The following is a 55,336-nucleotide window of genomic DNA, read 5'->3' as shown; positions in this document are numbered from 1 at the left end:
GCCCTGCCGAAGGGTGCCACCGTGACGATCGAAGCCGACGGGCCCGACGCGCGGGACGCCGTGGACACCCTCGTCGCGCTCGTCCGCTCCGGCTTCGGCGAGTGACGACGACCGCCGCGCCCGCCGCAGGGCGGGCGCGGCGGGAACCGCCGGGTCAGGACGTCGCGAACTCCTGCAGTCCGGTGACCCGGAGCAGGTCCAGCTTCGCGGCGTCCTTGCTGCCGGGGACCGCGGTGTAGACGACGATCCGCAGGTCGCTGCCCGGCACGCTGAGCACGTCGCAGTCGACCTCGATCGGACCGACGGGCGTGTGCACGACCTTGCGGCTCGTCCGGTGCTCGGCGATGCGCGCGCCGTGCCAGCGCCGCTCGAACTCCGGGGATCCGCGGCGGAGCCGGGCGACGAGCTCTGCGAGCCGCCGGTCCGCCGGGTAGCGGCCCACAGCGGAGCGGAGGTCGGCGACCAGGTCGCTCGAGAAGTCCTCCTGGTGCGTGTCGTCCCACTCGACGCCGTCGTGCCCCTGCGTGAAGTGCCGCCACACCAGGTTCCCCTCGACCCCGGTCCAGGTGCTCGGATCGCCGGACACGGCCGCCCACAGGTCGTTCCAGAGCAGGATGTCGTGCGCCGCGGTGAAGACCGCCAACGGGACGTCACCGAGCCGGTCGACCATGCGGTGCACGCCCGGCGGGACGTGCCGCGGAACCTCGGCCCGCGACGGCACCGCAGCACCCGCGACCCGGTACAGGTGGTCCCGCTCCGCCTCGGTCAGGCGGAGCGCGGTCGCGAGGGCGCCGAGCAGCTGCGGTGACGGGTTCGTCGCGCGACCCTGCTCGAGCCGGACGACGTAGTCGACGCTGACCCCGGCGAGCGCGGCGAGTTCCTCGCGCCGGAGCCCGGCGGTCCGCCGCCCCGGCCCCGCGGGCAACCCGACCTCGGCCGGACGCACCCGGTCCCGCCAGGCGCGCAACACCTCCGCGAACTCGCTCATGCGTCCATCATCGCCTCCGTCGGGCGAACGGTCCTGGTACTGCCGGTCCCACCGTCGAGCGGTGCCTGGGAGGACGGGAACGGCGGGGGCATCGTGGAGTGCATGACCACGACTCTCATCACCGGAGCGAACCGCTCCCTCGGGCTCGAGACCGCACGCCGACTCCTCGAGGCCGGCCACACCGTGTACGCCGGCATGCGCGACACCGCCTCCGGTGACGCCGTCCGAGCGCTCGGCGCACACCTCGTGCAGCTCGACGTCACCGACCAGGCGAGCGTCGACGCCGCGCTCTCGTCGTTGCCGGAGCTCGACGTCCTCGTGAACAACGCCGGCGTCCTCGGGACGTCCTTCGGTGTCGACGATCTGGACGCCGACGCGATCACCGCGGTGCTCGACACGAACGTGGTCGGGGTCGTCCGGGTGACGCAGGCGGCCCTCCCGCTGCTGCGGCGGTCGTCGAACCCCGTCATCGTCAACGTCGCGTCCGGCGTCGGCTTCGCGCGCTGGCTCACCACGCCGGGGCACGACGAGTACCCGGTCGCCGCGGTGCCCTACGCGGCGTCGAAGGCGGCGCTCATCGCGGCGACGGTGCAGTACGCGAAGAACCTGCCCGGCTTCCGCGTGAACGCGAGCGATCCCGGCTACACGGCGACCGACTTCAACGGCCACGGTGGGCACCAGACCGTGACCGAGGGCACGGACGCGACGGTCGCGCTCGCCCTGGTCGGTCCGGACGGGCCGACGGGGGAGTTCCACGACCGCACCGGGCGCATCGAGTACTGACCCGGCCAGCGGACGGACGGGAGGCGCGTGGTGACCCCGCCACGCGCCTCCCGTCCGTCCCGCGTCGCCCTCAGGGCACGGTGTCGACCACCGAGGTCCTCACCGCCGTCGAGTCCAGCACCGTCCCTGCGGGGAAGGCGCGCGTGGCCCTGCCTGCGACGGAGCGCATCCCGATGAAGTCGCCCGTGGTCGGGTCGACGACGATCTCGGTGTACTCGTCGCCGCGTCCGGCATCGGTGCGCCCGATGCCGACGCCCGTGCGGCCGTCGAGCGTGACGGCGTGGTGCGTGATCGTCGCCCCGGGGATCCTCGCGAGCACCTGGTACATGGCGCTGCGGAGGTCCGCCGGCACCATCCCGGTCGCGAGCCGATCGGTGATGAGCACCGTCATCGCCTCCTCGCGGCTGATCGAGCCGGAGGCGTGCGCGGAGACCCACGCGAGGAGGGCGTCCGGGTCGCGGGGCATGTCGGCGAGGTCCTCGGGAACCCAGGGGTGTCCGGAGAAGGCGCCGTCGAGCGCACGGACCGTGCCGGTCGGGTACCCGGCGGGGTCGGCATCCCACGCCGCCTCGACCTCGGCCGCCCGGTCCGTCGGGAAGTACGCGACCGGTTCCCCCGAGGTGCGGACCAGGGTCCACTCGGCGGACGAGTCCGCCGAGCGGTAGACCGTCAGCGAGTACGGCACGAGGGCTGAGGAGTCAGGACCGAGGAACACCTGGCTCTGCTCCTGCACGTCGACCTCGAGGTACTGGCCCGGACCGACGACCGGGTCGCTCGTCTGCACCGTGGCGTCGGCGGCACGACGGAACACCTCCGCGGCGGTCGCGGCCTGCGGCGCCGAGCCGACGACGGGAACGTGCTCGGTCGTCCCCGTCAGGTCGCCGGCGACCAGGACGGTCGCGAGCGCGGTCACCGCGGCGACACTGCCGACCACGCCCAGGGTCCACCGGGACCTGGCGCGGCGGTGACCGACGGTCCGGGCGAGCACCTCGCGGCGGATCGGTGCGACGGCGTCGTCGAGGGCCGTCCCCTCGGGCGGCGGAACCGTGATCATGACGTCTGCTCCATCCCCTGCGCCGCAGGGCTCGAGCGGAGTCGGGCGCGGGATCGTTGGATGCGCTTGCGCGCGTTGGCGGGGGAGAGGCCGAGCATCGCGGCGGCCTCGTCGTAGGACCGGTCCTGCAGCAGGCAGAGCTCGCAGAGTTCACGGTCCGGTGAGTCGAGCGCGGCGATCTCCGCGCGGACCCACCGCAGCTGCTGCACGGCCTCGTCGTGCGACACCTGGCGGTACCAGGCCTCGTCGGCGCCGCTGTGCTCGTCGAGCTCGTCGACGCGGTGCGCGCGACGCTGCCGGTTCGTGTTCATCGCGACGAACCGCGCGGTCGTCAGCAGCCACGGCAGCGCCGAGCTCCCGACGATGCGCAGGTCCCTGCGTCGGCGCCATGCGACGACGAAGGTCTCCTGCACGATGTCGTCGACGTCGGACCGCTGATCGGCGAGTCCCCAGGCGTAGCGGAAGACCGACCGCGTGTGCCGGTCGAGCAGCGTCGTGTACGCGTCGGCGTCGCCGGTGGCGATCGCCGCGACCAGGGCCTTGTCGCTCGTGGTGCCGGTGGTCGTCCTGGTCGTCGTGCTGGTCGTCTCCGGGATGGTGCCCGGCCCCCTCGGTCTGTTCACTGTTGCCTCCGATCATGAGGTGTCGGGGGAGCGACTCGTGTGACAGATCGGTGCGTGTCGTCGGCGGACCACCGGCCGTCGGTGGCTCTGCCAGGATGACGGGATGCGCGCAGTACAGTACGACCGCTTCGGATCGATGCCCGTGATCGTCGAGCTCCCGGCGCCGAAGGCACCCGCGGACGGCGTCGTCGTGGCCGTCCGTGCGACGGGCGTCTGCCGGAGCGACTGGCACGCGTGGAAGGGGCACGACGACTCTGTCGCGCTGCCGCACGTCCCGGGTCACGAGTTCTCCGGCATCGTCGCGGCCGTCGGGTCGGACGTCTCCGGGTTCGCGGTCGGCGACCGGGTGACCGCGCCGTTCGTCTTCGCCTGCGGCACGTGCGAGCAGTGCCGCGACGGGGCCACGCAGGTCTGCACCCGACAGCAGCAACCCGGCTTCACGCTGCCCGGGTCGTACGCCGAGTCCGTCGTCGTGCCGCACGCCGACGTGAACCTCGTGGCGCTGCCCGACGAGGTCGGCTTCGCCGAGGCGGCGGGGCTCGGCTGCCGGTTCGGCACCGCCTACCACGCGCTGCACGCTCGCGGACGTGTCGCTGCGGGGGAGTGGGTCGCGGTCTTCGGCTGCGGCGGTGTCGGTCTGTCCACCGTCCTGGTCGCCGTGGCAGCGGGCGCACGTGTGGTCGCCGTCGACGTCTCGCCGGCAGCGCTCGAACGCGCAGCGGCCCTCGGCGCGACCACCCTGCAGATGGGTGAGGACGTGACGGCGACGGTGCGCGAGGTCACCGGCGGCGGCGCACACGTGTCCGTCGACGCCTACGGCAGCCGGGCGACCTCGGTGGCGGCGGTGGACTCGCTCCGACCCCGGGGCCGGCACGTGCAGGTCGGGCTGCTGCTCGACGACGAGGCCGCGCCGGCGATCCCGATGGGCCGGGTCATCGCGGACGAGCTCGAACTGCTCGGCAGCCACGGGATCGCCGTGGGGGAGTACGCCGCGATGCTCGACGACGTGGTCGCCGGGCGGCTGCGGCCCGCCGAGTCGATCGGGTCGACCATCGGCTTCGACGACCTGCCGGGAGCGCTCGAGGCGATGGACCGTCCTGCGACCGGCTCCGGCATGACGGTCGCCGTGTTCTGAACCGGAGCGTGCGCGGGCTCGAGGTCAGGGTCGGGCCGGTGAGTCCCGGGCCCGTCGGCTGGGCGGATCTGGACACCGGGCCGATCAGGACACCGAGCCGATCAGGACACCGAGCCGATCAGGACACCGGGCCGATCAGGACACCGAGCCGATCAGGACACCGGGCCGATCAGGCCCGATGGTGGTCCCGCGGGTGCCGAATGGCCACGATGAGGCCGACGACGGCCGCCGCGAGCAGGAACAGCGTCGACCCGGCGCTGAGCAGGAACGGGACACCGTCCGAGGTCTGCGTGCGGAACCCCTGGACGGCGTTGTAGAGCACGTGCACCACGACGGGCCCGACGATCGAACCGGTCACGCGGCGTGCGAGGTAGGCGGCGGATCCCAGCACGAACGTCATCTGCACCTGGAACAGTCCGTCGAGGCCCTGCCCGAGGGCGTGGGCGAGCGCGAACGTTGCCGTCGACAGGAGCCAGACCACCCACTCCGGCAGGACTCGTCGGAAGCCGGCGACCAGGGTGCCGCGGTACACGAGTTCCTCGACGAGGGCGACCGCCACGACGGCGACCGCGAGCGCGCCGAGGTAGTCACCGCTGTCCGGCCGGAGCGGTGTCGTGAAGGTGGCCGCGGCGACGAGCGCGTAGCCGACGAGGAGGACGACACCCCACCGGGAACGCGTCCGCCGTTCCGACACGACGCTGCGCCAGCCGCCGAGCAGCGTGACGAGCGCTGCGACGACCAGCAGAGCGATGGCGTCACCCGCGGTCTGTCGAAGGAGCGCGTCCTCGGACCCGAGCGGGCTGCCGTCGACACCGGGCAGGATCGCGGACACGCCGAGCAGCACCAGCGGGAGGACCACCACGAAGACGAGCGTGACGACGGTAGCGGCCGTCCGGTTCGCGATCCTCGCGGGGAACGCAGGTCCAGCCGGGACGGTCGTGGCGGGGGGAGTCGAGGGCACGGGTGTCCTTCCGGGTCGTTCGGGTTGCACGGTCACGAGGGCCACTGTGCCAGCGCCGACCCGGACCGTTCACGGGCGGCGGCCGACGGGAGATCCGGCTGCAACGTGGTGTGCTACATGCTACCTCGCTGCCGGTCGAGCGCAACCGTCAGTACGAGACGCGGCGGTGCCGTCACGACACTCGGGGTCGGGCACGGCCGTGAGGAGCGCGCCCTGGCGCCGTCGCCGCGTGTTCCTTGGGGTACCGGGCGGTGGCGGTGGGGGCGGAGCGACGAGGGAGAACGTGCTGGACGCCCGGCTTGCTGGTGGACGTCAATATTCGTTTTGATATTGATCTGCGTCTGAGAGGTGGTTGTTCGGAGGAGCCGAGGCCGCAGAGGCAGTTGGCGATCCTCATGATGGACGGTTCGCGCTCTACGCTGGGACGCGTGAGCAGAACTCCCCGACAGCGACCGTTCGAGCTCGCTCCGGCACCCTGGCCGGAGATTCCTGCCGACGACGCGATCGCAGAAGCGGCTCGTACATTTGTGGTGCGACTGAGACAGGCGATGGGAACTCAGAGCACACGCGCTGTCGCGACGGCTGCTGGAGTGCACCACACAACGTTGCTCGGTGTTCTGGCCGGCCGTTCCTGGCCGGATCTCGCCACGCTCGCTCGGCTCGAGCTTGCCCTCGACGCCGAACTGTGGCGACGACCCGCCCGTTAGGGGTCGATCACCGTTTCGAAAGCAAACCAGGTTCCGCCCGACATCTCAGCGAGGGAACGGAGGCGTCCCTCGAAGCGTTGCCGAGACTCGATGGGAGCCTCATGAAGGTGTTGGAGGCGGCGCCTCAGGAGTTCGCGCATCAGCGCCGCCGCCGATTCGTCCCCTCCAAGCTCTCCGCTGATGACGTACTCGCCGGAGTCGAGGTCACAGACAGCGGCGAGTTCGGCAGCTCCGACGGTCACGACGAAGTCACCGCGACGCCCGATGGTTCGATAGTCGATACGCGCGGCCTCGGGAACCACGACCGCGTCCAGCCAAGAGAGTTCAACTCTGGTGCCGACTGCGGCTTCGATCGTGAGGCGCGGTGAAGCAGAACCCGCGCCCTGCTCGCCTTCTCCCATGCGCTGATTATAATCAGCACGCGGCATGAGTCGGGTCGCAAGCGGCTGGAAGGTGGGGAAGTGGCGTCGGACGTATCAGGGGCGGCCCCTGCGTCGTTGGAGCCTGCGGGCTCGCATCAAACGTCGGTCGCCGCGCTGGAAGCGGCCATCCAATCGCTTGGCCTCGAGTTCGACGCAACAGTGGCGCAGATCGCGGACTCGCTAACGGCGCTCAACCGGCCGAGTCCGCTGGGAACGGCGAAGCGAGCCCTCATCCTTCAGTGGATCGGCGCCGTCGGTGACGAGTTCCAATGGGAAGCGGAGCTGAGCGACCGGAATCTCATGACCGTGCTGATCCGAGCCATATCGATCGAGCACGCGACGGTGTTGCAGGCCGATGACGTGGCCCGACGACGGGGGAGCACTCTCCGTGAGCTTCGGGCTGACATGGTTTCTCGACAGCTTTGGGGATTCGAACGGGCTGGAGCCTTGCTGTTCCCTTCGTGGCAGTTCATCGACGCCGGCGCCCGGACTCTGGAGCTCATCTCCGAGGTCCTCCCGACGGTGCTGCAGTGCATACCCCCGGACGCGCCGCCGGCACTAGTTACTCGCCTGATGTGCTCCGAAGACCCGCACTTGCAGCGGGGCGGCTCGCGGTGCAGCCCACGAGAACATCTAATCGCGGGCGGATCGCCTTGGCCCGTGGTGCGGACCTTGCTGCTTGTGCTCGAAGGGTCCGCTTCACGCCTCCCAGATCTCGTTCTCGGAGGACGGGATGATCGGTGAGATCGGCTGGGGAAAAACGGCGTCCACACTTCGGCTGAAGCAGAGGAAGCAACCACTGTGAACCCCCGATGACGTCACGGCTACAAATCGCTCGCGCTCGCGCACGTGTGGCTCTCGCCGTCCGGACCGGTGAGGAGCTGCTGGAAAGCGTCCGAGAGGTTGCCGCGATGGACTTCGCGGACGCCGACGACGCGGTCCAAGTTGCACGGGACCGCGAGCTCGACTCGCCCCGGCTCGATGGCGCCTTCCGGAGGCTCATCGGCGTCCACGCCGGCGGTCACGACTTTGGGCCTCGCCACAACCCGCCGCGAACGCAGACCGGCCGGGACCTTACCCCTGACGAGGAGGGGGTCCTGATCGAGGCCGTGTTCGTTACGCGGGAGCGGTATGAAGCGGCGAAGGCTGCTGTCGCGCGTGGAGAGCTCGACGCACTTGAACGCCGATCGTGGCAGCGCGGATTGAGCGCCTCACTCACCTTGGAACAGGCAGCCGACTGGCTGGACACAGGAACTGGCCGGGTCCTCACAGATCTCGCGTTCGGCGACCTGTTCGCGTTCGTGTGCGACGACGAGCTTCTGTTCCCGACATGGCAGTTCACCGACGATCCGGATCAACCATCGCTGAACTACATGACGTCGCTGGTCGGAGCTTTCGATGACGACATGCACCCGACGTCGATCCTCGGATTCATGACGACTCCGCACTCGTACACGTCCTTCGACGGCGAACCGGCGACGCCGGTTGAGTGGCTCACTGCAGGCCGCGACGTGAAGCCGCTGCTGGAGCTGCTCGAAACCCGGCGCTTGAGATAGCTCCTTCGGGTAAGGAGCTCCTCGATCCCCTGGCGCACTACCTCACACTCTGAAGCAGCACGCACCTTGTCGTACTCCTGATGCTGCGCCGGCGGCGGCGGAAGCTCAAGGTTGTCGAGTTGGAACTCGATGTGTCCGTTCCGCGCCTGTTCCGCATCTGACCGGTCCTCGCCGAGGATGTCGGGACCGTCGGGAAGGTGCTCATTCCGGAGCCCTTCGTTACCCTGCGACCGGGCGAGCTGAGGACATGATCTCCCTCGCTGGCCAGGCGGGATTCTTCGGCGAATGAAGGCCGACGGGCAGGCCTTCTCAGCTGCTTGACCGTCCCGCTCAGGGGGCCTTCTTCGGAACCTATTCCGGACCATCTATCCGGACAGTGTGAGCAGCTTCGCTCTGTGTCGCGGTTTTCGCTGCGTTCCGTGTCGGGTTAGGTGGTGCCGATGACGAGGGTGCTGCGGGCGGCTTCGACGACGTCGTTGGTGATGACGTCGAGCTCGTTGATCTTCAGGACACGTTGAATCTGTGGGAGGAGACGTTCGAGGAGACGGAAGTTGCCGCGGGTGATGCGTTCGACGGCGGCGATGGCTTGCGCGTCAGTGAAGTCGTCGGGGTCGAGGGTCTTGCCGAGCTTGCGCCATTGACGTTCGAGGACGAACAGCAGCTCGTCGTGGCCGAGGGGGCGGTACTGGTGGGCGAACCCGAGTCGGCTGTAGAGCTGTGGGTAGTGAGTGAACTGCTTCTCGATGCCGGGCATGCCGATCAGGATCATCGCGATGCCTGTTCGGTCGTACTGGTCGCGGAGCCACTCGATGGCGTTGCCGGTGAGGCGTTCGGACTCATCGATGATGATCAGCTCGAGCAGTGACGGGTTGGGGCCGTGCGCGTGGTCGACGTGGCCGCCGTGGAGGACGAGGTGTTCCTCGATGCAGCGTTCGGTGCGGATCATGTCGTGCCGGAGGTCCTCTTGCAGGGCGCGCATCGTCGCGGAGACCTCGGGCGTGTAGAAGACGGTCCGGGCGCGGTGGGCCGCGGCATAGATCTTGGTGTCGTCTTCACTGCGTGCGGCCCACCTGGCGATGAACGGGCCGATGCTGTCCCAGTGCGCGTAGCGGCGCGCTGAGAGGGTCTTGCCGACGCCGGCGGGCCCGAAGCAGACGCCGATGGTGTTCTGCTTCCGGACCGCGTCGGCAAACTCTGCGAACCGGCGGTGCTCCTTGGTGACGATGAACTGGCTCGTCATGACCGGTCCTCCTCGTAGGTCTTCAGTCGCGGCCGATCCGTCTCGACGGCTGCCGGTGTGGTGGTGTCGTCGAGTTTGGGACTGACGATCGCGATGCGTTCGTGGATCTGCCCGCGTAAAGCCCGGCGGTGAGCGTTCCTGGCGGCTTGGATCTGCTTGAGGCTGATCGTCTCGGTCTGGTGCTCGGTGCTGATCGCGGTGCAGAGGAACACGTCGCGGTGGAAGACGCGGATCTCGGTGACGTCGCGTGGGTCGTACCGGACACTCACGGTGCTACCGACGAACGGCGCGAGAGTGGCCGCGGTGTAGCGGAGGCCCTCGAAGTGGATGCCATCGCGCTGCACGACCCGCGTCGTGGGGACGGTGAGCAGGAACCCGTCGAGCTGTTCAAGGGACTTCGGGAGCCGTGGCAGCCACCCGTCTGCAATCCACGCGTGCAGTGGGCTCGTCCGGAGCTCGCGGTGGGTGCGGGCGTTGTAGCTGCGGATGAACGTGCTGATGGCACTGTCGACGCCGCCGAGATCCAGCGCCGGCGTCGGCGCCGAGGATCCGGCTGCGAAATGGCCGGGGAGCGTTGGGAGCAGTTCGGTGTTGATCGTGCCGAAGAACCGCTCGATCTTCCCGCGCCCCTGGGGCCGGGCGACCTGCGAGTGGATGATGCGGAGGTGCAGCACAGCGGCGGTGTCGCCGAGACGATGGCTGGTGAAGTCGGACCCGTGGTCCGTGTAGAGCACGTCCGGGATCCCGCAGACGGGCCAGTCCGGTTCCGGCTTGTGCCAGATCGCTTGGCGCAGCGCGAGCGCGGTGTTCGCCGCTGACGGGGCACCGAGGAACACCATGTACCCGCAGATCGCGCGGGAGTAGTCGTCGAGGATCACCGTCAACCACGGCCGTGCGGGCTTGCCGTCGGGCCCGACGATGAGCAGGTCAAGCATCGTGTGGTCCGCCTGCCAGATCGCGTTCGGGCGGTCCGCGCGACGTCGGAGCAGCAGCTCGTGTTTGTCACGGTATGACGCTGGCCCCTCGAGTGCGAGCGTCACCATTCCGGGATCGAGCCCGTTCACGATCGACCGCACGGCGGAGTACGACGGCGACGGCAGTCCCCGTTCAGCGCAGTGGACGCCAACCTGACGGTGAATGGTGGCGATCGACGGCCGCGGCTTGGTGAGCGCAAGCCCTTCGACCAGGCGGACGAGTTCCGGTGCTGTGCGTCGGACGCCATGGTCGGCGCGAGCGTCGTCGGCGAGGGCGGCGTATCCGCCTGTCCGGTAGCGGGCGAGCCAGCGTTGCAGGGTGCGCTCGGTGACGCCCGTGCTGCGGGCCAGAGTGGCAAGCGGGATTGCGTCCTCGACGTGCAGTCGAAGGATTCGCCACCGCTCGCTCGCGTCCATGACCGGCTACATCGTCGGTGAGGGCTTTGCGCGTCGGCGGGCGACGGGTTCGGCGTGCTTCGCGAGCGTCCGGTAGATGGTGGTGCGGCTGACGCCGAGGACATCGCCGATCTGCGCGACGGTCATGTCCTGCTGTTCGTAGAGCCGGCGTGCGGTGCGCACCTGGTCCGCGGAGAGCCGAGATGGTCGGCCGCCGGTTCTGCCGCGGGCTCGGGCGGCGGCGAGGCCGGCGTTGGTGCGTTCCTTGATGAGGTCCCGTTCGAACTCCGCCAGCGCAGCGAAGACGTGGAACACAAGCCGGCCACCGGGTGAGGTGGTGTCAATGGTCTCCTGCAGCGACCGGAACCCGATGCCGCGTTCGGCGAGTGCGTGCAGCTGGTCGATGAGGTGCCGGATGGATCGACCGAGCCGGTCGAGTCGCCAGACGACGAGAGTGTCGCCGGGGCGGAGCTGGTCGAGGAGCTTGTCGAGCTCGGGCCGGTGTTGCAGCGACCCGGACATGGTGTCGACGAACACGCGGTAGCAGCCGGCGGCGCCCAGCGCGTCGATCTGTAGCGACGCGTCCTGGTCGGTGGTGGACACGCGCGCGTACCCGAGGAGGTGACCCATGGAGAGAACGTAGCGAAACTCGACCAGGAGGGGTAGTGGCGGCACGTAGATTCCGGGATTGGGTTCCGTTACAAGACACGCCGCCTCACACGCTGCCGAACCGTCGGCACGGGCAGTTGTAGCGGAGTCGTTCGTATTTGCTACAGCCGGTGAGTCAGCGCCGCGAGCCGGAGCGCTCGGACGGAACGTCGTTGTTGTTCCGCGCGATGGCGGCCGTTGGCCGGAGAGGGGTGTGGTGCCGCGATGACGGGTACGAGTCGGGGGTGCTCGTCCAGGGTGAGGTGCCGCATGACTCCGTCGAGGGCGGCGGTACCGTACGTGACGATGGCATCGAGCACGGGGAGCACCTTGAGCAGAGTTTCGAGGGCGTGTCGCCCCTCGTCGATGTCCACAGGTCGGACGCGGCCGAGAATCTCCCACGGGATGAGGTTCCAGCGGAGGTAGTCGTTGCGTGCGAGTCCGGACTCGATGCGGGCTGCGCGGAACGCGGCCGCGGTCGGGCCCGGGTTGTCCTCGCTGCAGATCGCCGTGTGCGCTGCGGCGATCGTCTGGGGGCCGGGCGACTGCATGAGGACCAGGACGCGGCTGGATGTGCCGCCGGATCTCGGGTCGAAGTTCGGGACGAACCGCCGTGAACCGTCGGGTGCGGTGCGCCATGCCTCGGCGAGGGCGTTCAGGGATCGAACGTCCGCGACCTCGTCCGCGAGTTCGTCGGGGGTGCTCATGCCGGCTGTGGTGGTGCGAGGAGTGTGCCGCGGATGACGGAGCCGTGGAAGGTGCGGACGGCAACGGTGATCCACGCGGCGACGAGGCCCACGTAGTAGACGACTGCGAGGACGGCGACGACGGTGAGTCCGGAGTGCAGGGCCAGGCCGTTCAGGCCGGTGACGCAGGTGCCGACGGGGAACGTGAATGACCACCAGGTCAGGCTGAACGGCAGGTGTTCGCGGGCGGTGCGGATGGTGATGGCGAGGGCGATGACGGTCCACAGCAGCGCGAAGCCGAGCATCGCGAACCCGTACACCAGCGCCACGACCAGCAGTGCGTGGGCGGTCGACGCGTCGACGACGGCGGGGGCGTTCGATGCGAGGAGGTTTACCGCGGTGATGGACTGTCCGACCGGTCCGAGGACGATCCACAGGGTCGGCACCATACCGGCGGCACCGACCTTGTGTTGCGCGAGACGGTTCCAGATCAGCGTAATGACGACCAGGGACGTGATGAGGCTGAGGCCGAAGAAGCCGTAGCAGGACCACAGCAGGGTCTCCCGTGCCTGCCCGTCGGGGGCATACGGCAGGAGGAGCGCACCGGTCGAGGCGGACACCATCGGCGGGACGATCGGCATCAGCCAGCCGCCGAACGCGGATTCGGGCGTGTTCTCGTGGCGGGTGAACGCCAGGTACGGCACCAGGACCGCGGTGAGCAGGCCGCCGATGGTGCCGATGGTCCAGAGGACCCAGTCGACGGTGACGGCGGCGGGGAGGCCGATCCAGTCCTTGCCGAGGAGGATCGTGCCGGCGCCGACGGTGAGGAACGCCATGGGCGGTGCGCCGTAGAAGTGGGAAATCACCGGGTTGAGGTGGTGCTTCGCTGCGGTGCTCCGGTAGCGGACCCAGTGCAGGACCGTCGCGATGGTGAGGGCGACGAGCAGGACCGCCGCGATCGCCCAGACGACCGTCGCCGCCGTGCGCAGACCGGGGAACTGCAGCGGTAACGACGCGGCCGCGACGGCGACGATCCCGGTCCCCATGATCGACGCGAACCAGTTCGGGGTCAGGTTCGACACGATCAGGCCGGGCCGCTCCAGCTCCCGGAACAGCCGCCGGTCGCGCACACCGTGCTCAGAGGCTGCGGGTGCGTGGGCGAGGTGAGCGGACATGCACCCATCGTGCGCGTGTGCCCCGTGGTTCGGGAACGGCGGACTCGTTGGCAGGGCACAATGGTTGCTTGTGGCACTGCGGCGGTTGACGGACCGGATCCTGGACCTCGACACCCTCGAGGTCCTCGTCCGCGTCGCGGAGACCGGGTCGTTGACCCGCGCGGCCGAGGTGTTGGGGGTGACACAGCAGGCGGTGTCTGCGCGCTTGCGTGCGGCGGAGCAGGCGACCGGTCAGCCGCTGGCGCACCGGACGGCATCCGGGACCGCGCTGACCGACGCCGGCCGGGTGGTGCTCGGTCTCGCCGTCCCGGTGTTGGAGGCCTCCCGGCGGCTTGAAGCAGGCGTCGCCGCGCTGCGGGAACCGGCGGGATCCCTCGTGATCGCAGCGTCGCAGACGATCGCCGAACTCCTGCTGCCCGGATGGCTGCTCACCCACCGTGCTGCCACGCCGGATGCGTCGGTGCGTTTGATCGCGGGGAACTCCGCCGACGTGACCGACCTCGTCCGTTCCGGCGCTGCCGACGTCGGGTTCACGGAGACTCCTGCTGCGCCGATTGGCCTCTCATCGTTGGTGGTCGATGAGGACGAACTCGTGGTCGTCGTCGCCCCGCACCATCCTTGGGCAAGCGCTTCGGCCATCACCTCGGATGACCTCGCGGAGACGCCCCTGCTGCTCCGTGAGGAAGGGTCCGGCACCCGCTCCACGGTCGAAGCGTGGCTCGACGACGCGGGTCTGACCCTGGTCCCGCCGGCTGCAGTGCTGGAAACGACTGGCATCATCCGCGCCAACGCTCGAGCGGGCATCGCGCCCGCGGTGATGAGTCTCCGCACCGTCGACACTGACCTCGAAGACGGTGCCCTCGTCCGGGCGCTACTGCTCGGCCCGCCACTGATCCGGCCGCTGCGAGCGATCTGGTCAGGCCGCCCGGGGCCCGCTGTGACGGCGTTCCTGGACACTGCTCGCAGCTCGAGTACCGGTGGTCAGATCAGTCCGTAGGGCAGCTCCGGGTGCTGCTCGGCGATCTCGGTGAGCCGGTTGTACTTCGCGACGCGTTCCCCGCGGCCGGGTGCGCCGGACTTGATCTGCCCGGTGCCGGTCCCGACAACGAGGTCCGCGATGAACGTGTCCGTGGTCTCCCCAGAACGGTGGGAGACCATGCTGGCCATCCCGATGCTCTTGGCGGTGGCGATCGCGCCGAGGGTCTGGGAGACGGTCCCGATCTGGTTCGGCTTGATCAGTGCCGCGTTCGTCAGCTGCTGCTCGCCGCCGTCGCGGATCCGCTGTGGGTCGGTGACGTAGAGGTCGTCGCCGACGATCTGGATCCGGTCGCCGAGCGCCGCTTGCATGCGGCGGAACCCCTCATGGTCGTCTTCCGCGAACCCGTCTTCGATGCTCCGGATCGGATACGTGTCGATGAGGTGCCGGTAGTAGTCGACCAGCCCGTCCCGGTCGAGGCTGTCGTTGAGCACCCGGTAGGAGCCGTCGCCCTGGGAGAACTCGTTCGCGGCCGGATCGAGCGCGATCGCCACCTGATCGACGCCCGGCTCGTAGCCGGCGGTACGGATCGCGTCGACGAGCAGGTCGAGCGCTTCCTCGGGCGCAGCGATCGACGGTGCGAAACCGCCCTCGTCGCCGAGGCCGAGGCTGCCGAACCGGTCCCGAACCAGCGCCGCGAGAGCGTGGTACACGTCTGCGCCGATTCGGACGGCGTCTGCCATCGAGCCTGCGTTGACGGGAGCGATCATGAACTCCTGGAAGTCCAGCTCGTTCGCTGCGTGCGCGCCGCCGTTGAGGACGTTGAAGTGCGGGACCGGCATCCGCGGCGTCGAGCCGGTGATCTCAGCGATCCACTGCCAGAGCGGGAGGTCCGCGGCATGGGCGAGGGCCCTGGATGCGGCGATTGAGGTGGCGACAACGCTGTTCGCGCCGAGCCGGCGGTACCCGGTGGTGCCGTCGAGTTCGGCAAGGGCGGCGTCGACCTGCCCGATCGCCGACCACGACCGGCCGGTGAGGAGCCCTGAGATGTCGGTGTCGATCAGGTGGAGCGCCTGGGTGACGTCGCGGCCGCCGAACGCGGAACCGCCGTCGCGGAGCTCGACGGCTTCGTGGGCGCCGGTGGATGCGCCCGCGGGGGCGTCCCCGGTGACGGTGCGGCCGTCGTCGAGCTCGAGGGACACGCGGACGGTCGGGTAGCCGCGGGAGTCGAGGATGCGGGCGCCGTGGACGGCGTCGATGGTGACGGGGTGGTCGTGGTGGGTGACGTACTCACCCTGATGGGCTCCGTGGTGGTGGATGCCGCTGATGTAGTCGTTCATGGTGACGCTCCTTCGGTTCGGTTCGGGTCATGCGTCGAGCTGGTCTGTGGTTGGAAGGGGAAGCCGCGGGGAGGCGGAGGGACGACCTGCTGGCGATCACTCTGCGCCAGTGCCTCCCCGCGGCAGTCTGTGGACCCGTGGGTCACGGGTGTCGGGTGTGGGCGTTCTGTGCGGTGCGGATGACGGCTTCGGCAGCAGCACGGTCGGCCCACCCGTTGGTGGTGACGTGCTTGCCGTGCTCGATCTCCTTGTAGTGGGCGAAGAAGTGCTCGATCTCCGCCAGCGTGTGTTCCGGCACATCGGTGATGTCCCGCAGCTGCGCGAAGCGGTCGTCGCCAGCGGGAACGGTGAGGATCTTGTCGTCGCCGCCGTTCTCGTCGACCATGCGCAGCATCCCGACCGGCCGGACCGTGATGACGACGCCGGGGAACGTGGGACGGGGCAGGAGCACCAGGGCGTCGAGGGGGTCGCCGTCATCGCCGAGGGTGTTGTCGATGGAGCCGTAGTCCTGGGGGAACACCATGCTGGTGAACACCGCCCGGTCGAGCCGGATCCGGCCGGTGGTGTGGTCGACCTCGTACTTGTTGCCGCTGCCGCGGGGAATCTCGATCGTGACGTCGAACAGCATGGGTACCTCCGGTGCTGGAGCGGGTGTGTGGTCAGTGAGTGGGGTGGTCACAGGGTGCCGCCGAGGAGGATGCCGGCGGTCGCGGCGGCGACGGAGACGACGAGCATTCCGAGACCGTTGATCGCGGCGGCGGTGATCCGTCCGCTGCGGGCGAGGCGGACGGTTTCGAAGCTGGCGGTGCTGAACGTGGTGTAGCCGCCCATCACCCCGGTGCCGAGGACCGCGACCGGCACCGCGCCGAGGTGCGTGGCGGCGCCGACGATGATCCCCAGCAGCAGCGACCCGGTGATGTTGATCGTCAGCGTGCCGACGGGGAGCCGGAACTCCCGGCCGGTGTTGATCAGCCCGTCGAGGAGGAACCGACCGGCAGCGCCGGCACCGCCACCGAGGGCGACGACGACGATGAGGGCGGCGTTCATGCTTCCTCCGTTCGGGGACGGAACCAGCCGGCGACGACGAGACCGCAGGCGGTCGCGATCGCGCCGGATAGGACAGTGAGGAGCGCGTAGCCGGTGCCAGCGAGGCCGTGGCCGTCGAGGAACAGGGCGGCGGTGGACTCGGCGAGGGTGCTGTAGGTGGTGAACCCGCCGAGGACCCCTGTCCCGAGGAGCAGCCGCAGCACCCTCCGGCGACCGGCATCGGGCCCACGGTGCGCGAGCGCTTCCAACAGCACACCGAGGGCCAGCGCCCCGGTGATGTTGATCCAGAAGATCGACCAACTCACCCCGCCATCGGCAGGGAGCACGCTACTGATGACGTCGCGGAGGGCAGTACCGCCGGCCCCACCGACGGCGACGAGGCCGACGTACCGCCACCGCAGATGCACCGGCCGCATGGTCGTTGCCGGGTCGGAGACGTCGACGTCCGGGTCGGGAGGGAGCTGGTCGTCGGGCATCGGGGTGTCCGTTCGGGTGGTCATGTTCCGCCTTCTGCCGCGACCAGCGCCGCGGCGTGCTGTGCTGCTACCGGATCCAGGAACGCCCCACCCCGCGGGACGAGAGCACCCGTCGGGGCGAGGTGGTACTGCACGGGTTGCCCGGTCGGCAGGTTGAGCTGCTCGAGCTCCGGGTCGGTGAGGTCGTCGATGCATGCGCAGAGTGCGCGGAGCGAGTTCCCGTGCGCGACGACGAGGACGCTCCGCCCTGACCGCACCATCGGCAGGAGCCGGTCGTGCAAGACGGGGCGGACCCGCTTGATGACGTCCGAGAGTGCCTCGGTGCGTCGGAGGGCGCCGTCGGGCAGGCCGCGCAGCGCGGAGCTCGACCGCAGTTCCTCCCACAGGTGCAGCGACATCGGTGGCGGTGTGCCGGTACGGGACCTGCGGAGCCGCACGTACTCGTCGTCACCGAGCATCCGACGGGCGTCGGTCTTCGTCATCCCGGTCAGGGCACCGTAGTTGCGTTCGTTGAGCTGCCACACCGCTTCCGTGGGCAGCTGTGTCCCGAGGGCGTCGCAGACCAGTTCGGCGGTGCGGACGGCACGGCGCAATGTGGAGGTGACCACGACGTCCGGCGTGATGTGGTTCGACCGGAGGAGCTGTCCGGCTGCGGATGCTTGCCGTTCGCCGCGGTGCGTGAGCGGGACGTCGAGGAGCCCGGTGAAGGTGCCGGCTTCGTTCGCGGTGCTCTCCCCATGCCGCAGGAGCGTCAGCATGCCCGTCACGGGGCTTCCGACGGGAGGAGGACGGTGGCGCCGACCGGGTCGTGCGGGACGACCAGTATCGGCCGGTGCTGCTGATGCGTCAGGTGCGCGGCGACGGACCCGGTGAGCAGTTCCGCTATCCGGCGTCGGCCAGCCTGGGATCCGACGACGATCATCACCGCGTCACGTTCCTCAGCCACCGCAGCGAGTGCGTGACTCGGGTCCCCGACGCGGGAGACGAAGTCCACGTCGACCGATCGCGCCGCAGCAAGATCTCTGATGACCCGCATGTCTTCGTCGGGGAGCTGCTGCGGGTCGCTGTCCGCCGTGTCCGGGTCGATCGGTTCGATGATCTCCGACCCGTCCGCACGCACCCCCGCTGACAGCAGCGCCGGATCGACGACCACACACACCAGGCGGGCGCTGAAGCGTTCAGCGACGGCAGCCGCGACACCGACGACGTCGTGCCCCTGCCCGGACTGCACACCGACCACGACAACACCGGCAGTGCTCGACTCGACCATGACATCTCCCTACCTCAGGCGCACAGAAGCGCAACCAGCTGAGATAGGGACTGTTGTCGACGAGTGTCGAGGTTGGGTCCGGCAAGCCCCACTGCCGGGTCCGAAGACACCACCAGTATGCACCCACCACCCCATGCCCGCACCGACGATCTTCCGCACCTCGAGAACCGGTCCGCTTCGTGACGCGGGACGACAGGGAGAGAAGCTTGAAGGGCGACACTGAGCGGAGCTGCTCACAGGACAGCGCGTGGGTGCACCCTCCGAAGGATCCCATCCTGAATATTGGACGTCCGGTTCACGACCGGCTATCGGACGGCCCGTCCGCGGCCGACCGGTGGTTTCTGTCGCCCTTCGCAGGGACCGCCGCTTCCCTACGGCGGAGGCTAGCGTCACATTCACCCCTGGAGCGGGGCGTTGGGCGGAACCGATTCTCATAGCTTTTGCGATCTGCGTGCCCATCGCTTTGATCCAGGATCGACGAGCGAAGCGCTGAATTCAAACCTGCAAAGCGAGGATGATGAGCGGCCAGCCACGCTCGACATGCCTGCCGTGCCGCACCGTCGTCGAGCCCGTCTACCGTGTCGCTCCAGCGTTGGAGACCCGCCGCTGTAACAATAGTTTCGGCCGCGCGGCCGCGATCAGGGGGTAGAGATGCGCATCAAGTCGATCAGGGTCAAGAACTTCCGGTGCCTCGAGGACGTGTGCGTCGATATGGAAACTTTGACATCGTTCGTCGGGCCGAACGGAGCAGGTAAGTCGACAGTCCTTCGCGCGCTGGACTGGTTCTTCAACGGTGAAACACGCCTGGTCGACGAGGATGTTTATTCCGGGGCAGTCGAGGACCGGCGGATTAGCGTCGAGGTCAAGTTCTCCGATCTCAGCGTTGCGGATCGCGAAGCCCTCGGGTCGACTTACGCTCCCCCCGGCTCCACGACCTTCACGGCCTGGCGAATCTGGGATAACGGCAGCGACAAGATGACTGCGCGAGCCCGGTCATTTCCAGCGTTCGAGGAAATCCGGAACGCGGGATCAGCGAAGGAGAAGAGAGGTCTCTGGGATGATCTGATTGCGCGCGGTGAAGCACCCGGGCTGCCAAACTGGAAGAACCAAGGTGCTGCTGACCAGGCGATGACGCTATGGGAGAGTCACAACCCCGATCGTCTTGAAGAGACGGAGAGTGGAGTCACGCACCTGTTCGGGTTCAACGGACAAAACAAGTTGTCTGGGCTGTTTGACTTCGTGCTCGTGACGGCTGATCTTCGCGCTAGCGAGGAGAGCGTGGAGGGCAAGAAGACGATCATCGGACGCATCCTCGAACGCACCATTGACCGGAAGAGTGCCAACGCAGCGTTCGAGGCTCTTGCGAAAGAGGTCAGCGAGAAGCAAACGGCGATCAACAAGGAACACCTCGGCGAGCAGCTCAACGATCTGGCTGACGCGCTGACCGCCGAGGTGCGTGCCTTCACCGCCGGCCGCGGTATTCGACTTCACCCGCGCACCTCAGACTTACGCCCCAGCCCGGCATCGATCAGCGTCGCCATCAGTGACGCTCTGAACGAAACCAGCGTGGATCGCCAGGGGCACGGCTTCCAGCGAGCGCTGCTGATCTCATCACTCAAACTACTCGCCGCCCGCGGCGCCCAAGGTAACGACGGCAGTGTCATCTGCCTCGCCATCGAGGAGCCCGAACTGTTTCAACACCCAACCCAGGCGCGGGTATTCTCGAAAGTGCTACGGGATCTAGCAGATAACCTCACAGGCGGGCTCCAGGTCATGTACGCGACGCATTCCCCATACTTCATTGACCCACGATTCTTTGACCAGGTTCGTCGTGTCACTCGTCGCCAGCACGCGCCGGACGAGCATCCATCGGTCAGCGTTCACCTCGCATCTCTTGATGCCGTAACCAAGCGACTCAACGGCTCCGAGGTGACCGATGACGCCCTGCGGTCAAGATGGGATCAGGTGTGGACGAAGAACCTGGCTGAGGCGTTCTTCGCTGACGCCGTCGTCTTGGTCGAGGGCGACACCGATAAGGGCATCCTTGATGGCATTGCCGCACGCAAAGGACAGACCGCTCTGGAGGTGGAGGGCATAACCGTCGCTTACTCCGGCGGAAAACAGCATCTCTTCATACCCCACGCGATCCTGGCGGAACTGTCCATCCCGACGCTCGTCGTGTTCGATAACGACAAGGGCGGCGGTTCGCGGCTACGGGCCAACGGCAAGCCAGAGCACGATGCCGCTGCAACCGAGGTGAATGAGATCCGCACGAACCGACGGCTACTCGCGTACCTGGGAGAGACCGTCGTAGATAACCCCGAGGGACAGGTCAGCGCCACTCTCCACGTGTGGGCAGACCGGCTGGAGGACGTAATCGACAACGAGTGGGGCGAGTGGAACAGCACTCGGCAGTCAATCGTCGACAGCGGTCGTGGCGCTGCGGGGAAAAACGCGGCGACATACGCCCTGGCCGCTCAGGAGTGCCCGGCTGCCCCCAGTGGTGAACTCATGGAGGTAATGGTCGCCGCTCGCGCACTCGTTGCTTCCACTCCTTGAGTGTTACTGAGCCCGGCCGAACAGAGGCCTAACTCGCGTCCTAGCCCGCTGAGGGATCCTTGGGTTCAGCCGGTCGTTGCAACACCACCGTGAATCGGAGTGCTGCAGATGGGATCGAGGCTGGAACACCGCGCTCGAGAGGCTCGGTTCTGGGAGCTATTGAGACAGGGCCTTGGCCGTACGGCGGCCTGTGATGCTGTCGGCGTGGATCGACGTCAGGGATACCGATGGGTCAAAGCAGCCGGCGGGCGAAACCCGTTCGCCCACAAGCCTCGCTCGGACAGGTACCTGAGTCAGGAAGAGCGGCTGCAGATCGCGGACCTGCGCCTCAACGGTGTCGGCGTGCGCGCGATCGCGAAAGCCCTCGGCCGGGCGCCATCGACGATCAGTCGCGAGCTCAGCAGGAACGCTGCAGCTGGCGGGAATTACCGGCCGTACTCGGCGGAGAAGCAGTGCCGAGTTCGAGCGCGGCGCCCCAAGCCCCGGAAGCTGGACCGGGTCGAGCTTGCGCTGCAGGTCGAGTTGCGGTTGGTGAGGAACTGGTCCCCGGAGCAGATCCGTGATGACCTGATCCGGTCCTTCCCGAACCGGCCGGAGATACACGTGTCGCACGAGACGATCTACTAGTCCCTGTTCGTGCAGGGCCGCGGGCACCTGCGCGCTGACCTGCACAAACACCTCCGCACCGGCCGCGCCATCCGCCGGCACCGGGGTGAGCCCCGGCGGGCGTCGTGGTCGAAGATCCGCGACATGATCCTGATCAGCGAACGCCCGGCCGAGGTCGACGACCGGGCTGTTCCTGGGCACTGGGAAGGCGATCTGATCGTCGGGATCAACGCCAGGAGCGCGATCGGCACCCTCGTCGAACGCACCACCCGATACGTGATGCTGCTCCACCTCCCCAATGGACACAGCGCCGACGCGGTCCGCGACGCGATGATCCCCACCATCCAGGCCCTGCCCGAGCATCTCCGTCGGTCGTTGACGTGGGATCAGGGCACGGAGCTTGCCCGGCACAAGGACATCACCCTCGCCACGGACCTCGCGATCTACTTCTGCGATCCGCACAAGCCGTGGCAGCGCGGCTCGAACGAGAACACCAACGGCCTACTCCGGCAGTACTTCCCGAAGTCCACCGACCTCACCATTCGCAGACCCGAACGGCTCCTCGAGGTCGCCGCCGAACTCAACGGTCGACCCCGCAAGACTCTCGGCCACCGCACCCCGGCGGAAGCGTTTCAGCAGCTACTGTCAGACCCGAAACAACCACCCGTTGCAACGACCCCTTGAAACCGCCATCGTCCATCGAGACGCGCTGAACGGCAGGAAGCGCCACCGGGCTGATGATTCCCGGCGGCGCTCCTTGCCACGATCAGTGGTGGCCGTGAACGACGGCGTGGCCGAGCCCGCGGCTGATCATCCACCGGTTCACCGGGGTGGTAACCACGAACGCCAGGGCAAGGGACAGGGCGAGGGAGCCCCAGAACAGCCACTGGTTGAGCTGCGCGTCCATCGCTCCCGGAATCGCGACCACGACCGTGTTGTCGATGATCTCCATGACGGCGATCGAGACAGTGTCCGCCGCGAGAGCGACCTTGAACGCCGCCGCGAGCGTCAGGCCCGACTTGATGACACCGCGCATGGTGAGGGCGTAGCCGAAGATAAATGCCAGGACGATCGACAGAACGATAGTTGCGGCGTTATGGAAGCCGGCTGCGGTGCCGATGACCATGCCGAGAACCTCACCGATCGCGCAGCCGGTGAGGCAGTGCAGCGTCGCTTGCGCCGCCATCGACCACGTCGTCGTCCCGTGCCCGGTGGCGTGGCCGGCGTGCTCGTGTCCGCTCATCTGGTGGTGCTCGTGCGTGTTCATGCTGCTCCGATCTGACGCTGCTGACGTCAACAGTTCACGTATACCCCTGGGGGGTACCATGCGCTGTAACGCGGGGCCCCGCGCGGTGTTCCCGAGTGAGTCGGTCGCGGCGGGATCGGTGTGAATCCGGACACCGAGTTGCCGCCGCCGTTCGGGGTACCGCACCATAGAAGCGCTCCTCCGACCCGTCTGCTCGAAAGACTGATGCTCACCACCACCGTCTCCCCGCGTCGCCGGCTGCTGTTGCAGGCCACGGCGACGCTGGCGTTGCTGCTGCTGGTCGGGTTCACGCTCCTGATGCGCACGATGGCCGGGCACACCGCCGGCCACGAGCACCCGATGGCTGCTCCCGCGGCCACCGCCGAGCACAGCCACGTCGCGGCTGCCAGCCACGGTGAGCACGCAGCTCCCGTGACAGCGGTGATGACCGTCCTCACCGATGCAGGCTGTGACAGCGGCCTCTGTGCGCTGATGTGCTCGCTGATGGGGATGGCGTGCGCGCTGACGGTCGCCCTGTTCACGTGGGCGCTGCTGCGCGCACGGACCGGCGGCATCCTCTACCTGCTCGCGCGCCTGCTCGCGCTGGCTGACCGGCTGCCGCGCCGCATCGCGGCACCGAAACCGCCGTCACTGACGGCGTTGCAGATCATCCGCATCTGATCCGCCCCTGCGGGACCCCACCCCCGAAGGGTGGCTCCCGCATGCCCAGATCCGGCAGGCGTCCGCCTGCCCGGAACACCTGACGCATCCACGGGAACGGAAGATCATGCACACCACCACCACGCGCACGCTCGCGGTCGCGGCCGCACTGACCCTCGGACTCACCCTCGCCAGCTGCTCCGCCGGCAACAGCAGCTCCGACGCTGGCGCATCGTCGTCGACGTCGGCTGCATCGGCGCACAACGACCAGGACGTGATGTTCGCGCAGATGATGCTGCCGCACCACAAGCAGGCCGTCGAGATGAGCGACATGCTCCTCGCCAAGGGCTCCGGCGTCGACACCGGCGTCACCGACCTCGCGAAGCAGATCAAGGCCGAGCAGTCCCCGGAAATCAGCCAGCTCACCAGCTGGCTGAAGGGCTGGGATGAGCCGACCGAGTCGGAGCACTCCGGGATGGGGCACTCCATGTCCGGGATGATGTCCGACTCCGACATGAACGACCTCGACCAGGCGTCCGCGAAGGACGCCGCAAAGCTCTACCTCGAGCAGATGGTCCAGCACCACAAGGGCGCCGTCGACATGGCCAAGACCGAAGTCGACAAGGGCAAGAACACCGACGCCGTCGCGATGGCGAAGTCGATCGTGTCGAGCCAGACCGAGCAGATCACCCAGATGCAGGACATGCTCGCGTCCCTCTAAACCCCGGCGTGGGTCGCGGCGGGCTCCCCCCTTCCCGCCGCGGCCCACGACCGGCTCCACCCCTTCCCCTCTGCCCGACTCCCGCTCGGGTCACCCCATGTTTAGGCCTGCCGGCCACCACCACTCTTGGAGCCTGTCCGTGCCCCAGCAGCACCACCAGACCCCCGCCATTCCCGCACCCCTGACGCGCCGCGAAGCCCTCGCCGCCGAACGAGCCGCCGCAACCCTGACCACCAACCGCACTGGTCGCGCAACGACCACCGCCGCTAATCAGCCGGTACCGCGGCCACTACCGACCGCGACGCTCGCACCGGTAACGCCGATCCGCTCGCTGCGGTCACGCGTTCTCGCCGCGGTCCCGATCACCGGCGCTGCGGCCGCGATGGCACTGTTCACCGCTGCCGCAGCGCTGCCCGCGCAGGCAACGACCGGCCCCGCGGCCGTCGTGCCCGGAGTCGCTCCCACCGCTGCCGGGCAGAGCTTCACCGCGTCTGGGTTGACCGTCGCGGTCGACCGCGACGGATACACGATCACCAAGCCGGCCCCGAAGCCCGTCATCACCAAGACCACACCCGCTCCACGAACGACGTCGACCGGCTCCTCCCCGTCGACGAAGCAGAGCGTCCCCGTGACCACAGGCGGCACGATCGTGAACACGGGTACCGGCGACATTCGCTGGCCCATCGCCGGTGCCATCACCATCAGCTCACCGTTCGGCCCGCGCAGCGCACCATGCGCGACCTGCTCCTCCATCCACCAGGGCGTCGACCTCACTCCCGGTGCTGGCACCCCCATCGGCGCTATTGCTGCCGGCACCGTCCGAGTGTCGACAACGCACCCGGAGTACGGGCAGTACGTCATCATCGACCACCAGATCGACGGCCGCCTCGTCTCCACCCTCTACGCGCACATGATCTTCGGCTCCTCACCGCTGCGACCAGGTGACACCGTCGCGGTCGGGCAGCTCGTCGGACTCGTCGGCAACACCGGCGCGAGCACCGGAGCGCACCTGCACCTCCAAGTCATGCCCGGCGGCACCACGCCCGTCAACCCGATCCCGTGGCTCACCGCGAACGCTGGACGCACCCTCTAGGACGTCAGCCACGCCAATGTCCGGAGCGCCATCGGCTATCGAGACAGGGTGGCTCTCGTCCTATGCTCATCGTCGGCTGTATAGTCACCGTATGCTGACCATTGCTTCGCGGCTTGACGTGATGAACCGTCTCGGCCGGGCGCTGGCCGATCCGACGCGAGCCCGGATTTTGCTCCGACTGCTCGACGAGCCTGGCTACCCGGCGCGGCTGGCGGAGGAGCTGGATCTAACGCGCACGAACGTGTCAAACCATCTCGCGTGCCTGCGTGGGTGCGGCATTGTCGTCGCCGTCCAGGAGGGGCGAAGCACCCGGTACGAGATCGCGGACCCGCACCTGACACGTGCGATAGACGCGCTGGTCGACGTCGTGCTCGCTGTCGACGACGGCGCCGGATGCGCGGACGAGGACTGCGACGTACCGCTGTGCTGCGGGGCCGGCGCATGAGCGCCGCCGTGCAGCTCGCTGCGCCCTTGTCGGCTACGCGCCGGAGCGTATTACAGCGGCGGGTGCGGTGGATCGTCGCCGCGACGATCACCTACAACGTGATCGAAGCCGTGATAGCGATCGCCGCCGGCACGGTGGCGTCCTCGACGGCACTGATCGGGTTCGGCCTCGACTCAATCGTGGAAGTCCTCTCCGCCGCCGCGGTGGCGTGGCAGTTCGCCGGACGTGACCCGGAGGCGCGAGAGCGCACCGCCTTGAAGGTCATCGCGGTGTCGTTCTTCGGCCTCGCGCTGTACGTCACCGTCAACGCCGGCCTCACGTTCGCTGGGCTCCGCCAGCCGGAGCACAGCACCGTGGGCATCATCCTCGCTGCGGTCAGCCTCACGGTCATGCCGTTCCTCAGCCTGTTGGAACGGCGCATCGGGAAGGAACTCGGCTCCGCGTCCGCGATCGCGGACTCGAAGCAGACCCTCGTCTGCAGCTACCTCTCGGCTGCCGTCCTCATCGGCCTGCTGCAACACCCTGTTTGGATGGTCATGGGCAGACCCGGTGGCGGGGCTCGTCGTGGTCGTCTTCGCGGTCCGGGAAGGTCTGGAAGCGTGGCGCGGTGACGCGTGCAAGCAGCCCGTCTCTGCGCTCACCGGCGAGCGAGAAGTCGACGCCTGCGACTGCTGCTGACTCCGTCGAGGTGGGTCCATATCTCATCGCCTGATGAGGTGGCTCATCGGTGTCGGTGGCTGTGGATACGATCAGCCGCATGTCGTACTGCACCGCGCCCGTACGGGGTCATCGGTCCTCCGCAGCTGCTGCTGCGTGCCCGTCTTGCGGACGGCGCGGACGGTACAGCTACTCGCCGCCGCGTTCGCACCCATCCTTCCCCGCTCCAGCCGCATCAGTGCGGAGTGGCGCCGGCATCAGTCGGGGTAGCAGCGGCGGTGGAGGAGGGGCCCGACGCGCCGCTCGGCCGTCTTGGCAGCCGAGCACGTCCTCGGTCTCGTACACAGCGCAGGAAGTTCGCGACCTGGAGCCGGTGCGCGCAGCAGCCGCGACGCGGACGCAGGTGCACGACGTTTTCCTCTGTCACGCGTGGCCGGATCGTCAGGCAGACGCGAAGGACCTCTACGACTTGCTCCGCGGCGAGGACGTGTCGGTCTGGTTCAGCGAGGTCACTCTTCAGCTTGGCACCGACATGCGGGTAGCCATCGACAAGGGGCTCGTGACGTCCCGCATCGGAATCGTGCTCGTAACGCCCGCGATGCTCGACAAGCTCCGCACGGACCGCAGTGTGGCGAGCAGTGAACTCAGCGCTCTGCTGCGCCGGAGCCTGCTGGTGCCGGTGCTGCACGGGGTGTCGTTCGAGGAACTTGACCAGGTAAGCCCGATGCTCGCCTCTCGCGGTGGCCTGAGCACGGAGGAAGACTCGTTGGCGGTCATCGCCGAGAAGATCGCCGAACTCGTTGGTGAGCTCAACGGTGAAGAAGCTGACGCACTGAGCCTGGCATCGGTCAGCGACTGACAGCGCTGCTGCTCAGCAGCCAACCCGTGGGCTACGTCGTTCAACGAGGACGTTGTCGCGCCACTGCCCGGCCCACGGCCCGAACGTCATGAGGCCGACGCGTTCTCGGGTGCCGAGTTCGCGGAACCCGTGGCGGGCGTGGAGGGCGCGGGAGGTGGCGTTCTCGGGGAAGATCCCGGACTGGATGGTCCAGATGCCGGCGGCCTCGGTCGACGCGATCAGGGCGTCGAGGAGCAGATGTCCGACGCCGCGACCACGCGCTGCGGCGGCGACGTAGACGGAGTGCTCGACGACGCCCCGGTACACCGGCCGGGCGGAGATCGGAGAGACCGCCACCCAGCCGAGAACCGCGTCACCGTCGGCTGCGACGAACCGGTGCTCCGGCAGCTTCCCGGCGTCGAATGCTTCCCACGTCGGCGGTGCCGCCTCGAACGTCGCGTTCCCGGTGGCGATGCCCTCCCGGTAGATCGCTTCCACGGCGGGCCAGTCCGCGGCGGCCATCGGCCGCACGAGGACCGTGGGATCGGTCATGGGTGCAGGAGCTCGTCCTGGATGCGGGCGGCGACGGCGTCGCGCATGGGGCGGACGTCGTCGGGGGCCCAGGAGTCCGGGTCCGGGAACGACCACTGCAACACCTTCCCGCGGGGCGTCGCGGGAAGGTCGAGGCCGGGTTTCATCAGCACAACCACATCGGCCTGATCCAGCAGTTCGGGGGTGACCTTCCGCGGGGCGCGGTCGCTGATGTCGAGGCCGAGTTCCGCGACGGTCGCGGCGATCGACGGGTTCACCTCGTCGGCGGGGGCGATCCCGGCGCAGGTGGCGGTGTAGCGGTCGTCGGCGGCGAGCTCGAGGAGGGCTGCGCCGAGTTGGGAGCGGCCGGCGTTGTGCTTGCAGATGAACAGCACGGTGGGCTTGGTGGTCATGTGGGGTCCGGTTCAGTTCGTGCAGCAGGAGCTGCTGGCGGGCGGAGCGGCCGAGGCGGGTGCAACGCAGCAGGACGACCCCTCGGCCGCTTCGTTCGTGGCGGGAACGCCGCAGGAGGATGAGCCGCCAACATCGGTGGTGCAAACGCCGGTCTCGGGGAGCACGAGCTGCACGTCGCGGGCGGCCTGATGATCGCCGGCGAGTTCCGCGGCGATGGAGCGGACCTGCTCGTAGCCGGTGAGGAGCAGGAACGTGGGGGCGCGGCCGTAGGACTTCATCCCGGCGATGAAGAAGTTCGGCTCCGGGTGCGCCAGCTCCGCGACACCGTGCGGCGGGACGGAGCCGCAAGAGTGCAGGTTCGGGTCGATCAGTGGCGCGAGCGCCCGCGGTGCTTCGACAATGTCGTCCAGGCCCAGGCGGATCTCGCGGAGCATGTCGAGGTCGGGCCGGAACCCGGTCGCGTTCACCACAACGTCCACCGTCACCGCGAACGGCTCCCCGGCACGGCGGCCGGTGACGGCGACCTGGTCGCCGACGGGACGGACGTCGTCGATCTCGAACGAGGCAAGCTGCTCGATGTGCCCGGACTCGACGAGGCCGTGCACGTTCGAGCCGAGCTGCCCGCGTGCGGCGAGCCCATCGGCAGCGTCCGCGCCGAGGCGAGCGGTGCCGGCGTTCCGGATCGCCCACAGCAGCGTCGTGCCCGGTTCGTTCTTGGCGAGGGCGGCGAGCTTGATGAGCGTGTTCGCTGCCGAGTGGCCGGCCCCGACGACGAGGACCCGCTTCCCGGCGAACCGAGCCCGGTCCGCGCCGAGCACGTCGGGCAGAGCGTGCACGATGCGGTCGCCGAGGTCCGCTGCGGGGGCGAGGCCGGCGGCGGTGAGCGGGTTCGGGGACGTGTACGTGCCGGAGGTGTCGACGACGGCGCGGGCGGTGACGTCCTCGACGCCGTCCGCGGTGTGGAGGCGGAGGAGGAACGGGGTGTCGGCGCGGCCGGCGGAGCGGGTGCGGTCCATGCCCTGCCGGGACACCGCGTCGACGCGGACCTCGTACCGGATCACCGGTGCCAGCTCGGGTGTCTGGGCGAGCGGTTCGAGGTACTGGGCGACGAGGTCGTTGCCGGTCGGCAGCGACGACCGGCGCGGCTCAGTCCAGCCGGTGGGTTCGAGGAGCCGGCGGGCGGCGTCGTCGATGACGTACCGCCACGGGGAGAACAGCCTGGTGTGCCCCCACGCCCGGACGGACGTACCGACCTGGTCGCCGGCTTCGTAGACGACGACGGGCAGACCCTGCTCGAGCAGGTGCGCGGCGGCTGCGAGCCCGACGGGGCCGGCGCCGATGACCGCGACGGGCAGCCCGGTCAGGCGGTCCGCGTCGGCTCGGGGTGGGACGGTGAGGGTGAGGGTCATGGGAGTGGTCCTTCCGGTGGTTAGGCGGATGCTTCGGTGGGCAGCAGCTCGGCCAGGAGCGCTTGCACGCGGGTCTTGATCTCGTCGCGGATGAGGCGGACGTCGTCGATGCCCTTCCCGGCGGGGTCGGTGAGGTTCCAGTCCTCGTACCGCTTGCCGGGGAAGATCGGGCACGCGTCGCCGCAGCCCATCGTGATGACCGCGTCGGACTCGCGGACGGCGTCGGTGGTGAGGATCTTCGGCTGGTTCGAGGCGATGTCGATGCCGTCCTCCGCCATCGCTTCGATCGCGACGGGGTTGATCTGGTCCTTCGGCGCACTGCCTGCGGAGAGGACCTGCACGCGGTCACCGCCGAGGGCCTGGGCGTAGCCGGCGGCTATCTGGGAGCGGCCGGCGTTGTGGACGCAGACGAACAGGATCGTGGGCGTCGCGGTCATGGCGGTGCTTTCGGTAGGGGTGGGCGTGGTCATCGGATGAGGGTGAGCCAGCCGGCGAGGGCTGTCAGGGTGACGGCGAGGACGGGGACGGTGAGCACGATGCCGGTGCGAAAGTACTGCCCCCAGCCGATGTGGATGCCCTTCCGGTCGAGCACGTGCAACCACAGCAGGGTCGCCAGCGACCCGATGGGGGTGATCTTCGGGCCGAGGTCGGAGCCGATGACGTTGGCGTAGATCATCACCTCGTGGGTCAGGCCGGTCGCGCCGGCTCCGCCGATCGCGAGGGCGGCAATGAGGACGGTCGGCATGTTGTTCATCAGCGACGCGAGAATCGCGATCACGAACCCGACCCCGAGCGCGGTGACGAGGACCCCGTGGTCCCCGAACACGTCGAACAGGCGGGCGAGGTAGTCGGTGAGGCCCTGGTTCTGCAGCCCGTACACGACGAGGTACATGCCGATCGAGAACAGCACGATCTGCCACGGCGCCTCCCGGATCGTCTTCCACACCGGAATCACCCGCCCCGACCCGCCAACGGTGCCACCACTGCCGCCGGTGACGGTGGCGGTGCCGCCGGTCGTGACGAGGACCGGGGACGCAGCCTGACAGGCGAAGAGGAATGCGGGTTGCCGGGCAGCGACGAGAAGGATCACGACCGCGCCGACACCAGCGACGGCGGCGAGGGGCACCCCGAGCGGGTCGGCGGCAAAGTAGCCGACCAGCAGCACGGCGAGGACCACCCATCCGGCGCGGAACGTCGCTCGGTCCTTCACCGCGGCGGCGGGCCGGGTGAGGGCGAGGACGTCGTACCGCTTCGGGATCGACCGGCCGAAGTACGCCAGCAGCATCCCGAGGGACGCCAGCACGGACACGATGCCGACGGGCACCATGACGGTGGCGTACTCGGCGAACCCGATGCCGAAGTAGTCGGCGGAGACAATGTTGACCAGGTTCGACACCACCAGCGGCAGGCTGCCAGTGTCGGCGATGAACCCGGTGGCGAGGATGAACCCTAGCGCAGCCTTCGCCGGCATGTTCAAGGCGCGAAGCATCCCGACAACGATCGGGGTGAGGATCAGCGCGGCCCCGTCGTTGGCGAACACGGCCGCGATGACCGCACCGAGGCCGACGATCAGCACGAACAGCAGCCGACCGTTCCCGCGACCCCACTTGGCCACGTGGAGCGCGGCCCACTCGAAGAACCCGGCCTCATCGAGGATCAACGAGATCAGCACCACCGCGACGAACGTCAGCGTCGCGTTCCACACGATCCCGACCACCGTCGGCACATCACCGAGCCCCACGGCCGTGGTCGCAAGGGCGATGACCGCGCCGATGAGCGCGGTGTAGCCGATCGGAAAGCCCTTGGGCTGCCAGATCACCACCACGAGCGTCGCGACAAAGATCGCCGCCGCGACGACCGCCAGCACCATCAGACGCCCACCCCGGCCTGGTTCGCTACGGCGCGTTCCCAGCCCTGCGCGGCGACCTGCACGGCATCCCACGGGGACCCGAGCGGCGGCGTGTAGCTGAGGTCCAAGTCGATGACGTCGTCGACCGACAGGCCGGCGTGCAGGGCGGTGGCGAACGTGTCGATCCGCTTGCTGATCTCCGCGGTGCGTTTCCCGACAATCTGCGCCCCAAGGAGCCGTCCGGACGTGTGGTCGCCGGTGACGCTGATCGTCAACGGCACCGCACCCGGGTAGTACCGCTTGTGGTCGTCCGCGACCGTCACACGCGTCAGCGGCGACACGTCCAGCGGGGCGGTTTCGTGGTGGCGGAGGCCGGTGCGGGCGGCGACGAGGTCGAACACCTTCACCACCTGCGTCCCCACCGAGCCTGCAAAGGTCCGGGACCCGCCGAGCATGTTCTCCCCGGCGACGCGTCCCTGCTTGTGCGCGGTCGTCCCGAGCGGCAGCCAGGTCGTCCCGAGAAAGCGGTGGTGTGTCACGACGCAGTCACCCGCTGCCCACACGTGCGGCACCCCGGTACGCATCTGCTCGTCGACGACGATCGCGCCGGCCTGGCCGGGCTGCGCGCCTGCCGCGGCCGCGAGATCCGTCACCGGCCGCACCCCGACGCAGACCACCACGAGCGCGAACGTTCCGGCTGCGTCACCAGACGTGGAGATAGTCGCGACGCTCCACTGCCCGCCGCCAGCGGGGGTGATTCCGGTGACGGTCGCACCGGTCAGCACCGTCGCGCCGTGCCGACGGACCTCCTCGGTGACTAGGGACCCGAGTTCCGGGTCGAGGGTGGAGAGCACTTCCGGTTTGCGCTGAATCAGCGTCGTGTCGAAGCCGCGGGCGACGAGCCCCTCGGTCATCTCGAGGCCGATGTAGCCGGCGCCGACGACCGCGACGCGGCTTCCGGCCGGCAGGAGCTCCAAGGCGGCGACGACCTGCTCGGCGTCGGTCATCGAGTGCAGCAGGTGAATCCCGGGCTCACCGAACGGGATCCCGGCCGGGCGGACCGGCTCCGCACCGGTCCCGATCAGCAGCTCGTCGTACCCGATCTGCTCATCGCCGGCCGGGCCGGTGACACTCAGCAGCCGGCGGTCGATGTCGACGGCGGAAGCCCACGTCGAGGAGCGGACAGTAATCCCGGCGGCTTCGAGGTCGGCGCGGGTGCGGTGCGCGAGGGACGCTTCCGTGGCGACGTCGCCGGAGACCCAGTAGGGGATGCCACAGATGGAGAAGTTCGGGAACTCGTCGGCGAGGACCACGGTCACATCGGTCGACGGGTCGAGCTCACGGGCGCGCAGCGCCGCGGCAATGCCGGCGTCACTGCCACCAACGGCAACAAGGTGAGTCATCGGGTCGGTCCTCTACAGATCGATCGGAAGGCGAGCAGGGACATCGAAGCACGTCGATATCGATGAGCGCAAATATAGACGTGCATCGAAGGACGTGGGATGATGGGGTGATGACGACGATCGAGCTGCTCCCCATCCAGGACGTCACCGCATGCTGCTCGCCCGTCACCACCGAAGCGATGACGCAGGAGTCCGCGGAAGTCCTGGCGAAGTCGTTGAAGGCGATCGCGGACCCGGCGCGGCTCCGACTGATCTCGATGGTGGCCGCGCACGAGGGTGCGGAAGCATGCGTCTGCGACCTGCAGGAACCGCTCGGGCTGTCTCAGCCGACCGTGTCGCACCACCTCAAGGTGCTCGTCGACGCCGGCATCCTGCACCGGGAGAAGCGCGGCACTTGGGCCTACTTCTCCCTCGTCCCCGGTGCCCTCGAGTCGGTCGCGGCACTGCTCACCTCACCCACCCGCTGATCACCAACTCGCCTCGCGACGAAGCCTCCGCACGGTGAGGATGAAGACATGACCGACGAGCAAGAATCCAACCCAATCGCGGACGCCCGTGCACAGATCCGTTGGATGATGGAGGAGCAACGCAAGCAGCCGAAGGTGTTCACCGAGGTGAAGGACAGGGACCTCGTCACCTTGATGGACCGATTCGCTGGGTCGCTTGAGTTCAACTCGATGCTCGTTGCTTCGCAACTGATCGCGGAAGTCAGCCGACGACAACTGTGGGATGCCGTCATCGAGCGGCGCACCGCCATGCTTGCTCTGGGACATCCTGACGAGGACCGAGCGACACTCCGAGATCGTGCGCAGCTGGAGCTGGACCACTTCCGGAACGAGCACTTCCCAGTTGACCCTGACATCTTCGGTGAGGACGAAGCAAAGGCAAAGGCAGCTTGGAACGGCTACATCCAATTCTGATCGAACGATCGAAACCCGCGTCCAGCAAAGCGCTAAGGCGTGGGACCCTGGCGGCGATCACTACTACCGTGCCCGTCCACAGAGACGGCACGCTGAGTCAGCGACCAGTACGACGTCGCGGGAGGTTCGCGTGGCCACGGTAGTGCTAGAGATCCGCTATCAATGGCCATCGCATCAGGTCGACCACTCTGCAGTCCGCCGTCACTTCAACGCTCCCCGTCTGACCGTCGCCGGCGAGGAGAACGGGCCAGAGACGTTGCGGTTCCAACCCGATGCGACTCAACGGGCCACTCTGACATGGGTCCTCGGGAACCGAACCACGTGGACGATCGAGCCACCCGGCGAGACACTGCCGGGGCCCGAGGAGGCATGGGACCACTGGCAGAAGCAAGCGGACACGGCGCTATGGATGTTCCGCGGCGACCTCGCCAGCAGAGGTAAACATCAATCGGTTGTCGACGCCCTGCTGACCGGTGAGGTCCTGTTTTACGCGGCATACGGAAACACGATCATGCGGTACCCCCACGAACCAATTCCGGACGAGACGCCGCAACCCGACGGCTACGCCGCTTGCTCGACTGGAAAGGCATGGGCTGACAACTGGCAGTTCGACTTTGAGCCCCTGTCCGGCGAAGAAGACGACTGGGTTGGCCTGATCTGGCAAGCAGACGAACGTCGATGGTTGGATGCTGCCACCTACGAACCGGTCGACGAAGACGAACATCCCGAGCTCATCAGCTTCGCCGAGCAGGATCTCCAGCGCATCCGCCGCGCTGAACAGATCGCAGATGCATGGTACGAGGCTTATCTACTGGTCCTCATCAACCTGTTCACTGACGGAGTCAGTATTGAGCATCGACGACGCGCAGTTCGGCGAGACGACCTGAGCGCTGGGCTCTCTTGATGCAGAGTAGGGGTGAATCACCCTATGCGAGCACCACGGTGCGTAGCGGTCACGCCGCCGCGTAGTCAGTTGCATTGAGGAACACCGGCGGGGCCGTCAACTAATATGTTCACCTCCGAATTTGAGGACAGGTCCTTTGCCAGGTGGATAAGACACTCGGCGGGCGACCTGACTCATTCTCTAGCTGGCCAGCCGAGTGAGCGAGTGCGCCTGAGTTATTGATCTCTCGGGACCGGTCGAGTAGAAGACTCGAAGAAACCAGGTCCGAAGCGGGCAACGAGCTGATCCTGCGCCGTGCACAACATCTTTCGAAATCCGCAGGGATTCGAGATGTGCATCGCCGTCGAAGCTCAGGCCGAGGGTGAAATCGCTGAGTGCTCCAGTATTGGCACAAACGTCGGCGCAGGTAGGTAGGCGGGAACCTCATGGCGTCGATCTGATCGTCGTGTCATCTTCCGCCTTGCAGATGGTTCATGTCATCAGGGAGGACCATTTCCTCGGGCGAGTAGCCATCCGGTTGAAGCACCGACAGTAGTTTCGGACTTGTCGTTCCCGCCAGGTTCGTGCTCTACTTAGGAAGTCCTCGTTTAGGGGGATAAAGAAGCGGTTTGAGCACTCAAGCGCACCGAACTGGGGGAGAACATCATGACGGAGCACGTCGACGAGAGCTGGGCCCGATTCTGGGCTGTCGACCTTCACGTCCACACCCCTGGCTCGCAAGACGCCAACGACGCGCATTACGGCACTCCGGAAGATGTCGTTCAGGCGGCGCTCGACCAGGGACTCGCAGCGATCGCCGTGACAGACCACAACACCGCCGCGTGGTGTGATCGCATGTCCGATGCCGCGCGCGACACACCTCTCGTTGTCCTCCCCGGGGTTGAGCTCAGCACTCGCGAGGGACACCTGCTCGGGATCTGGGAAGAGGGCACCCCCGCTCAGCAGATTGAGGACGTTCTCCTCAAGCTCGGCATCAGCCGCGGCGACTTCGGCGCAACTAACGTGACCGCGGCGTACGGGATGGGGGAGTGCGCAACGCAGATTGAGGCCGCGAACGGTCTCGCGATCGCGGCCCACATTGACAAAGAGCGCGGCCTGCTACGCCAGCAGGTACAGACCTATGTGAATGAGCTTCTCGCGCACCCCCACATCGCCGGGTTCGAATACGTTCGCGCCGAGACGGTGGCGACGGTCGTGGCCAAACTCGGCGACAGCCGTACGCCAGCAATGGTGCGGCACTCTGACACTTTCAGCGCCGAACTGGGCCACCACGCGCTCTCGGAAATCGGGCACCGTCGCACCTGGTACAAAGCGGCCCGCCCGGATCTCCTCGGCGTTCGCTACGCACTCGAAGACCCGGGACTGCGAATCCGTACGGTCGACCCAACCGCGTCGGAGGCGCACCCGACCATCGAGCGGGTGGAGATCACCGCCGGCTTTCTCGGCGGTACGATCATCGACCTGAGCCCAGACCTGAACTGTCTGCTCGGAGGTACGGGCGCCGGGAAGTCCCTTGTACTTGAGAGCATCCGCTTCGCCGTCGACCAGCAGGTGGACGCCGCGGCGTTTGCCGCCATCCGCGAAGAAGTCGACCTCCGCCTCTCGCTCGCTCTCGGTGTCGGAACGACGGTGCATGTAACCGCGTCCGTGGGAGGTGAGACGTACCGGTTCAGTAGACGGCTCACCGCCACGCCGTCCGCGCCAGAAGTCGCACAACGGCTGGGGGATGAGTGGGTTGCCATCGAACGCGGCCCGGCTCTCATCCTGCCGATCGCCGCCTTCTCTCAGGGCGAGATCCTTGAGTACTCCCGCCAACCCGTGGGGCGTGTCGGACTCGTTGATGCGCACATCGATCTCGTCGAGATCGACAGCCGAATCGAAGCTGCCGAGGCCGCCCTCGCCGCCAACGCGACGGACCTCGTCGAGTCACGGAAGCGGTACGAAGACCTCGGCAAAAAGTCGTCGACAGCCCCGACCCTGACTACACGCGAGAGTGAACTCTCCGGTTTCTTCGATCAAGATCTTGTCAACGAGCAGCGAGAGTGGTCCAGTGAGCGCTCTGACCTGTCTGCGTTTCGCACGGAGATCGACGGCTGGAGTCTCCAACTCCCGGACGCACCGGTGGTACCCGCCGCACGAATCGACGGTCACGAAGCAGCCTTCCAAAGGTTGACTCAGAAACAAGCCGCATTCAAAACTACGATCACACGCGCCAGGAGTGATACTGCCTCCGCGCGGAGGGCGCTGCTAGACGAACTCATCGCCGTCCGGCAAGAACTGGACGGGTCTTATGCCGCATTCGAGAACACGCTCCAGGAGCGGCTCGCACAGTCCGGTCAAAGCACCATGGCGAGCCTCTTGGCCGAGCTGCAGGCCGTGCAGGCGGCGCTCACGCTGGCGAACAGCGCAGCCAAGGACCTCAGCGACTCCGCGGCACCGGAACTGACCCGACTCTTGGTCGAGCGAGAAGGACTCCTCACGCAGCTGAAGGGTGCCCGTGATGACCGACGTGACCTGCGCCGCCGCCGCGTCAAGGTACTGAACAAGGAAACCGCCGGGATCGTCAAGCTGGACGTGCCGAACGGATCCGATCGCACCGAGTACCGCGCCCGCTTGGAAGAGATCAAGGTCGGGTCGCATCTCCAGGGGCCAGTCCTCGACACCATCTCCGAGAAGATCCACCCGTATTCGCTCGCTCGGGCGATCTGGTCCGGCGACCATTCACTGCTGGGGCCGCTCCCAGACGGCGTTAACGCCACCGACATTGCCCGACTGCAGACTAATATCGCCGACAAGGCGCTATGGTCGGAGCTCCTGGCAATGCAGATCGTCGATCTCCCCGACAAGCTAGACGTTAAATTCAAGAAGCCCGAAGGCGACGACTACGTTCCAATCGAACACCTCTCCCACGGCCAAAAATGCACCGCGGTCTTGGTCATCCTCCTTGCTGACGGTGACACGCCCGTTCTTGTTGACCAACCCGAGGATGCCCTTCACGCGCCATGGATCGAGGACTACCTTGTCGATCGGCTCCGCGATCTCCGAGGCACCCGCCAGTACTTGTTCGCCACCCGAAGCGCAGGACTCGTGGTCAGCGCGGACGCGGAGCAACTGGTGACCATGAAAGCGACGGCCACGCGAGGTGAGGTCGAAGCTCGCGGATCGCTGGAACGGCACGACGTCAATACGCTTGCGCTGCATCATCTCGAGGGAGGCAAGGTGCCGTTTGACAGGCGCGCCCGGAAACTCCGCGCCTCGATCAACGCGTGACTTCGGCGCCGTTCACCGACGCGGGCGCCGCGCCTCTAGGCCCTGTCGCGCGGAGACGTACCGTTCGTACTGTGAGCCACGGTAGCGCTCGTGCTGCCCAAGGGCGGTGTAACTGAACCCCAGCGCATCGGCGACCATAGGAGCAGGCATCGCCGCGACGAGCTCGTCCAGAGCGCCGTTCTTTGCCGCGAGAACATTCACGCCAAGGCCGGCGATGACAGTGCGGAGGTGGTTCTGCGTCACATGCGAGCCGGCACGGGTTCCGGGAAACAGGAACGGATTCCGAGCCACGTTCCCCGTCCGATCTCGTGATCGCGCCGCGAGGTGATCGCGGACAAGGCTTGCAAACGGTTCGGGGATGGGGACCTGATCGGAGACGACCTCGAGAACTAGTCTCGAGTCGTCCAGTTCTCGGATGACTGTTAGAGGGAACTCGACGATCCGCGCGACGGGTTGCGCGAAGACGAGCAGAAGTAACATCGCCACGCGATCGGCCGGGGTGACCGTTTCATCTTGCAGGAACGAGCCGATGGCGGCAAGGCGCTCTTCCTGACTAATCCGGCGCGTGCTCCGAGCAGGCCGGCGGGGGACGTCGAGAGGGACCGTGTCTTGAGCGCGTGAGGCGAACAGCAGGAACTGGCGAACGGTGTAGCGTGTCGTGGCCCCGGTAACGAGCCACTCGTCGACATCGGCCTGACTGCACTGAGCCAGGGGCATGCCCCGGCTAGAAATCCACCCGACGAAGTCGACTGCGACCGTGATCTCCTGCTTCGCGTTATGCACGCTTCGCTGGCTATCCCATCGTTCCGTCCCTGCGCGCAGCCGTTTCAAGTGGTGCCATCGAGCGAACCGGTCCACGGCATCCCGTGCTGTCTTGTCGTCAATGGACGCGATCTTCGACGTGATCCACATCTCGAACTGCGCAAGGGGTTCGTCACGCCGGGGGAGTGCGTCCACGTCGACCAGAAGAGCGCGCATGTGCCGGACGGCAGCGTCTTGAGGGAGCGCATCGAACGATTCGTGCGTTAGGGGCAATTCTCCCGATCCGAGCGCGTGCAACAAATCCCGGGGCCGCTTCAACCGAAGCCATTGGTAAATACTTGCCTGCCGGTCCGCACTCAAAAGCCGGTCGCGAAGACGGTCTAGGGCCGGGTCTGCCGCGGGACGGTCGAGCCGGAGGTATTCGCTCAGATCGACTCGGTTCACGCACCTCTCGCACTGCCCGGCTCGCTTCAGGGCCCCTTCCTCGCCGCACGTGCCACATCGGAACGACATGCGAATCCCTGCGCAGTCACCGCAGATTGCTGCGCCTCGACTGTCTCGCCCGGGGAGAAGCCGGGCGATGCCGCACCTGGCGCAGCGTCCGGACGTATGTATCGCCTCGTCGAAGCAGCGGCCACAGATCCGCCCTTCGGGAAACGAGTACTTCACCCGCGGCACCATCTCGTGGCATCGAGGGCAGTCGACGGCGCCCGCCGCTCGAGGTCTTCCACGACCTCGACGAGGAGCAGGGGGTTCAGTCATCTCGGGTCACCCGCGCCCGCCGCGGTCGGGCCTTCGCGTCGGGTGCGTCGTACCGCGGCGCCGCGTTGACGGCCTTCGTCAGCGCCGCATCCACCGCGGTGACGGTTATCAGGTCCGCGGGCGTGCACTTGAACACGTCGCAGATTGCGGCGAGGACAGGCAGGGAGATGCGCTCGGGGCGCTGCTTAACCAGGCGCCAGATCTGGGCTGCGGACAGGTTGATGCCCCGTTCAACGAGATGGGGCGCGAGGTCCGTGGAGTTGTGCATGCCGTTGCGTGCCATCAGCTCGGCAAGGTGCCAGGTGTAATCGGTATCGCGTCTCATGAGCTTCCCGTCGTCGTTTGAAGGGCATCTCCCATCATGCCGTCCAGCACAGCCCGCAACGTGGACGTTCGGTAGTCGCTCGAGACGCCGGTGTAGATCGCCGTGGTCGAAGCGTATTCGTGTCCGACCTGCTGCTGCACGAACAGCGCATCGAAACCGTCTTCGATCAAATGTGTGATGTATGAGCGTCGCAGGGAGTGGAACGTGACTTCCTCGCCAAGTCCAATCTCGGCGCGGACCCGGCGGAACTTGGACTGCAGCGTCGCCTCCGAGACAAGCGTTGATCGCTCAGTGGGGAAGAGGTCGAGCGACTCGCCGCGGAACCGAGCACTTCGCTCTACCCATTCGGAGAGAATCTCAGACCCCCAAGGCAGGACCGCGAGCACGTTTCGTTGCTTGTAACCGCTGCCCTTCATGGCTTTGCCAAAGCGCACGTTGAGGTGCCCGTATTTGCCGAACTCCGGCGCGTAGGGGTTCCTGGTGAAATCGACGGTCTGCAGGTGGCGGACCTCGTTGATGCGGAGTCCGAACATATAGGCAGTCTTCAGCACGGTGGCGTCACGGAAGGCCGTCATCCACCCCTTGCGCCCAAGACGCGCGATTCGGTCGGCGTCGTCATCCGCCACGTCGAAGAGGGATTGGAGCTCGCCTCGAGTGAACGCGCGCCTACCTCCACCGTGCTCGACGTCCTGCACATGGCGCGCGGTGTTCCAGTCGTTGATCACTCGTACGGGATGAGTCCCGAAGAGCTCAAGGCAGCGTTCGACCCACCCATAGCCAGGGTCGCAAACGTAGTCGCAGAAGAGCTTCAGCGCGTTTTGGTAGCTACGGATTGTGGTGTGGAGGTTGTGGTGAACCGATCGACGATCGGCGAAGAACTCATCGACTGACTGCAGCGTCCAGTCCCACGGGTACGTGCCAGCGTGATCGACGAAGATCCGCACCAACCGTTCGCGCTGCTCAACCGTCTTGAGGGCGAGGCTCCGGGCAAGCTGCTGATTTCGGAAACCATGCAGCATCTCCTCGAACGTCTGCGCATCAGGGCGGAGAAGGGGGAGTCGGTGAGGGTCTACGACGAACAGGCCCCGGTCGTCAACAGTCATTCCGATCCTTTCACTAGACGCGAGAATCATGCATCAGCTGAAGGATGCGCGCAAGCAGTGGGTTCGGATCGGCGCGTCTAGACTTCGCGCGACGAGTCGCGTGGCCCGCCCGCAGGGAGCGAGCGCCCCAAATATGCCCGTAGACGAGCAAAGGTGGCTCGGGCCAGTGGTCGGAGTGGCTCGAGGCCAGGATCTTGCGTCTGGTTGGATAATACCGGGTTGAGTTGACATAATATGCATTATCGGCTCGTGGTCCTGCCTCCGGCTGGTGACATCACGGGCGTCCATGCCGCGCGAGTCGATGCACCGCATCGCAGCCGTGGATCGCACTTCCGGCTCCGTCATCCGATCCTCGGAGAGGACGAAGTGGACGCCGGTTAGGCCTGACGATGACGTCGTACGCGCATCTTCGTCGAGCACCGGTCGGAGCAGTAGGCGCGGTTGTGGCGCGGCGAGGTGTCGAGGAACGGGGTGATGCAGCCGTCTGCCCCGCACTCGTGGAGGTACCGGACCTCGCCCGTGGAGTACGCAGCGATGCTCGCGCCGATGACGCGTCCGGCGACGCGACCGACGACACCTGTCCTCGAGCTGCGGTACGTGACCGGTTCACCGAGGGCGGGGACGCGGGGGGTGATGGCGTACTCGGCCACGAGGCCGTCGAGACGAGCAGCCGCGTCCGGCGCGTGTGGGTCGAGGAGCACGGCAGCGAGCGTGTCGCGGAGTGCCCGGATCCCCTGGAGAGCCGCCGGGCCAGCGTCGCTCGTGTGCTGCCGCGTGCGGCTGCCGGGGAAGATCCGTTCGACATCCGCCATCGTCAGCAGCTCCTCCGGCCACGGCCCGATCTCCCGCGTCGCCACCAGGGCGACGGCACGGCGGAGTTCCTCGCGATCGATGGGGTGCATCTCCATGCGACCATCATCGCAGGTAACGGACGCTACGGGTAGAACCCGTTACATTCGGGGCATGACGCGCACCTCCCCGCTCCTCGCGGTCCTCCGGTCGCCAGCCTTCTGGAGGTACTCCGCCGTCGCATCGCTGATGCGCGCACCTGTCCTCATGGCCGCGGTGGCCCTGACCACGACGAGCATCCTCGTGACGGGGACCTTGGCGACGGGTGCGGCGCTGGCGGCGTGGTACGTGGTGGGCACGGTCGCGGCGACGCCGATCATGGCGCAGCTGGTCGGGTCGCTGCCGCTGCGTCAGGTGCTCCGGTGGCAGATGCTCGCCCACGCGGTCCTCTGGATCGGGATCACGGCGTGCTGGACGTACCAGGGTCCTTCCTGGGTGGCCCCGCTGCTCGCAGCGGCCGCCGGGGCGGTGATCGCAGGTAATGCGGGTGCCGTGCGCGTGTTGATGTCCGGGACCGTGCCCGCGGACGCTGCACGGGCCGCGTCCACGGTGGACGTGACCTTCCTCGACCTCCTCGTCTTCCTCGCGCCGTTGCTGGCGGCGCTCGCATCGCTCCTCCATCCGACGGCGCCGGTCGCGACGGTGGCCGTGGTGGGTCTGTCCGCGGCTGTCGCCGTCTCCCTGCTGTCGAACGACAGCTTCGCGGTCACCTCCTCGGAGCGAGGCCGCAGGAGCGCGGACCGGGGACGACTCCGGTGGGATGCTCACGGTGTGTCGTGGATCGTGTTCAGCGCATCCATCGGCCTCTACTTCGGGGCCATGGAGGTCGGAGCGCCGGCCCTCGTGGCCGTCCACGGCTTCGACGTGAGCGTCGCGTGGGTGATCTTCTTCGTGCTCTCGGTCACCAGCGTGCTCGGCGGGTGGGCGGATGCCTCCCGACCTCCAGGTGCAAGCGAGGATCGGTGGGCGCTCGTCGGCGCCGCCTCGATGTGCGTCGGATGCATGCTCGTCTCGTCGGCCGCTTCGCTCCCGTGGGCTGTCCTCGGGCTGCTCCTCAGCGGCGTTCCCGTCGCGGCTCTGCTCGGTCTGCGCTCGCACCGCATCGACATCGGCCTCCCGTCGGAACAGCGCGCCGGCTACCTCTCCTGGGCCTTCGCCGCGCAGAACGCCGGCTTCGCCCTCGCGAGCATGCTCCTCGCCCACGTCGGTCAAGCGGCGGTGCTCGTGTGCGCTGGCGTTCTCGTCCCACTCACCCTGGTCGTCGCCCTGCGCGCGAAGAGCAGCACGGAGAGCGCACCGTGCCAGGGCCCGGCTGAGTAGCTCGACGCCCGGTGGCGGATCTACGCGGAGAGGAACCGCAGGACGGCCAGCACCCGCCGGTGGTCCGCGGTCGTCGCCTCGAGCCCGAGCTTCGCGAAGACGGCCGTCACGTGCTTCTCGACCGTCCCGCCCGACAGGAACAACGTCTCCGCGATCGCAGCGTTCGACCGCCCCTCGGCCATGAGTCGCAGGACGTCGGTCTCGCGCGCGGTGAGCCGGTCGAGCCGGTCCCGGAGCGGCCGCGGTGCCTGCACCAGCGCGGCGGCGACCTCGGGATCGAGCACGACCTTGCCGGCCGCGACCTGCTGCAACGACTCGATGAAGGTGGCGACCTCGGCGACCCGGTCCTTCAGGAGGTAGCCGACGCCGACGGTCGCGACGTCGAGCAGGGTCCGCGCCCACCGGACCTCGGCGTACTGCGAGAACAGCAGCACGCCGACCTCCGGCCGCGCTGCCTTGAGAGCGACTGCGGCCCGGACACCTTCATCGGTGTGGGTCGGCGGCATCCGGATGTCCATCACGACGACGTCGACGTGCTCGGACGTGAGCGCGGGGAGGACGGCCGCACCGTCACCGACCGCCGCGACGATCTCGTGACCGCGTCCCTGCAACAACGACGCCAGTCCCTCGCGGACGATCGTGTTGTCGTCGGCGATCACGATCCTCATGCGGACCTGCCGGAGGGCATCGCGAGCCGGACCGTGGTGGGGCCGCCGGCCGGACTCTCGACCTCGAGCGTGCCGTCGACCGCTCGGAGGCGTTCGAGCAGTCCGACGAGACCGGTCCCCTGCCCGTCCGGCCGCGGCAACGAGACGTGAGCGCCTCCCACTCCGTCGTCGACGACGGTGACGACGAGCTCGGGTCCCTCCGATGCCACGTCGACCGTGGCCGCGGTGGCGCCAGCGTGCTTCGACACGTTCGTGAGCAGCTCGAGCACTCCGAAGTAGGCGATGCCCTCCACGACCGGCGACGGTCGGACGGGCAGCTCCACGTGCAACGTCACGGGGAACGGGGTGCGGGAGCACGCCGACGCAAGCCCTGCCTCGAGCCCCTCGTCGAGGACCGGCGGATGGATCCCCCGGGCCAGCGCACGCAACTCGACGAGCGCTTCCTTCGTCGAGGCGTGTGCCTGGGCGACGAGCGCGTCCACTCCGGACCCGTCGGCGTCCTGACGGTTCCGGAGCCGGTCACGGGCGTCCCCGAGCGTCATCGCCAGGCCGACCAGACGTGCCTGCGTGCCGTCGTGCAGCTCTCGCTCGATGCGGCGCAACGTCGTGTCCGCGTCCATCACGGCTGCGTCACGGGACGCGGTGACCTCGGCCAGGCGCCGCTGCCGGAGGTCGGCGCCGAGCATCGAACGGATGACCGCGCGCTGCAGGGACCCGAGGCCGTGGTTGACGGCGGGCCAGACCGCGACGAGCACGACCAGGCCGAACGCGGCGAACGCGATCTGGAGCGGGACGGTGTCGACGAACACCCCGAGGAACTGCGCACCGCGGTGCTGCAGCCCGTCCGAACCCGTCTGCTCCGGGAGGAAGCGGCCCCAGACGCTGTGCGACAGCGCACCGACCGCGGAGACGAGCACCGAGACCGAGGTGGCGAAGGACACCGTCGTGACGACGAAGCCGACCACCAGGTACGCGAACGCCCTCCACGTCGAGCCGTCCGTCAGTCGCGTGGTCGCCCGTGCCAACGGGCCTCCGCGAGGCTGACGCATCGTCGGCGCGACCACCTCTTGCCCCAGCAGCGCAGCCGACATCCGCCGGGTGACCGCAGCGAACCACGCGGAACCCCCGACGAGGAACGCCGTGACGATCAGACCGAACCACGTGACCGCCGACGGAACGCCGACACCGACCGCCAGGGCGAACCACGTCACCGCCCCGATCGCGATCGGCAGGTGCGCGGCATGGAACGCGAACTGCCGCCAGGTCGATGCTGCGAACAATCCGGAGACGAACCGGAACCGGGGAACTACGGTGCGTTGCGGGACGAGAACAGTGGTTCGGGACATGAGACCTCTTCGTGGGAACCGGGAGTGTGCTGCGCTGTTCCCAGCTTCGGGGAACGCGGGCGTTCGCGGGACCAGGCAGGCCCTCCGTCTGCTGGGGGGAAACCCGAACGGGGGGCGCCGCGGCACGCGGTCAGCGCGCACGGGTCGTCAGGTCGCGGAGCAGCAGTCCGACGAGATCGCGTCGCGATCCGATCGGGCCGCATCCCGAGCAGCGCAGGAGTGCTCCCGGTCACGTCAGAGCGCGCGCCGGGACGAGCTCGGCGGTCGCGCCGCTCCCACCGGACAGGACCGTCTGCAGCAGCGCACCGGCGAGCCGGACTCCCCCAACCGTGTCGTCGCGGTCGTCCGATCCGCACGGTCGGATCGCCGCGTACTCCGCACGACCTCGTGGTCGCGGCATCTCGGTCCCGCGGTGCGACCGGGACCACGTCGCGAAGGTCACTCATGAGTCTCATCGTCGCAGACACGGCGCGGCGAGGCAGCACACCGGTCAGCCTCCGACGAGGACGAGGTCGAGGACGGTGCCGGACCACCCGTGGCGACGACCGACGTGCCCCACGACGTCGGCGCTGTCGCGTGGAGCCCGGAGGCGCACGACCTGCCGCCGTACAGATGTCCCGGTCGCACGACATGCCGCTCACGAACATCGTGAGCGGCATGTCGTGCGACCTGCATGGGGCGACCCGGACGACCGGTGGGCCGTCGGTCACGAACGCCGGATCGTCGGCGCACAAGAACCAGTGCGCACGAGTCGGCGCGGGGCGGTCGGCCCCTCGGAGTCAGTGCTCGGGCGTCTCGTCTCCGGTCGGCACGTCGTCGGCGTCGATCTCGAGGGCCGCGTCCTCGCGGCCGTCCTCCTCGACCTCGGGGCGGTCGGTGTCCGGCTGCTCCGGCGCGTCTGCCTGGGTGGTCTCTTCTGCGGGGTCCGGCTGGCTGTACGTCATGGCGCGGACGCTACTCGGACCGTGCTGGGACGGTCTCGACGACGGTGCGGCGGACGTCGGAGACCGGACAGACGGACGGGAGGCGCGTGGCGGACCCGCCACGCGCCTCCCGTCCGGTGTGCGACTACTGGTTGTTCATGTACGACACGGCGGCCATCGCGCCGATGATCATGAAGATGATCGCGATGACGATGCCGATGACGCTCAGGACGATGCCCGCGAGCACCATGCCACGGCTCAGGCCGCGGCGACGCGCCACGAAGCCCAGGACGAGACCGACGATGCCGGCGATCAGCCCGATGATCGAGAACAGGAAGCCGAAGACGACGGCGACGATGCCGAGCACCAGCGAGCCGACGGCGAGGCCGTTGCCGCCGTTCGTCGCGGGAGCCGCGCCGGGCGTGTTCGGTGCCGGCGGGAAACCGTTCGTGGACATTGAAGCTCCTCGTGTCAAGGCCGCTGGCACGGGTTGCGTGCGGCCGTCTGCGCACACGCTATGCGATACCTGCGAATTCCGTTCGCATGCGCCCGTCGCAGGCGTGGCGGTCTTGTCGGGTCGGTCAGACCACCCGGTGCTGCCGGACGAGCTGCGGGAGTTCCGCCGGTTCGAAGGGCTCGTCGGTCGCGTCGAGCTCCTCGGCCGTCCACCAGCGGGACGCGAGGATGTCGACGCGCTCGTCGTCCGTCCACTCGGTGTCGGAGAGCTCGAACCCGGGCGTCCGGACGACGTAGAACTCGGCGTGGCCCCGGTCGTGGTCGGCAAGGTCCCACTCCACGGTGAAGTCCCACGACCACACCGGCTCCCCCGGATCGTCGACGACGATGCCGGTCTCCTCACGGAGCTCCCGGACAGCGGCGTCACGGTGCGACTCCCCCGGGTCCACGCCGCCGCCCGGAGTGATCCACCGGTGGGACCCGTCGGACGACGGCGACCGCGTGTCCATGAGGAACACGCGGCCGTCGGGGTCGAGCAGGAGGATGCGGGACGTCAGTCGCAGGCCGGGCTTCGCTGTCACGCGCCCGAGGCTACCGGTCGTCCCGTGGCGCTGGTCAGGCCGTGAAGCCGCTCGTGTCGCCGACGAGCTTCGTGTGGTCGGCCGGGATCGGCTCGACGGCGGCGAGGGCGATCTCCGCCGCGAACTCGGACACGCTGTAGAGCTTGCCGACCTCCTGGCGACGACCCTCGATCGCGCCGGGGTTCAGGCGGTTGAGCAGGGTCGCCGTGATGGTGCCCTCGATCATGTCGCCGGAGACGGTGACGAACTCGATGCCGGCGGCCTCGAGCTGCGGGATGAGCTCGCGCAGGGCGAGTTCACCGGCGCGCTTGCTCTTCGCGACGGGCACGTACTCGTCCATGGTCTCGGCGGTCTCGACGAAGTGGGCCTGGTGGCTGGTCACGAAGACGACGCGCGATCCGGCCGGCATGTGCGGCACGGCGGTCTGCAGCATGTCGACCTGCGCGTCGCGGTTCAGGCGGAGTGCGTAGTCCTCCCCCAGGTCGGCCTCCATGCCGCCCGAGGCGTTCAGCACGAGCAGGTCGATGCCGCCCCACTCGGCGACGACGCGGTCGACCATCGCCTGGACCGAGTCGTGGTCGGTCAGGTCGGCTCCCACGGCGATCGCGGAGCCACCGGCAGCGACGACCTTCTCGACGATCTGCTCGGCGCGCCGGGCCTTGTTGCGGTAGTTCACGACGACCTTCGCGCCGGCCTCCGCCAGGTAGCCGACGGTGTCGGCGCCGATGCCGCGCGACGAGCCGGTGACGAGGGCGCGCTTGTCGGCGAGGGATCCGGGGGCGAGGGGGTTGCTCACAGTCGTGTTCTCCAGGTCGCTGCTGTGGCCGGTTCGGCCGCGCACGAGCCTACCAACCGCCCGTGTCGGCACCGTCGACGACCTCCTCGGTCGCGCGGACCCGAGCGTTACCCGATATGTTGAACGGAGTTGGACCGGCCGTCGCGACGCTGCACGCCGGAGCGCGCGATGCGAGGGAGGGAGTTCGCGTGAACATCGACTGGATCCAGACCGTCGTCTGGATCGGACTGACACTGCTGTTGGGTGTGGTCGAGATCTTCACCCTCGACTTCATCTTCCTGATGCTCGCCGCGGGAGCTGCCGGAGGGCTGATCGCCGCGCTGCTCGGCGCCCCGTGGTGGCTCTCGGCGATCATCGCGGCCGTCGTGGCCCTCGTGCTGCTGTCGCTCGTCCGTCCGCGGCTGCTCGTGGCGCTCGGCCGGAACGCCGACCCGCACCGCACCAACATCGAGGGGCTGATCGGCCTGCGCGGCACCGTTGCCGTGGCCTTCACGTCGTCGTCGCCCGGGCAGGTCCGTCTCGCGAACGGCGAGACCTGGAGCGCCCGGCTCGCCGCTGGCTCCCCCGACCGCACACCGCCGCTCGGCACCCCCGTGGTCGTCGAGTCGATCGAGGGGTCGACCGCGGTCGTCCGCCTCGGAGAAAGGGCCACCTCGTGACCATCTCAGCCGGGACGATCGCCCTGATCGTCCTCGTCCTCGTCGTCGTGATCTTCGTGATCGTCGTCCTGTCCCGCGCGATCCGCATCGTGCCGCAGGCGACGGCCGGGATCGTCGAACGCCTCGGCAAGTACCACAAGACCCTCAGCCCGGGGCTCAACATCCTGGTGCCGTTCATCGACCGACTCCGCCCGCTCATCGACATGCGCGAGCAGGTCGTGTCCTTCCCGCCGCAGCCGGTGATCACCGAGGACAACCTGGTGGTGTCGATCGACACCGTCGTCTACTTCCAGGTGACCGACGCACGCGCCGCGACCTACGAGATCGCGAACTACCTGGGCGCGGTCGAGCAGCTCACCACGACCACGCTCCGCAACGTCGTCGGTGGCCTCAACCTCGAGGAGGCGCTGACGAGCCGCGACAACATCAACGGCCAGCTGCGCGTCGTCCTCGACGAGGCGACCGGCAAGTGGGGCATCCGGGTCGGTCGCGTCGAGCTCAAGGCGATCGAGCCGCCCGTGTCGATCCAGGACGCCATGGAGCAGCAGCTCCGTGCCGAGCGGAGCCGTCGTGCCGCGATCCTGCAGGCCGAGGGCACGAAGCAGTCGCAGATCCTCGAGGCCGAGGGTCAGCGGCAGGCCGCGATCCTCGCCGCCGAGGGTGACGCGAAGGCCCAGGTGCTCCGCGCCGAGGGTGAGGCGCAGGCCATCGCGACCGTGTTCGAGGCGATCCACACGGGTGACCCGGACGACAAGCTGCTGTCGTACCAGTACCTGCAGACCCTGCCGAAGATCGCCGAGGGCACCGCGAACAAGCTGTGGATGATCCCGAGCGAGTTCACGGACGCGCTGTCCGGGATCGCCAAGGGCTTCACCGCCGGTCGCACCGGCAGCGGTCCCGTCGCCGGAGCCGGCGGCACGGACTTCCTGTCCCGCATCTCGAAGCTCGCCAACGAGAGCCTGGCGAACACCGCGACGGCGGACGGCGCCGCAGCGGCGAACCCGCGGCCGAACGCCACGGCCGCGGACATCGTGCCGGACGCAGCGCTCGACGAGCGACTCGCCGAGTCCGACCGCAGCGTCGACGCGCACCTCGCGGCCGCGGACGACGCCTCGCAGGCGGACCTCGACGGCGGACAGCAGCGTTCGGGCGACGACCAGCAGCGCGCACAGTAGCCCGAGCCACGACACGACGACGCCCGCCCCGGGATCCCGGGGCGGGCGTCGTCGTCGTGTACGGGAGCTGCGGTTCAGGCGCCGCGTCGTGCGCGCAGGAACGCCAGGCGCTCCTCGAGCAGTTCCTCGAGCTCCTCGCGCGAGCGTCGCTCGAGCAGCATGTCCCAGTGGGTCCTCGGCGCCTTGACGTCCTCAGCAGCGACCTCGACGGGGATCCCGTCGTCGCCGAGCAGTCGTCCTTCGCGCCCCGTCCGGGGTTCCGACCACGTCTGCGGTACGTCGGCCTCGGCGGAGAAGACGACGTCGAACGTCTCCCCCGACGGGGTCTGGTACACCGCGCGCTTCCGGTCGGAGAGCTCGACGCCCTCCTCGCTCTGGAGACTCTGGCTCCCGAGCCGCATCCCGCGGAGACTCCGATCAGCCATGTGTGTGCTCCTCTCGCTCGTCTGCCGTCCTCAACACTGTCCCACGCGGGTTGCATCCCGATGGGGCGCATTCACAGAGCGTTCCCAGTGGGAGATCGCGGTGTTCAGGAAGCGCGGCGACGAGGACGAGCGGAACGGCGGCCCCAGGGCGCGCAGGCGAGCAGTGCGAGGAGGCTCCCGAGCGACACGAGGAGGGTCACGGAACCGGAGACGACCGTCGCGGGCGTCGTACCGGTCCCGAGCGGCACGTCGGTGATCATCGAGGTCGCGGTGTACTCCGGGACCCGGTCGATGGTCCGTCCCGACGGGTCGATGACCTGCGAGGCACCGACCGTGGAGATGTTGACGAGCGACCGGCCGGTCTCGACAGCCCGGAGCCGGGCGATCTCGAGCTGCTGCAGGTTCTCGTCGGTGCCGGAGAAGTCGGCGTTGTTCGTCTGCGCGAGGATGACCTGCGCTCCCCCGCGCGCCATGTCCGACGTGAGGCCGTCGTCGACGATGTCGAAGCAGACGGCGATCCCGGCCTTGATGCCCGCGACGTCGAGGACGTTCGGCTTCGTGCCCGGCGTGTAGTCGCGCTGCAGGAGCCCGATGAGCGACGGTGCGAGCTTCGAGAAGAACCAGCGGTCGGGCACGTACTCGCCGAAGGGGACGGGACGTTTCTTGTCGTAGGACGACTGCCAGCCGTCGGCGGTCCAGACGAACGAGGTGTTGTGCAGCACCCCGCTCGGCGTCTGCGTGATCGCCCCCGCGACGAGGGGCGCCCCGACGGTGTCCACCACGGCGTCGAGTGCGTCCGCGACGGTCGTGAACTGCCGCGGGTCGGCCTCGGCGGCGGCCTCGGGCCAGACGACCAGGTCGACGCCGCGCGCCTCGACGTCGGTCGCGGCGACCTGCGCGGCCAGGACCTCGCCCGGCTGTGCCCCGTCGAAGTACCCGGCCGGACCGTTCCCCTGCACGGACTCGACGCGGATGCTCCCGTCGACGCGGGTCGGCCAGGCGGGCACGGCCAGGACCACGGCGACCAGGAGCCCTGCGGCCACGACGCGGACGGGTGCGCCGAGGACGGCGCCGGGTGCCCGCGGCACGACGAGCGCGAGCGAGAGCACGACGGCGACGCAGTAGACGACGACGAAGGTCACGCCGAGCACACCCACGTACGCGGCGAGGTGCGTGAACGGACCCTGCGACTGGGACAGTCCGACACGGCCCCACGCGAAGCCCTCGTACGGCCAGCTCCCGGAGAACCACTCGCGTCCGGTCCACAGGCCTGCGACGACGGCCGGGAGGCCCCACACCCGCCAGGCGGTCGAGGGCAGGACGCGCGCGACCCACCGGTACGCGAGGGCGATCGCCACGCTACCGAGCGCGAAGTACGCGGCTTCGAACAGCGCGAGCGCCAGCCACGGGACCGGCCCGAGGTACCGTCCGGCCCACGAGATCGCGGGCAGCCAGAACGCGGCACCGGCCACGTACCCGAGCCAGGCTGCGCGACGGGCGCGCTGCCCCATGGCGGCGAGCAGCATGCAGGCCATCGCTGGGTAGGCGAGGAACCACCACCCCGGCGACGGGAACGACAGGGCGAACAGCAGGCCGCCGACGACCGCGAGCGGGAGCGCGAGCCGCAGCGGCAGCGCGGCGAACTCGTCGCGTCGGCCGTCCGGCAGGACGCCGTGCCCGGACCCGGATCGCGGCGTCGTCCGCGAGGTCCGGTGGGTGACGCCGCGGCGCGGGGTGGGGCCGCCGGCCTGCGGACGCGTGGCTGCGTCGGGGACGTGCACCGGGCCTCCCGTCAGACCGTCGCGTAGGCGACGATGCCGCGGCGGACCGCGTCGGTCGCGCGCCGCGCGGTCTGGGCGAGCTCGTCGTCACCGGCGTTCCGGACCTGGTCGAGCAGGTCGATCACCTGCTTCGACCAGCGCACGAAGTCACCGGCGGGCATGTCGAGGGTCCGGAGCACGTCGTCGAGCGCTGAGCCGGACGCCCACCGGAACATGCCGACGGACATGGCCGGGGTCGGCGGCTGGGAGCCGGCGAGCCGGGCGTCCCGCTCGATGTCGTCGAGGCGGGCCCAGATGGTCAGGGTCTCGTCGAGCGCCGGCCGGAACGCGCCGCGGGGCAGGGCGTGCTCGGTGCCGGGGGCGTCCTCGCGGCGGGGCTGGTAGACGATCGTCGCGGCCATCGCGGCGAGCTGCGCAGGGGTCAGTTCCTTCCAGACGCCGGCCTCGAGGCACTCGGCGACGAGCAGGTCACGCTCGCCGTAGATCCGCTGCAGGCGGCGCCCGCCGGCGGCGACGGTGGCTTCGCCGTCCCCGGTCGCGACCAGGTAGCCGAGCTGCAGGAGCACGTCCGTGACGCGGTCGAACGTCGTCGCGACGGCACCGGTGCGGGAACGGATCTGCTGCACGAGCTTGTCGTTGGCGCGCTTGAGCTTGTACCAGCGCTCGGCCCAGCGGGCGTGCGCCTCGCGGTCCGGGCAGGCGTGGCAGGGGTGCCGCTGCATCTGCCGACGGACCTCGGTGATCGCCGCCTGGCGCTCCTGACGGGCGCCGTGCGAGGCCTCGCGCCCGCCGGGGACGTTCGTGCGCTCGAGGTCGGACAGGCGACGACGGAGCGCGGCGTACTCGGTGAAGTCGCCGAGGTGGCACTCCATCGCCCGCTGGTACCCGTCGAGGGACTCCTGCTGCGACCGCACCTTGCGCGCGAGGTCGACGACGGAACGGTCCGCCTGGAACTGCGCGAACGAGGTCTCGAGGACCTCGCGCGTGCGCTGCCGCCCGAACTGCTCGATGAGGTTCACGGCCATGTTGTACGTCGGCTTGAAGGACGAGTTGAGCGGGTACGTCCGACGGCTCGCCAGCGACGCGACGGCCTGCGGGTCGAGGCCGTCCGACCACTGGATGACCGAGTGCCCCTCGACGTCGATGCCACGGCGTCCGGCACGACCGGTGAGCTGCGTGTACTCCCCCGGCGTGATCGGCACCCGGGCCTCGCCGTTGAACTTCTCGAGCTTCTCGAGCACCACCGTGCGCGCCGGCATGTTCACGCCGAGTGCCAGGGTCTCCGTCGCGAACACGACCTTGAGGAGCTTGCGCTGGAAGAGGTCCTCGACGACTTCCTTGAAGGCGGGCAGGAGCCCCGCGTGGTGCGCGGCGACGCCCCGCTCGAGCCCCTCGAGCCACTCCCAGTAGCCGAGCACGGCGAGGTCCTCGTCGAGCAGGGTCCGGCAGTGGTACTCGGCCGTCTCGCGGATCTCGTTGCGCTCGTCGGCGGTCGTCAGCGAGATGCCGGACCGCAGGACCTGACGGACCCCCTGGTCGCAGCCGTTGCGGCTGAAGACGAAGAAGATCGCGGGCAGGAGCATCCGCTCGTCGAGCACCTTCGCGATCTGTTCGCGGTACATCTTCTCGGTGCGCGGCCCCCGGCGCTCGGGGTAGCCGCCGCGACCGCGACGACCGCGGTGACCGCCGCCGTGCCGCTCGCTGCGCGAGGCGCCGCCGACCAGCCGGAGCAGCTCCGGGTTCACGCGGTTCGTCGCGGCGGCACCGCTCGAGTCGAACAGGTCGACCATCTTCGACCCGACGAGCACGTGCTGCTCGAGCGGGACCGGTCGGTCCTCGGACACGATGACGTCGGTGTCGCCTCGGACGGTCTGCAACCAGTCGCCGAACTCCTCGGCGTTCGACACCGTCGCGCTGAGCGACACGAGCCGGACCTCGGTCGGCAGGTGCAGGATCACTTCTTCCCACACCGCGCCGCGGAAGCGGTCGGCCAGGTAGTGGACCTCGTCGAGGACGACCCACGCCAGGTCGTCGAGCAGGTCGGAGTCCGCGTAGATCATGTTCCGGAGCACCTCGGTCGTCATCACGACGACACGGGCCCGCGGGTTGACGTTCGTGTCGCCGGTGAGGAGCCCGACCTCGGACTCGCCGTAGTCGGCCACGAGCTCGTTGTACTTCTGGTTGCTCAGCGCCTTCATCGGCGTCGTGTAGAACACCTTCGCCGTCGGCTGCCGCATCGCGAGCCAGATCGCGAACTCGGCCACGATCGTCTTGCCGGCACCGGTCGGTGCGGCGACCAGGACGCTCCGGCCATGGTCGAGGGCGTCGCAGCCGGCGACCTGGAACGGGTCGAGGTCGAAGCGCAGGTCGGAACGGAACAGCTCGAGGTTGCGCGAGCGGTTCCGGACCTTCGCCGCCTGGTAGCGCTCGGCGGCAGTGGGTCCGGGTGTCATCAGCGTGCGTACTCCTCGTCGAGCTTCGCCTGCTGCTTCGCCAGCCGGCGGTCGTGGAGCCAGGTCACGAGACACGCTGCTGCGTAGAGCACCGTCATCGGGATCGCCAGCAGGAACATCGAGATGACGTCGGCCGACGGGGTGACGATCGCGCAGAACACCAGGATGCACACGATCGCGACGCGCCACGACTTGATGATCGAGCTGGCCGACAGCACCCCGACGAAGTTCAGCAGGACGAGGAACACCGGCAGCACGAACGCGATGCCGACGGCCACGATGAGCTTGATGACGAAGTCGTAGTACGCCTTCGCGTCGACGATCGACGTGTCCTGCGACGACACGAAGCTGCCGAGGATCCCCACGATGTGCGGCAGGACGTACCAGCCGAACCAGCACCCGGCGAAGAACAGCGGGATCGCGGTGCCCAGGAACCCGAACACGTACTGCTTCTCGCGCCGGACCAGCGCCGGGACGATGAACGCCCACACCTGGTACAGCCACACGGGGCTCGAGATGACGACGCCGATCGTGATCGCGATCTGCAGCCGCAGGTCGAACGCCCCGGTGATCTGGGGGAAGTTCAGCTCGGCGGTGTGGCCGCCGACCTCGGCCAGCTGGGTGACCGGCTGCCGCAGGGCGTCGAGGACGAACGGGGTGAGGAACCACCCGCCGATCGCGCACACCGCGACCGCGAGGACGGCCTTGAAGAGACGGTTCCGCAGCTCGATCAGGTGCTGCCCGAGCGACATGCGACCCTCGGTGTCCTTCTTCGGACGGCCTGGTCGCCCCGCTCGCCCGCTCGCGGTCGTCGAAGCCATGGCCCGATCCTACGGGACCGGGACCGACAGTCGGGCCGTCGGCGGCGGACCCACAGGAGGACCGTCGGACGGGAGGCGCGGCTCGGGCCCGCCCCGCGCCTCCCGTCCGGCGGCGGTCGCCCGGGGGAGGGCGGTCGCGGTCACGGCGG

General features: G+C 68.4%; 58 protein-coding genes and 1 pseudogene (1 of these 59 cut by a window edge). 21 read left to right on the top strand and 38 right to left on the bottom strand.

Translation table 11 applies throughout. The features are described 5' to 3' along the window. Positions 1-105: the 3' end of a dihydroxyacetone kinase phosphoryl donor subunit DhaM gene (gene dhaM, locus D8M35_RS00930; RefSeq protein WP_126890104.1), read on the top strand. It extends 615 nt beyond the left edge of the window; only the last 105 of its 720 coding nucleotides appear in the window; the start codon falls outside the window, past its left edge; its stop codon occupies positions 103-105. Between the two features lie 49 nt (positions 106-154). On the opposite strand, the gene D8M35_RS00925 is transcribed toward dhaM, so the two are convergent. Beyond that, positions 155-988, bottom strand: coding sequence for a helix-turn-helix transcriptional regulator (locus D8M35_RS00925; protein ID WP_126890103.1), 834 nt, complete (start codon positions 986-988; stop codon positions 155-157). Positions 989-1,090: 102 nt separating this feature from the next. On the opposite strand from D8M35_RS00925, the gene D8M35_RS00920 reads away from it, so the two are divergent. Then, positions 1,091-1,771 (top strand): SDR family NAD(P)-dependent oxidoreductase, encoded by a 681-nt coding sequence (locus D8M35_RS00920; protein WP_126890102.1) that lies wholly within the window; start codon positions 1,091-1,093, stop codon positions 1,769-1,771. 70 nt (positions 1,772-1,841) lie between these two features. Here the strand turns inward: D8M35_RS00920 and D8M35_RS00915 are convergent, their stop codons facing one another. After that, positions 1,842-2,825, bottom strand: a complete 984-nt coding sequence (locus D8M35_RS00915; RefSeq protein ID WP_126890101.1) for a CU044_5270 family protein — start codon at positions 2,823-2,825, stop codon at positions 1,842-1,844. After that, positions 2,822-3,448 (bottom strand): RNA polymerase sigma factor, encoded by a 627-nt coding sequence (locus tag D8M35_RS00910; RefSeq protein ID WP_126890100.1) that lies wholly within the window; start codon positions 3,446-3,448, stop codon positions 2,822-2,824. Before D8M35_RS00910 ends, D8M35_RS00915 begins: the two co-directional genes overlap by 4 nt. Positions 3,449-3,551: 103 nt before the next feature. Here D8M35_RS00910 and D8M35_RS00905 point away from each other — a divergent pair, with 103 nt between their 5' ends. Then, positions 3,552-4,583, top strand: coding sequence for an alcohol dehydrogenase catalytic domain-containing protein (locus D8M35_RS00905; RefSeq protein ID WP_126890099.1), 1,032 nt, complete (start codon positions 3,552-3,554; stop codon positions 4,581-4,583). A gap of 169 nt (positions 4,584-4,752) precedes the next feature. On the opposite strand, the gene D8M35_RS00900 is transcribed toward D8M35_RS00905, so the two are convergent. Together D8M35_RS00900 and D8M35_RS00890 are read right to left on the bottom strand one after the other, a co-directional pair. Beyond that, complete coding sequence (locus D8M35_RS00900; protein WP_161972545.1) at positions 4,753-5,445, bottom strand: CPBP family intramembrane glutamic endopeptidase; 693 nt, start codon at positions 5,443-5,445, stop codon at positions 4,753-4,755. An 802-nt stretch (positions 5,446-6,247) separates the two neighbouring features. Beyond that, entirely contained in the window at positions 6,248-6,652 is a 405-nt protein-coding gene (locus D8M35_RS00890) for a hypothetical protein (RefSeq protein WP_126890097.1), read from the bottom strand. Between the two features lie 872 nt (positions 6,653-7,524). On the opposite strand from D8M35_RS00890, the gene D8M35_RS00885 reads away from it, so the two are divergent. Next, complete coding sequence (locus D8M35_RS00885) at positions 7,525-8,229, top strand: hypothetical protein (RefSeq protein WP_126890096.1); 705 nt, start codon at positions 7,525-7,527, stop codon at positions 8,227-8,229. A 427-nt stretch (positions 8,230-8,656) separates the two neighbouring features. Here D8M35_RS00885 and D8M35_RS00880 read toward each other — a convergent pair whose 3' ends face one another. From D8M35_RS00880 to D8M35_RS00860, 5 genes are all read right to left on the bottom strand, one after another. Then, positions 8,657-9,469, bottom strand: a complete 813-nt coding sequence (locus D8M35_RS00880; RefSeq protein WP_002857202.1) for an AAA family ATPase — start codon at positions 9,467-9,469, stop codon at positions 8,657-8,659. Then, positions 9,466-10,860 carry a Mu transposase C-terminal domain-containing protein gene (locus tag D8M35_RS00875; protein ID WP_126890095.1) on the bottom strand — a complete coding sequence of 465 codons (1,395 nt, stop codon included), beginning with the start codon at positions 10,858-10,860 and terminating at the stop codon, positions 9,466-9,468. The genes D8M35_RS00880 and D8M35_RS00875 overlap by 4 nt, the downstream gene beginning before the upstream one ends. Before the next feature lie 6 nt (positions 10,861-10,866). Continuing rightward, positions 10,867-11,469, bottom strand: coding sequence for a recombinase family protein (locus D8M35_RS00870; protein ID WP_002857200.1), 603 nt, complete (start codon positions 11,467-11,469; stop codon positions 10,867-10,869). A gap of 140 nt (positions 11,470-11,609) precedes the next feature. Then, positions 11,610-12,194 carry a uracil-DNA glycosylase family protein gene (locus D8M35_RS00865; protein WP_058749365.1) on the bottom strand — a complete coding sequence of 195 codons (585 nt, stop codon included), beginning with the start codon at positions 12,192-12,194 and terminating at the stop codon, positions 11,610-11,612. Then, positions 12,191-13,348 carry a TDT family transporter gene (locus tag D8M35_RS00860; protein WP_126890094.1) on the bottom strand — a complete coding sequence of 386 codons (1,158 nt, stop codon included), beginning with the start codon at positions 13,346-13,348 and terminating at the stop codon, positions 12,191-12,193. The genes D8M35_RS00865 and D8M35_RS00860 overlap by 4 nt, the downstream gene beginning before the upstream one ends. Before the next feature lie 70 nt (positions 13,349-13,418). On the opposite strand from D8M35_RS00860, the gene D8M35_RS00855 reads away from it, so the two are divergent. Continuing rightward, a complete protein-coding gene (locus D8M35_RS00855) occupies positions 13,419-14,345 on the top strand; it encodes a LysR family transcriptional regulator (protein WP_002854169.1) in 927 nt (308 codons plus the stop codon). Here the strand turns inward: D8M35_RS00855 and eno are convergent. The 6 genes from eno to D8M35_RS00825 form a co-directional block, all read right to left on the bottom strand. Next, entirely contained in the window at positions 14,330-15,664 is a 1,335-nt protein-coding gene (gene eno, locus D8M35_RS00850; protein ID WP_126890093.1) for a phosphopyruvate hydratase, read from the bottom strand. The genes D8M35_RS00855 and eno overlap by 16 nt on opposite strands. 142 nt (positions 15,665-15,806) lie before the next feature. Further along, positions 15,807-16,292: an inorganic diphosphatase gene (locus D8M35_RS00845; RefSeq protein ID WP_002854167.1), complete on the bottom strand. Its 486-nt coding sequence runs from the start codon at positions 16,290-16,292 to the stop codon at positions 15,807-15,809. Positions 16,293-16,339: 47 nt separating this feature from the next. After that, positions 16,340-16,711, bottom strand: coding sequence for a CrcB family protein (locus tag D8M35_RS00840; protein WP_002854166.1), 372 nt, complete (start codon positions 16,709-16,711; stop codon positions 16,340-16,342). Further along, positions 16,708-17,211, bottom strand: coding sequence for a CrcB family protein (locus D8M35_RS00835; RefSeq protein ID WP_002854165.1), 504 nt, complete (start codon positions 17,209-17,211; stop codon positions 16,708-16,710). Before D8M35_RS00835 ends, D8M35_RS00840 begins: the two co-directional genes overlap by 4 nt. Further along, positions 17,208-17,945 (bottom strand): 2,3-diphosphoglycerate-dependent phosphoglycerate mutase, encoded by a 738-nt coding sequence (locus D8M35_RS00830; RefSeq protein WP_063718739.1) that lies wholly within the window; start codon positions 17,943-17,945, stop codon positions 17,208-17,210. The genes D8M35_RS00835 and D8M35_RS00830 overlap by 4 nt, the downstream gene beginning before the upstream one ends. Positions 17,946-17,950: 5 nt before the next feature. Further along, the gene (locus D8M35_RS00825) at positions 17,951-18,457 is read right to left on the bottom strand and encodes a universal stress protein (RefSeq protein ID WP_076693227.1); all 507 of its coding nucleotides are present in this window, start codon (positions 18,455-18,457) and stop codon (positions 17,951-17,953) included. Positions 18,458-19,108: 651 nt separating this feature from the next. Between D8M35_RS00825 and D8M35_RS00820 the strand changes: the two genes are divergently transcribed. From D8M35_RS00820 to D8M35_RS00815, 3 genes are all read left to right on the top strand, one after another. Continuing rightward, on the top strand, positions 19,109-21,016 hold the full coding sequence (locus D8M35_RS00820) for an ATP-dependent endonuclease (protein ID WP_126890092.1): 1,908 nt from the start codon (positions 19,109-19,111) through the stop codon (positions 21,014-21,016). Between the two features lie 204 nt (positions 21,017-21,220). Beyond that, the gene (locus tag D8M35_RS16920; RefSeq protein ID WP_202976506.1) at positions 21,221-21,643 is read left to right on the top strand and encodes a helix-turn-helix domain-containing protein; all 423 of its coding nucleotides are present in this window, start codon (positions 21,221-21,223) and stop codon (positions 21,641-21,643) included. 9 nt (positions 21,644-21,652) lie between these two features. Beyond that, positions 21,653-22,306 (top strand): IS30 family transposase, encoded by a 654-nt coding sequence (locus D8M35_RS00815; protein ID WP_202976505.1) that lies wholly within the window; start codon positions 21,653-21,655, stop codon positions 22,304-22,306. An 82-nt stretch (positions 22,307-22,388) separates the two neighbouring features. Here D8M35_RS00815 and D8M35_RS00810 read toward each other — a convergent pair whose 3' ends face one another. Further along, positions 22,389-22,889 carry a DUF4396 domain-containing protein gene (locus D8M35_RS00810; RefSeq protein WP_202976504.1) on the bottom strand — a complete coding sequence of 167 codons (501 nt, stop codon included), beginning with the start codon at positions 22,887-22,889 and terminating at the stop codon, positions 22,389-22,391. A 204-nt stretch (positions 22,890-23,093) separates the two neighbouring features. Here D8M35_RS00810 and D8M35_RS00805 point away from each other — a divergent pair, with 204 nt between their 5' ends. Both D8M35_RS00805 and D8M35_RS00800 read left to right on the top strand, forming a co-directional pair. After that, complete coding sequence (locus tag D8M35_RS00805) at positions 23,094-23,549, top strand: hypothetical protein (protein ID WP_126890091.1); 456 nt, start codon at positions 23,094-23,096, stop codon at positions 23,547-23,549. A gap of 106 nt (positions 23,550-23,655) precedes the next feature. Further along, the gene (locus D8M35_RS00800; protein ID WP_126890090.1) at positions 23,656-24,249 is read left to right on the top strand and encodes a DUF305 domain-containing protein; all 594 of its coding nucleotides are present in this window, start codon (positions 23,656-23,658) and stop codon (positions 24,247-24,249) included. Positions 24,250-24,519: 270 nt separating this feature from the next. Here D8M35_RS00800 and D8M35_RS16485 read toward each other — a convergent pair whose 3' ends face one another. Beyond that, a complete protein-coding gene (locus tag D8M35_RS16485) occupies positions 24,520-25,002 on the bottom strand; it encodes a hypothetical protein (protein ID WP_162604345.1) in 483 nt (160 codons plus the stop codon). Here D8M35_RS16485 and D8M35_RS16480 point away from each other — a divergent pair. The 4 genes and pseudogenes from D8M35_RS16480 to D8M35_RS16915 all read left to right on the top strand — a co-directional run bounded on the left by D8M35_RS16480 (position 24,899) and on the right by D8M35_RS16915 (position 27,303). Continuing rightward, a complete protein-coding gene (locus D8M35_RS16480) occupies positions 24,899-25,342 on the top strand; it encodes a M23 family metallopeptidase (RefSeq protein ID WP_161972543.1) in 444 nt (147 codons plus the stop codon). The two genes, D8M35_RS16485 and D8M35_RS16480, sit on opposite strands and share 104 nt — an antisense overlap. A gap of 91 nt (positions 25,343-25,433) precedes the next feature. Next, entirely contained in the window at positions 25,434-25,787 is a 354-nt protein-coding gene (locus D8M35_RS00790; RefSeq protein WP_126890088.1) for a helix-turn-helix transcriptional regulator, read from the top strand. Further along, positions 25,784-26,465, top strand: a pseudogene (locus D8M35_RS00785) (cation diffusion facilitator family transporter). The gene D8M35_RS00790 and the pseudogene D8M35_RS00785 overlap by 4 nt, the downstream one beginning before the upstream one ends. Before the next feature lie 382 nt (positions 26,466-26,847). Next, on the top strand, positions 26,848-27,303 hold the full coding sequence (locus D8M35_RS16915) for a toll/interleukin-1 receptor domain-containing protein (protein ID WP_202976503.1): 456 nt from the start codon (positions 26,848-26,850) through the stop codon (positions 27,301-27,303). 12 nt (positions 27,304-27,315) lie between these two features. On the opposite strand, the gene D8M35_RS00775 is transcribed toward D8M35_RS16915, so the two are convergent. Genes D8M35_RS00775 through D8M35_RS00750 form a run of 6 tightly spaced genes read right to left on the bottom strand, consistent with a single transcriptional unit; the run spans position 27,316 to position 32,888 of the window. After that, the gene (locus tag D8M35_RS00775) at positions 27,316-27,834 is read right to left on the bottom strand and encodes a GNAT family N-acetyltransferase (RefSeq protein ID WP_126890086.1); all 519 of its coding nucleotides are present in this window, start codon (positions 27,832-27,834) and stop codon (positions 27,316-27,318) included. Then, positions 27,831-28,226, bottom strand: coding sequence for a low molecular weight phosphatase family protein (locus D8M35_RS00770; protein WP_126890085.1), 396 nt, complete (start codon positions 28,224-28,226; stop codon positions 27,831-27,833). The genes D8M35_RS00775 and D8M35_RS00770 overlap by 4 nt, the downstream gene beginning before the upstream one ends. Before the next feature lie 12 nt (positions 28,227-28,238). Next, positions 28,239-29,636 (bottom strand): FAD-dependent oxidoreductase, encoded by a 1,398-nt coding sequence (locus tag D8M35_RS00765; protein WP_126890084.1) that lies wholly within the window; start codon positions 29,634-29,636, stop codon positions 28,239-28,241. Positions 29,637-29,656: 20 nt separating this feature from the next. After that, a complete protein-coding gene (locus tag D8M35_RS00760) occupies positions 29,657-30,073 on the bottom strand; it encodes an arsenate reductase ArsC (protein ID WP_126890083.1) in 417 nt (138 codons plus the stop codon). Positions 30,074-30,102: 29 nt separating this feature from the next. Continuing rightward, positions 30,103-31,506: an arsenic transporter gene (locus D8M35_RS00755; RefSeq protein WP_148113325.1), complete on the bottom strand. Its 1,404-nt coding sequence runs from the start codon at positions 31,504-31,506 to the stop codon at positions 30,103-30,105. Then, a complete protein-coding gene (locus D8M35_RS00750) occupies positions 31,506-32,888 on the bottom strand; it encodes an FAD-dependent oxidoreductase (protein WP_126890082.1) in 1,383 nt (460 codons plus the stop codon). The genes D8M35_RS00755 and D8M35_RS00750 overlap by 1 nt, the downstream gene beginning before the upstream one ends. Before the next feature lie 110 nt (positions 32,889-32,998). Here D8M35_RS00750 and D8M35_RS00745 point away from each other — a divergent pair, with 110 nt between their 5' ends. From D8M35_RS00745 to D8M35_RS00730, 4 genes are all read left to right on the top strand, one after another. Then, positions 32,999-33,355 carry a helix-turn-helix transcriptional regulator gene (locus D8M35_RS00745; RefSeq protein WP_058724395.1) on the top strand — a complete coding sequence of 119 codons (357 nt, stop codon included), beginning with the start codon at positions 32,999-33,001 and terminating at the stop codon, positions 33,353-33,355. Positions 33,356-33,403: 48 nt separating this feature from the next. Continuing rightward, positions 33,404-33,808 (top strand): hypothetical protein, encoded by a 405-nt coding sequence (locus D8M35_RS00740; protein WP_126890081.1) that lies wholly within the window; start codon positions 33,404-33,406, stop codon positions 33,806-33,808. Positions 33,809-33,938: 130 nt separating this feature from the next. Further along, the gene (locus D8M35_RS00735; protein WP_126890080.1) at positions 33,939-34,712 is read left to right on the top strand and encodes a hypothetical protein; all 774 of its coding nucleotides are present in this window, start codon (positions 33,939-33,941) and stop codon (positions 34,710-34,712) included. 645 nt (positions 34,713-35,357) lie between these two features. Then, positions 35,358-37,982 carry a PHP domain-containing protein gene (locus D8M35_RS00730; RefSeq protein WP_126890079.1) on the top strand — a complete coding sequence of 875 codons (2,625 nt, stop codon included), beginning with the start codon at positions 35,358-35,360 and terminating at the stop codon, positions 37,980-37,982. Positions 37,983-37,994: 12 nt separating this feature from the next. Here the strand turns inward: D8M35_RS00730 and D8M35_RS00725 are convergent, their stop codons facing one another. The 4 genes from D8M35_RS00725 to D8M35_RS00710 form a co-directional block, all read right to left on the bottom strand. Continuing rightward, on the bottom strand, positions 37,995-39,188 hold the full coding sequence (locus D8M35_RS00725) for a recombinase XerD (RefSeq protein ID WP_126890078.1): 1,194 nt from the start codon (positions 39,186-39,188) through the stop codon (positions 37,995-37,997). Between the two features lie 310 nt (positions 39,189-39,498). Further along, a complete protein-coding gene (locus tag D8M35_RS00720; RefSeq protein WP_126890077.1) occupies positions 39,499-39,831 on the bottom strand; it encodes a helix-turn-helix transcriptional regulator in 333 nt (110 codons plus the stop codon). Further along, positions 39,828-40,934 (bottom strand): site-specific integrase, encoded by a 1,107-nt coding sequence (locus tag D8M35_RS00715; protein WP_126890076.1) that lies wholly within the window; start codon positions 40,932-40,934, stop codon positions 39,828-39,830. Before D8M35_RS00715 ends, D8M35_RS00720 begins: the two co-directional genes overlap by 4 nt. 377 nt (positions 40,935-41,311) lie before the next feature. Further along, a complete protein-coding gene (locus D8M35_RS00710; RefSeq protein WP_126890075.1) occupies positions 41,312-41,842 on the bottom strand; it encodes a CGNR zinc finger domain-containing protein in 531 nt (176 codons plus the stop codon). A gap of 55 nt (positions 41,843-41,897) precedes the next feature. On the opposite strand from D8M35_RS00710, the gene D8M35_RS00705 reads away from it, so the two are divergent. Further along, positions 41,898-43,103, top strand: a complete 1,206-nt coding sequence (locus D8M35_RS00705; protein WP_126890074.1) for a hypothetical protein — start codon at positions 41,898-41,900, stop codon at positions 43,101-43,103. Between the two features lie 20 nt (positions 43,104-43,123). Here D8M35_RS00705 and D8M35_RS00700 read toward each other — a convergent pair whose 3' ends face one another. The 6 genes from D8M35_RS00700 to D8M35_RS00680 all read right to left on the bottom strand — a co-directional run bounded on the left by D8M35_RS00700 (position 43,124) and on the right by D8M35_RS00680 (position 47,873). Next, positions 43,124-43,771 (bottom strand): response regulator transcription factor, encoded by a 648-nt coding sequence (locus tag D8M35_RS00700; protein WP_126890073.1) that lies wholly within the window; start codon positions 43,769-43,771, stop codon positions 43,124-43,126. Then, positions 43,768-45,051, bottom strand: coding sequence for a sensor histidine kinase (locus D8M35_RS00695; RefSeq protein WP_161972542.1), 1,284 nt, complete (start codon positions 45,049-45,051; stop codon positions 43,768-43,770). The genes D8M35_RS00700 and D8M35_RS00695 overlap by 4 nt, the downstream gene beginning before the upstream one ends. 845 nt (positions 45,052-45,896) lie before the next feature. After that, the gene (locus tag D8M35_RS16285) at positions 45,897-46,061 is read right to left on the bottom strand and encodes a hypothetical protein (protein WP_153257417.1); all 165 of its coding nucleotides are present in this window, start codon (positions 46,059-46,061) and stop codon (positions 45,897-45,899) included. A 124-nt stretch (positions 46,062-46,185) separates the two neighbouring features. Beyond that, positions 46,186-46,497: a DUF4190 domain-containing protein gene (locus D8M35_RS00690; protein ID WP_126890071.1), complete on the bottom strand. Its 312-nt coding sequence runs from the start codon at positions 46,495-46,497 to the stop codon at positions 46,186-46,188. A gap of 124 nt (positions 46,498-46,621) precedes the next feature. After that, positions 46,622-47,077: an NUDIX hydrolase gene (locus tag D8M35_RS00685; RefSeq protein ID WP_126890070.1), complete on the bottom strand. Its 456-nt coding sequence runs from the start codon at positions 47,075-47,077 to the stop codon at positions 46,622-46,624. Between the two features lie 34 nt (positions 47,078-47,111). Next, complete coding sequence (locus D8M35_RS00680) at positions 47,112-47,873, bottom strand: SDR family oxidoreductase (protein WP_126890069.1); 762 nt, start codon at positions 47,871-47,873, stop codon at positions 47,112-47,114. Positions 47,874-48,061: 188 nt separating this feature from the next. On the opposite strand from D8M35_RS00680, the gene D8M35_RS00675 reads away from it, so the two are divergent. Both D8M35_RS00675 and D8M35_RS00670 read left to right on the top strand, forming a co-directional pair. After that, positions 48,062-48,532, top strand: a complete 471-nt coding sequence (locus tag D8M35_RS00675; RefSeq protein WP_238638036.1) for an NfeD family protein — start codon at positions 48,062-48,064, stop codon at positions 48,530-48,532. Continuing rightward, on the top strand, positions 48,529-49,707 hold the full coding sequence (locus D8M35_RS00670; RefSeq protein ID WP_126890068.1) for an SPFH domain-containing protein: 1,179 nt from the start codon (positions 48,529-48,531) through the stop codon (positions 49,705-49,707). Before D8M35_RS00675 ends, D8M35_RS00670 begins: the two co-directional genes overlap by 4 nt. A 74-nt stretch (positions 49,708-49,781) precedes the next feature. Here the strand turns inward: D8M35_RS00670 and D8M35_RS00665 are convergent, their stop codons facing one another. From D8M35_RS00665 to tatC, 4 genes are all read right to left on the bottom strand, one after another. After that, complete coding sequence (locus D8M35_RS00665; RefSeq protein WP_126890067.1) at positions 49,782-50,132, bottom strand: RNA polymerase-binding protein RbpA; 351 nt, start codon at positions 50,130-50,132, stop codon at positions 49,782-49,784. A 104-nt stretch (positions 50,133-50,236) separates the two neighbouring features. Beyond that, entirely contained in the window at positions 50,237-51,913 is a 1,677-nt protein-coding gene (gene lnt / locus D8M35_RS00660; RefSeq protein ID WP_238638035.1) for an apolipoprotein N-acyltransferase, read from the bottom strand. 11 nt (positions 51,914-51,924) lie between these two features. Then, positions 51,925-54,366 (bottom strand): RNA helicase, encoded by a 2,442-nt coding sequence (locus D8M35_RS00655; protein ID WP_126890066.1) that lies wholly within the window; start codon positions 54,364-54,366, stop codon positions 51,925-51,927. Beyond that, positions 54,366-55,118 carry a twin-arginine translocase subunit TatC gene (gene tatC / locus D8M35_RS00650; RefSeq protein WP_126890124.1) on the bottom strand — a complete coding sequence of 251 codons (753 nt, stop codon included), beginning with the start codon at positions 55,116-55,118 and terminating at the stop codon, positions 54,366-54,368. Before tatC ends, D8M35_RS00655 begins: the two co-directional genes overlap by 1 nt. Positions 55,119-55,336: the final 218 nt, after the last annotated feature.

The sequence above is a fragment of the Curtobacterium sp. HSID17257 genome, assembly GCF_003989515.1.
GTDB lineage: Bacteria > Actinomycetota > Actinomycetes > Actinomycetales > Microbacteriaceae > Curtobacterium.
This window is presented reverse-complemented; position numbering and strand designations above follow the sequence as displayed.

What these genes read in the sequence shown, in the direction of transcription:
- D8M35_RS00925 (WP_126890103.1), bottom strand. Translation starts at nt 988, where the DNA reads ATGAGCGAGTTCGCGGAGGTGTTGCGCGCCTGGCGGGACCGGGTGCGT.
- D8M35_RS00920 (WP_126890102.1), top strand. Translation starts at nt 1,091, where the DNA reads ATGACCACGACTCTCATCACCGGAGCGAACCGCTCCCTCGGGCTCGAG.
- D8M35_RS00915 (WP_126890101.1), bottom strand. Translation starts at nt 2,825, where the DNA reads ATGATCACGGTTCCGCCGCCCGAGGGGACGGCCCTCGACGACGCCGTC.
- D8M35_RS00905 (WP_126890099.1), top strand. Translation starts at nt 3,552, where the DNA reads ATGCGCGCAGTACAGTACGACCGCTTCGGATCGATGCCCGTGATCGTC.
- D8M35_RS00890 (WP_126890097.1), bottom strand. Translation starts at nt 6,652, where the DNA reads ATGGGAGAAGGCGAGCAGGGCGCGGGTTCTGCTTCACCGCGCCTCACG.
- D8M35_RS00880 (WP_002857202.1), bottom strand. Translation starts at nt 9,469, where the DNA reads ATGACGAGCCAGTTCATCGTCACCAAGGAGCACCGCCGGTTCGCAGAG.
- D8M35_RS00875 (WP_126890095.1), bottom strand. Translation starts at nt 10,860, where the DNA reads ATGGACGCGAGCGAGCGGTGGCGAATCCTTCGACTGCACGTCGAGGAC.
- D8M35_RS00870 (WP_002857200.1), bottom strand. Translation starts at nt 11,469, where the DNA reads ATGGGTCACCTCCTCGGGTACGCGCGCGTGTCCACCACCGACCAGGAC.
- D8M35_RS00865 (WP_058749365.1), bottom strand. Translation starts at nt 12,194, where the DNA reads ATGAGCACCCCCGACGAACTCGCGGACGAGGTCGCGGACGTTCGATCC.
- D8M35_RS00860 (WP_126890094.1), bottom strand. Translation starts at nt 13,348, where the DNA reads ATGTCCGCTCACCTCGCCCACGCACCCGCAGCCTCTGAGCACGGTGTG.
- eno (WP_126890093.1), bottom strand. Translation starts at nt 15,664, where the DNA reads ATGAACGACTACATCAGCGGCATCCACCACCACGGAGCCCATCAGGGT.
- D8M35_RS00845 (WP_002854167.1), bottom strand. Translation starts at nt 16,292, where the DNA reads ATGCTGTTCGACGTCACGATCGAGATTCCCCGCGGCAGCGGCAACAAG.
- D8M35_RS00840 (WP_002854166.1), bottom strand. Translation starts at nt 16,711, where the DNA reads ATGAACGCCGCCCTCATCGTCGTCGTCGCCCTCGGTGGCGGTGCCGGC.
- D8M35_RS00835 (WP_002854165.1), bottom strand. Translation starts at nt 17,211, where the DNA reads ATGACCACCCGAACGGACACCCCGATGCCCGACGACCAGCTCCCTCCC.
- D8M35_RS00830 (WP_063718739.1), bottom strand. Translation starts at nt 17,945, where the DNA reads ATGCTGACGCTCCTGCGGCATGGGGAGAGCACCGCGAACGAAGCCGGC.
- D8M35_RS00825 (WP_076693227.1), bottom strand. Translation starts at nt 18,457, where the DNA reads ATGGTCGAGTCGAGCACTGCCGGTGTTGTCGTGGTCGGTGTGCAGTCC.
- D8M35_RS00820 (WP_126890092.1), top strand. Translation starts at nt 19,109, where the DNA reads ATGCGCATCAAGTCGATCAGGGTCAAGAACTTCCGGTGCCTCGAGGAC.
- D8M35_RS00810 (WP_202976504.1), bottom strand. Translation starts at nt 22,889, where the DNA reads ATGAACACGCACGAGCACCACCAGATGAGCGGACACGAGCACGCCGGC.
- D8M35_RS00805 (WP_126890091.1), top strand. Translation starts at nt 23,094, where the DNA reads ATGCTCACCACCACCGTCTCCCCGCGTCGCCGGCTGCTGTTGCAGGCC.
- D8M35_RS00800 (WP_126890090.1), top strand. Translation starts at nt 23,656, where the DNA reads ATGCACACCACCACCACGCGCACGCTCGCGGTCGCGGCCGCACTGACC.
- D8M35_RS16485 (WP_162604345.1), bottom strand. Translation starts at nt 25,002, where the DNA reads ATGGAGGAGCAGGTCGCGCATGGTGCGCTGCGCGGGCCGAACGGTGAG.
- D8M35_RS00790 (WP_126890088.1), top strand. Translation starts at nt 25,434, where the DNA reads ATGCTGACCATTGCTTCGCGGCTTGACGTGATGAACCGTCTCGGCCGG.
- D8M35_RS00775 (WP_126890086.1), bottom strand. Translation starts at nt 27,834, where the DNA reads ATGACCGATCCCACGGTCCTCGTGCGGCCGATGGCCGCCGCGGACTGG.
- D8M35_RS00770 (WP_126890085.1), bottom strand. Translation starts at nt 28,226, where the DNA reads ATGACCACCAAGCCCACCGTGCTGTTCATCTGCAAGCACAACGCCGGC.
- D8M35_RS00765 (WP_126890084.1), bottom strand. Translation starts at nt 29,636, where the DNA reads ATGACCCTCACCCTCACCGTCCCACCCCGAGCCGACGCGGACCGCCTG.
- D8M35_RS00760 (WP_126890083.1), bottom strand. Translation starts at nt 30,073, where the DNA reads ATGACCGCGACGCCCACGATCCTGTTCGTCTGCGTCCACAACGCCGGC.
- D8M35_RS00755 (WP_148113325.1), bottom strand. Translation starts at nt 31,506, where the DNA reads ATGGTGCTGGCGGTCGTCGCGGCGGCGATCTTTGTCGCGACGCTCGTG.
- D8M35_RS00750 (WP_126890082.1), bottom strand. Translation starts at nt 32,888, where the DNA reads ATGACTCACCTTGTTGCCGTTGGTGGCAGTGACGCCGGCATTGCCGCG.
- D8M35_RS00745 (WP_058724395.1), top strand. Translation starts at nt 32,999, where the DNA reads ATGACGACGATCGAGCTGCTCCCCATCCAGGACGTCACCGCATGCTGC.
- D8M35_RS00740 (WP_126890081.1), top strand. Translation starts at nt 33,404, where the DNA reads ATGACCGACGAGCAAGAATCCAACCCAATCGCGGACGCCCGTGCACAG.
- D8M35_RS00730 (WP_126890079.1), top strand. Translation starts at nt 35,358, where the DNA reads ATGACGGAGCACGTCGACGAGAGCTGGGCCCGATTCTGGGCTGTCGAC.
- D8M35_RS00720 (WP_126890077.1), bottom strand. Translation starts at nt 39,831, where the DNA reads ATGAGACGCGATACCGATTACACCTGGCACCTTGCCGAGCTGATGGCA.
- D8M35_RS00715 (WP_126890076.1), bottom strand. Translation starts at nt 40,934, where the DNA reads ATGACTGTTGACGACCGGGGCCTGTTCGTCGTAGACCCTCACCGACTC.
- D8M35_RS00710 (WP_126890075.1), bottom strand. Translation starts at nt 41,842, where the DNA reads ATGGAGATGCACCCCATCGATCGCGAGGAACTCCGCCGTGCCGTCGCC.
- D8M35_RS00705 (WP_126890074.1), top strand. Translation starts at nt 41,898, where the DNA reads ATGACGCGCACCTCCCCGCTCCTCGCGGTCCTCCGGTCGCCAGCCTTC.
- D8M35_RS00700 (WP_126890073.1), bottom strand. Translation starts at nt 43,771, where the DNA reads ATGAGGATCGTGATCGCCGACGACAACACGATCGTCCGCGAGGGACTG.
- D8M35_RS16285 (WP_153257417.1), bottom strand. Translation starts at nt 46,061, where the DNA reads ATGACGTACAGCCAGCCGGACCCCGCAGAAGAGACCACCCAGGCAGAC.
- D8M35_RS00690 (WP_126890071.1), bottom strand. Translation starts at nt 46,497, where the DNA reads ATGTCCACGAACGGTTTCCCGCCGGCACCGAACACGCCCGGCGCGGCT.
- D8M35_RS00665 (WP_126890067.1), bottom strand. Translation starts at nt 50,132, where the DNA reads ATGGCTGATCGGAGTCTCCGCGGGATGCGGCTCGGGAGCCAGAGTCTC.
- D8M35_RS00655 (WP_126890066.1), bottom strand. Translation starts at nt 54,366, where the DNA reads ATGACACCCGGACCCACTGCCGCCGAGCGCTACCAGGCGGCGAAGGTC.
- tatC (WP_126890124.1), bottom strand. Translation starts at nt 55,118, where the DNA reads ATGTCGCTCGGGCAGCACCTGATCGAGCTGCGGAACCGTCTCTTCAAG.